Origin of the sequence: Acinetobacter sp. RUH 2624, from assembly GCF_000162375.2 — a bacterium.
Classification (GTDB): domain Bacteria; phylum Pseudomonadota; class Gammaproteobacteria; order Pseudomonadales; family Moraxellaceae; genus Acinetobacter; species Acinetobacter nosocomialis.
In genome coordinates this window covers 1,725,154-1,769,430 of record NZ_KI391939.1, presented here as the reverse complement: position 1 = coordinate 1,769,430, position 44,277 = coordinate 1,725,154, and the positions used below count along the sequence as shown (strand labels likewise).

Genomic DNA, 44,277 nt, shown 5'->3' with positions numbered 1-44,277 from the left:
ATTTACGGAATTAGGTAGACCTCGCACCCAAGTTGTGTCTTAAATTTGAATGGATTGGGGAGAACTCAGCTTTTGAATGTTTATGCAACAAAGCCGCCGCTATCTGGATGATGGCAATCTACCCATTGACAATAATTGGATAGAGAACCAAATGCGTCCCTGGGCCTTGGGGCGTAAGAACTGGCTATTTGCAGGTTCGCTGCGCAGTGGTCAACGAGCTGCCAATATCATGACTTTAATCCAGTCAGCAAAGCTGAATGGCTTGGATCCGTATGCCTATTTAAGTGATGTGCTGAAAAGGTTGCCAACACATAAAGTGCCTCAAATAGAAGAATTACTACCTCACCGCTGGAAACCTGAACCCCGTTAAAACTTGGCGATGGCGTTCAGCGGATGCTTACGAAATTAAGTCTTCAATATTTGCCCAACCTTCACGATCTAATGTTAGATCAATTTCTTCTGGTTTGTGTCTTAGAATAAAACTTAAATATTGGCTAATTGCTTTTTCGTTCATAGATATAAAAGTATTAGAGTTTTTTATATTTTAATGATTTTATTAACTTAAGAGTAGTCTTATAGTGAAACTAAAAAATTGACATGAAAATTGTTGGTTCATTGTTAGGTGCTTAATAAAGGAGTTAACTGTGTTAGGTATATCTTTAAGTGAAAACTGGAATGATGACACTATTTATATATACGGCATATACCATAGTAATAACGATATATTGTTTTATGGAATTTCTGGGGAACATGGTAATGAACTAATTGCATTTAAGCAGAGAGAAATAGAAATAAAAGATCCTAAAGTACGGTATGAGATGGTCTATTATGGTAATGATGGTCGTAGTCATTTTATGATGCTTCATTGGGCTTTAGCTGAAGATGGCTTATTAGATAAATTATTAGAACGTGACCCAGATTCTTTAGCACTTTTTTCTAAGTTAAGGTGGCTTGATAGTAAGCAAGATTTTACTTAATTCAATGATCTTTATTGCTTGAAGATTTCTTTAAAGGGTTATTTATCTAGAGAAATAAGCCTATATGGGATGAAAAAAGTATTGCAAAAGTAGTACTAAAATCAACAGTGTGGCAATTACAGGTATTTTGACGGGATTAGAAGTAAATTTCTATTTGGGATATTATTTATGCTTGATGATCTTAGTTTTTTTCAAAAAGTTGGTATTTTCGTACAACCAATTATTTTAGTGATAATGGGAATTTATGGGCCGAAATCATTAAGAAATGTCTCATGGGCAATGTTGTTTTTTACGTTAACTACATATCTTTTTAATTTATTTTGAAGCAGATGGCTGTATACAAGCGTATCAAAACCATAGTGATATAAAAAGTATTCACTATTTGAAGTTAAATCTAGTATTGGTTTTAGTAACTATATTAGCAATACAGGAGCCATACAATACATCATGTTATATTTTGATAGAAAGCTTTAAAAAGGCACTTACTGGCGAAATAGTAATAATTAGGAATTATAAATAGTGTTACAAGTTCATGCTAAATTTGAAGATGATCTTCATACAGAAAATATGCTTAAAACATCACAAATACCGTGTTTATGTAAGATTGCTGAAAAATTTGAAATCGACTTTTTAGTCGCTTATCCTCAGGTTACAGGTTTTGTAACAGGTTGGGAGTATAAAGAAATTGATTTAAGAGTATCCGCAGGTGCTGGTGGGGAATATCTTCATTATAAATATGGATTAATTACTTTATCTAAGCTTGAGAAAGATTTATATATTATTGAAAACTTGTCTATGTTCGAATCAGGAAGTGGATGGCTTCCAGTAGTTGAAAATAGAGAATATAGCCATGTAGCTGAAGTTGAAGAGCCAGATTGGTTGAAAGATTTATGACCTAACTCCAATAGAAGATTTTAATAAATTCTTTACATGTGAAAGTATTATTCTGCGGAATTATAAATAAATGTTTATTTTAGATCTTAAACTTCCAAATAATTTACATTCTGAAATGATGTTGGAGTGTGAAAATATTCCGTGTTTGGTGAGGATAAATAGTATATTTAATATTGATTTTTTTGAGACTGTTCCTCATATATCTGGACAAGTTTTAGAATGGTCATGGAGCGAATTAAATAAAAGAGTGCCTGCTGGCTCTGGAGGTGAATATATGTACTATAAACGTAGTTTAATTACATTAGAAAGAATTGATAAAGATCATTTCAAGATTTTAGATTTAAGTATGTTTTTAAATGGTATAGGCTGGTGTAAAGTTATTGAGAACTCTATATATGCGGAACCAAATCCTAATTTGTGGGATACGGATCCTGATGAATATTAAAGCTATGAATAAAACATGAATTTAATCAATCGCAGTAGTACGTTCTTTCTTGCAGTTTTTCTGATGATGAGTCTTTCAAATACATATGCAACTAGCATACAGGCTTTACATACTGATTGGTAACAGGAAGCAGGGCTTTAGCAAGACTTGCTTCAGCATCTAGACTCGTAGGAGTAAGTGATAAAACTGTAGATAATGTTGAGCAGCGAGCGAAAGTTCAATAGGAGTAATAACTGTGGTTGAATGTATTTCTAATTCCATTGGAAAAGCATTAGTTGAAAAAGGGAGTAGTTTAAATAGTTTTTTCAAGTTATCAGTAAATTATGATTATGGCTATAATTATGATTATGCTTTAATCGTAGGGGAGAAGTATTTTATTTTAGGTGGTTTTGTTAAAAATAATTGCCTATATTACTATATTTATGATGATTATGTGCGGGTAGTGCCTACTATTCTTTTTGATATTGAAAAGTATTGTTTAAATAATGATATGTCTTTTTATATTGATAATAATCAAGGTGGTTGTTTAGGTGTTGTTTTTAATCCTCTTAATAAAATAGATTATTGGTATGAAAAGTATTTGGATGAAGATGTGGATGTGGTGGAAATTGTTAATAATATAATTAATTTAGAGCTGTAAATATTATTTTATAGGTATTAAATATGTTGATTATTTTGTCTATAAGTAAACTATAATATAGCTTGTAATTTAATAATTGTTAGAAATACTTATGCTATTAAAAGTCGGAAGCAAGATTGAAATATGAACTATCAGAGGCTTTTAAAAATAAGCCAGCTAATTTACGTTCACAAGAACGTTTTACTACTACTACACCTTCTGGGGGTAAACGTTAAGTTTGTACCACCAAGCCAAAGTCCTAATTCTACAGTGAATCAATGGCGTGGCGGGCCTTTATAATGAGGAAATAAATGAGATGAAAATTAAATTTCAATATGTTCTAAGAGAAGAATATGAAGGTGATGAAGGAGTATATGTACCAACACTCGGTTGGGAGGTAGCCCCATATAAAAATCAAGCGGAGGGATTTGATGCATATCTTAGAGGGGATGAAGACTTTTTGGATTTTATTTCAAGCATAGATAATTTAGAACTTATATCTGAGGCTTTATTAAAAATTGAGAGTATATTGAGAAATCAAAGAAAAGAAATTATTTTTTCTCCTTACGGTGATATGGGGGGAAGTGTGAAATTTACAAAGGAAATTACGACATTTAAACTTCGTACTAACAAAACTAAAAATTATCGTGGAGAAATCTCTACTGAATTATTTTTAAAAGTATTGATTCAATGGAAAAAGTATTTGGAATCTAATACAAAAGAGTGTGAGGCAGTAGTTATATAATAATTTAATTAGATTAAAGAAACCTATCAATACTAGATCGGCGTTTTATATAATTAGAGAAAATTCTACCTTTAAATCGATTCAGGATGAAAGGGAATTCAAACTATTAGGAAGTGAATTATTCGATCTTTTAAGAGAAGAGTTAACTGGTCAGTATGAAGTTATCTATCAAATTTAAGATAGCTTAAAAAATGCTGCCAAATTAATCTAATTATATGACATTGTATGACTTCTAAAATTTTTTTAATATTTTTGAAAAATAGGAAAATTGAAGCTTTTCCTTCCCAGAATGCACCAATTTCAAATCAATAGCTATGGATAAAACATGAATTCAATAAATCGCAGTAGTAAGTTCTTTCTTGCAGTTTTTCTAATGATGAGTCTTTCAAATACATATGCAGCAAAGACACAGGTTGAAGAGGTTGACGCAATGGAAGCTGCTGGAGCAGAAGTGGCAGAAGCGGGTGGAGCTGATGTTAGTGGAGTAGAGGTTGAATGTGATGCTGATGGAGCTTGTTATGGTGTAACTTCTGTAGCTCCCGTTTCTGATGATGAAAGGTACGGTGGTATTGAACAGGAATATGTTGTAAAAGGCTGTAAAGTAACGGTCTACAATGATGGGCCAGTGAAAATGGTCGATGTAAAGACGGATCAACCATGTGATGCTCCACTTCCTAAAGGTCATAAATTCTCTAAAAAGAACCATTAATTATTTTGTGTAGCATCTTTAAACAGGTGCTATTGAGATGAATTTACCAAGCCTCAAGCCAACTGAGAGTAAGAGGCTTATTTTTCTCATCTATTCTGATTAGGAACTATAAGAATTAGCCCAATCTTTCTTATTGCTGAACTCAATTATTTTTTAAAAAACTATAGAAATAACAACATCTGTTTTTTACCCGTAGATTTTGTAGTACATCTTAAAAACCCACTGATTTATCAAATACTTTGTCTGTTTTATTTTAAAACAGTTGTCACTTTTTGTGCTTGACGATAAATAGAGTGACTATTATTCTTTGCGTGCTGGCCTACATTGCCAGTCGGTTTTAGCAGACCGCATCAAACGTACATTAAAAGTTTCATACTTTTAGTGTTGAGCCCTCGTGCCCCCTCTGCGGCGGAACGGGAGGGGGACACCTTCGGGTGTGCTGGCCACGTTTGACCAGTCTGCTAACCCCTTTTCGTTCTGCCACCATAATTTTAATGTCTGGCAGAACTCCCAATAAAAAGGAGTCGGCTTTGCACATCCATTATTTCTTGGCAGCCTTTGCCAAAAGCTATAACAACACAACTTAGTTTGTTAACAAGTTTGATCGCCATTAGGTTTATCAAGCTTTAAATCGTCACGACCAAAAACTTAGCAACTATAAAACTCGAGATGTGCCAAGCACAGTCTTTATGGGTTTTGCTGCGCCTTTTTTTCTCCCAGAAAGGGCACAGATTTTTTTAACTCATTTATATACAACAAAAATTTATTTTATAACGGTAAAACTATGCCAAATTTAATTCTCCCAACACGTGCTTTAGAAGTTGTAAAAAAAGGAATAAATCTGTTTCACCATGGTGGGTTTCACACTGTGGGCGTCGACAAAATTGTGAAAGAAACTGAAGTGAACAAAATGACGTTTTATAATTATTTTCACTCAAAAGAGCGCTTCATTGATATTTGTCTACTCGTACAAAAAGAACGGCTCCAAGACCAAGTGGTTGCACTGGTGGAGTATGAACATGATACAAATGTCATAGATAAACTCAAGAAACTGTATGTTCTACATACCGACTTAGAGGGACCATATTACTTATTATTTAAGGCTATTTTTGAAACTAAAAATAGCTATCCAAATGCTTACCAAACCGCAGTAAGGTACAGAACATGGCTGACCAATGAAATCTATAGCGTACTTAGAACACTTAAGGCCGATGCAACATTTAATGAAGCGAAACTCTTTTTGTATATGATTGAGGGTGCAATTATTCAGTATTTAGATAAGAACGATACGTATGAAGGAAATAAGGCATTAGATTACTTTTTATTAAGGGTAGGGCTGGTTTAGATAAATATCCCAAAGTACATTGGCTAAGTACTTTGGGATATACAGGTTTTAAATTTTACTTATAGTAAGTTTGGATTTGGGCAGCAAGAAAGTCATAACTCGCTTTATTGTATAAAGCAAATTTTCCTTTTGTTTGATAATTAGTGGTCGACATAATTGCTGGTTCACCGTATGTTTCAGAAACAACATTACCTTTAACTTGCCATTCACCATCGTAAATTTTGCCATTCATTTCAATGGCAGGGTCTTTACCACCCGAATAAATTTGATTACCTGCACTGTCTACAGAGTAAGTTACATTGTAGCCAGCCACAGTATCAAATTTATATTTAGCTTTTGGATAAAGAGCTTGTTGCCATTCAACTACAGTTTTGAAATTAGTACTATCGCTATCAAAGAAATAAAATTCGGTATTGTTATAAACAACAGACTTCGGTACATAAATATATGAGCCACTTGGGAAGGTTTCATTACTATTTAATAAGCTCGTAAAAGCTGTTTGATTATTTTTAAGTGTTCCAGCAAAGTGATTACTCATATATAAGTAGTCTATATTTTCTGGTCGACTTGTTAAAATATTAGATGGGAAAATGTCAGATATTTTTTTACCTGAAACATCTATTTTTTCGTAGTCGTAACTAATGTTATATGAATTTAAACTACAAGTATCATTAAATTGAGCAGTTGTAATTTGTGAACCTTGTGATGCAACGACATAACCTAAAGGCCAACCATTATTCTGCTTTTGGTATGTCTTTTTAGTGAAAAGACCGAAAGAGTTAAGGTCATAACTTTGGACGATATCTTCAGCCAAACTACTTTCAATTTCATCAGCAGTTATATTGTAAAGTGCTTTTGGATAAGCATATAACATTTGATCATTTCTTTTAATTTCATATGCATAAAGTTGTGGAATTGAAGTTGGAGGATTTCCTGAAGAAATTTCCTTAAATCTATAATTTAAAGAATATAGCGTTTCATCAAAAATTGTATTAGTTGAAAGCGTAGAATTTAAGAGAATACCTCTATCACATTTTAGACTATTTACATTTTGAGTAGATTGTTCCTGAGCTTGTGATGATACATTTTCAGTATTATTAGAGCTTGAACTGCCTCCACCGCACCCCGTTAACATAATAAATGAAATAGAAACTGCTAAAGTTGAAATTTTTTTCATGAATAAACCTTAAGTATTTATGTTTACTTTGCGGGCGTGATTATATATTTTTTATTTATTAAAAACAGATCGTTAAGTGATATTTATTAAATATTAAATATATTTAAATATACTGCATAGTCATTTTTACCTAAAAAGCCCCTATGGAGCTTTAATTTTGTAAATTTTTATTGTGAAGTTTTTATAAATAAAAAGGCTTGTTATTTATAAATAATCTATATTCTTACATCTATATATAAATATTTTTAACTACTGCTGATTCTTTTCTCAAGCATATCTACAAATGTTTTTAAAATATTATTGTGGTTCTTACCCTTATGAGTAATTAAACATATAGGGGTGCTGTAGTGCATTTTGTTTTTTAAAACAGGTTGCATCACACCATCTTCAACCCATTTTTTTGCATAATGGTCGGGTAAAAAACCTAAAAATTTGCCAGTTAAAATCAGAAAGGCAATACCTTCACGGTCACTTGCTGTCGCTTTACAGTCTAAAAGCTGATGTAACTTTGCGGCTTCTGAGGTAATAGCATAATTAGGAAGAATGGCTTGCCATTTTTTTAATTCATTTAAATTAATATTGCTACAGTGGTTAAATAAAGGATGATTTTTGCCGCAGTATAAAAATGAACTTTCACTATATAAGTCGAAATAGTCTAAACCAGACAAAGGCGTCACAAGGGGAATAACACCTGCATGCAATCGGTTATCAAGTACACGGCACTCAATATCTGAAAGGGTGCTCATACTAATATTAATAATAACTTCGGCATGCTCTTCGGCAAGTTGAGTCAAGGTGTTGGTAATATAGCCTCTAGGCATAGTCACAAGGTTGTTAATAATGCCGATATTAAACTCCCCCTTAAGGCGGTTATGCATTTGGTTGACTTTAGAGCGGAAGTCTTCAATCGCTGCTGTGAGTACTTCAATATATTCTAAAATTTCCCGCCCTTCATCGGTGAGGGCAAATCCGGCACGGCCACGTTGGCATAGCCGAATGCCTAAACGATTTTCTAAATCACTCATATGCAAACTAATTGCAGAGCGGCTAATACCCAAAATACTTTCGGCAGATGTAAAGCTATGGCAGTCGCAAACCGTTTTAAATATTTTGAGAAGTTTTATATCAAAATCAGTGACTTGATTTAATTTTTTAGGTTTCATTTAGTTTTGTTTTTTTAAATCTAAACTCAAGATAATTTGAATTTATCAAACTTATCTCGCTATGTACACTCAAACCATAATTTGAAAATAAACAGGAATGGTTATGTTTGATACGGATAAATTCAGCGACTCTGAACATACTTTAGATGCGGTTCAAACCAATAATAATATGCATATAAATTATCAGGCACACTGGATGCCTTTCTCTGCAAATCGAAACTTTGCTAAAGACCCACGTATGATTGTCGGCGCAAAAGGGTCATACCTGATTGATGATTCTGGCCGTGAAATATTCGATTCACTTTCAGGCTTATGGACTTGTGGTGCAGGCCATACCTTGCCTGAAATTCAACAAGCGGTAAGCGCCCAATTAGGTCAGCTCGACTACTCACCAGCTTTTCAGTTTGGTCATCCGCTTTCTTTTAAGCTGGCAGATAAAATTGTTCAGCATATGCCTGAAAAACTACAACACGTTTTCTTTACCAACTCAGGGTCAGAGTCGGCAGATACGTCGATCAAAATGGCACGTGCTTATTGGCGTATTAAAGGCAAACCAAGCAAAACCAAATTGATTGGTCGTGCCCGTGGCTACCATGGCGTAAACGTTGCGGGGACAAGCTTAGGTGGAATTGGCGGCAACCGTAAAATGTTTGGTCAGCTTATGGATGTAGACCATTTACCGCATACCTTACAGCCAAATTTAACTTTTACCAAAGGCTGTGCAGAAACAGGCGGGGTAGAACTTGCCAATGAAATGCTTAAATTAATTGAGCTACATGATGCTTCAAATATTGCAGCCGTCATTGTGGAGCCTATTTCCGGTTCTGCGGGTTGTATTGTGCCGCCAACGGGTTATTTACAACGTTTACGAGAAATCTGTGATGAGCATGACATCTTGTTAATTTTTGATGAGGTGATTACAGGTTTTGGGCGTTTAGGAACATGGACTGCGGCGGAATATTTCGGAGTTACGCCAGATATTTTGAACTTTGCGAAACAAGTCACCAATGGTGCCATTCCTTTAGGTGGTGTGGTGGCAAGCCATGAAATTTACTCTGCGTTTATGCAGCAAGACTTACCAGAACACGCCATTGAATTTACCCACGGCTATACCTATTCGGCACATCCGGTTGCTTGCGCTGCCGCTTTAGCTGCGCTTGAAGTTTTAGAAAAGAAAAACTTGTTAGCTCAATCGGCGGCGTTGGCACCAAGTTTTGAAAAAATGCTGCATGGTTTAAAAGGCGCACCGCACATTTTAGATATTCGCAACTGTGGCTTGATTGGTGCGTTGCAGTTAGCTCCGCGTGATGGCGATGCCACCATTCGAGGCTTTGAACTCGGTATGAAACTCTGGAAAGAAGGTTTCTATGTCCGCTTTGGAGGTGACACGCTTCAGTTCGGTCCAATGTTCAACAGCACAGAAGCAGATATTGACCGCTTATTGAATGCCGTGGGCGATGCACTTTATCAAGTGAAATAAGCCTTATAGATATTTATGAGCATCGGTAGTGTCTCTGGATGCTCTTTAAAAACCAAATGAAAAAGCAGTTTGATCTGAAAACTAATTGTAGTAAGGAGTAACAACAATGACAAATGGCCTAGAAGATTTTAGCTATGACGAAGTTTCAACTGAAAATAGTACGCATAGTGAACAAGCCAAAAAAGTGCTAGGGCATTTCATTCAAGGACGAATTGTATCTAAAACGGCAAGAAAACAGCCAGTTTACAATCCTGCGACGGGTGAAATTAGTAAAGAAGTCGAAATTGCAGATGCTCAAACGGTAAATGAAGCAGTTCAGGTCGCCGAGCAAGCATTTCCTGCATGGCGTGATACACCAGTTATTAAACGTGCACGTGTCATGTTCAAGTTCAAACAATTATTAGAGCAAAATGCCGAAAAGATTTGCGCTTTGATTGGGCAAGAGCACGGCAAAATTTCTCATGATGCTCAAGGCGAATTGCAACGCGGTATTGAAAACGTTGAATATGTTTGCGGCGCACCAGAGCTTTTAAAAGGGGAGTTTTCAAAAAATGTTGGTCCAGATATCGACTCATGGAGCGAGTTCCAACCGCTAGGTGTTGTTGCTGGTATCACACCGTTTAACTTCCCGGCCATGGTTGCTTTATGGATGTTCCCAATGGCACTGGTTTGCGGTAACTGCTTTATTTTAAAACCTTCTGAAAAAGCACCTTCTGTGGTTTTATACCTTGCTGAACTTTTAAAACAGGCCGGTTTACCTGATGGCGTGTTTAATGTGGTCAATGGTGACAAAGAAGCGGTAGATGCTTTATTGCATCATCCTCGTATTCAAGCTGTCAGCTTTGTGGGTTCAACCCCAATTGCTGAATATATTTACCGTACAGCGACTTCAACGGGTAAACGTTGCCAAGCATTAGGCGGCGCAAAAAACCACGCGATTATTATGCCTGATGCCGATATTGATAACGTGGTAACTTCATTGTTAGGTGCAGCTTTTGGCTCTTCTGGTGAGCGTTGTATGGCACTTTCGGTTGCGGTTGCTATTGGCGATGAAGTTGCCGATGTCGTGATTGATAAGCTGACTCAAGAAATGAAAAAATTGAAGTTCGGCCACTATGCAGATGCAAACAACGACTTTGGCCCACTGATTACCCAAGCACATAAAGATAAAGTGCAGGCTTATATTCAAAGTGCAGAACAGCAAGGCGCGAAAATTGTGGTAGATGGCCGTGATGCAAAACCGGCAGGCTATGAAAAAGGTTTCTTCGTTGGACCAACTTTAATTGATCAAGTCACACCAAACATGACCAGCTACCAGCAAGAAATTTTTGGTCCTGTGTTGCAAGTTATGCGTGTGAATAGCATGCAAGAAGCGATGCAACTGATTAATGACCATGAGTATGGTAACGGTACTTGTATTTATACCCGTGATGGGGAAGCTGCACGCTATTTTAGCAGTCATATTCAAGTTGGTATGGTCGGTATTAATGTGCCTTTACCAGTACCTGTGGCTTACCATAGCTTTGGTGGCTGGAAGCGTTCACTGTTTGGTGATTTACATGCGTATGGTCCAGATGGTGTCCGTTTTTACACACGCCGTAAAACCATTACACAGCGCTGGCCATCTGCTCAAGTCCGTGAAGCAAAACAGTTCTCAATGCCAACTTTAAATTAATGTCTGCAACAAAGGGAAAACATCAGGTTTTCCCTTTTTCATTAGCTAAGGATTTTTAAACATGTAATAGATTGTTTTATGGATATATTTTTAAGGAATGAAATATGAATAATGATAGAACAAAAAAATTAGGCGAAGGACTTTCAAATCGCCATATCACAATGATTAGTATTGGTGGTGTTATTGGTGCAGGTTTATTTGTCGGTTCATCTTCTGCAATTGCCAAAGCAGGCCCAGCGGTCATTCTTGCATATCTCACTACCAGTATTATGGTCTTTCTGGTCATGCGAATGTTGGGTGAAATGGCCGTTTTAGAGCCGGACACCGGTTCATTTTCTACCTATGCCCGTAAAGCGATTGGCCCGTGGGCAGGCTTCACTATTGGTTGGTTATATTGGTGGTTTTGGGTGCTTGCGATTCCGGTAGAAGCGATTGCTGGCGCAGAAATTTTACATTCGTGGTTTCCGAGCGTATCGGTTTCTATCTATGCATTTTGCTTTATTGTGTTCCTAAGCTTGGCCAACTTTTTTAGTACCAAAAGTTTTGGTGAGTTTGAGTTCTGGTTTTCTTTAGTCAAAGTAGTCGCCATTATTGGATTTATCATAATTGGTATTTTGGCAATTTCGGGTATTTGGCCTTTAGCAAAAAATGTTAGCGGTGTTGCCAATTTATATAACAATGCTGGCTTTATGCCGCATGGTATGGGAGGTATTTTATCTGCCATTTTAATTACGGCGTTTTCATTTTTTGGGGTAGAAATTGTCTCGATTGCCGCGGCAGAGTCATCCAACCCTAAACAGAAAATTAGACGTGCCACCAATTTGGTGCTGTACCGTATTATTCTTTTCTTTGTGGTTTCGATGTTTATTGCCGTTTCACTTGTCGATTGGCGTTCACCAGACTTACAAAAGTACGGGACATTCCAATACGTTTTAATGAGCTTAAATGTACCAGGTACTAAACTTATTATTGATACGGTTGTGTTTATCGCCGTGGCAAGCTGTATGAATGCCGCAATTTATACATCTTCTCGTATGTTATTCCGTTTAGGAACACGCAATGAAGCACCGCAGGCAGTCACTAAAGTGAATTATGCGGGGGTACCGGCAATTGCGGTGTTCTCCTCAACTTTTATTGGTTTAGTGTGCTGTGTCATTAACTATGTATTTCCAGGAAAAGTGTTTGGCCTATTGCTTTCAAGCACAGGTTCGATTGCTTTGCTGGTGTACTTGGTTATTGCGTTTTCACAGTTACGTTTAAGACATAAGTTAGAAGCAGCTGGAGCAGAAATTCCCTTTAAAATGTGGTTGTTTCCATGGCTGACTTGGTTTGTGATTATCATTATTTTAAGTGTATTGGCTTATATGTTCTTCTCACCAGCCTATAGTTATGAAACGACTCTATCTTTAGGGGTAACGTTAGGTGTGGTGGTGTGCGGTTTATTTGTAACCCGAAAGCGTAAAGCAACCCGTTCGGTTGCAATGAATCAGAGTAATTTATAAAAATATTGAATTAAAATTTTTATGATAGAAATAAAAAGCTCCTTAATAAAAAGGAGCTTTTTACTTTTTTCATTATCGTTATTTTATTTTAATTGTTGTTTATATTTTTAAATAAGATGCACAGTTATAAACTAACTGTGCAAAGAAATTTAAATGGCTTGCCAATTTTCTTTAACTTCTTGAGAGTTTTTATTTAAGATGACTTGATCGTCTTTTACTTCACCAATCCAAGAAATCGGAATAAGGTGATGTTGATCATTTTCGTCTTTAGTAAGTTTTAACTGATTTTCACCTTCAAGGTGATCAACAGTTCCTACTTTGGTACCACAAGAAGCAATAACGTCTGCATGTTTTTTAATATCATTAATATTTAAAGTACTCATTTTTGACCTCTTCTTTGGAAATAGAAAAATCGTAGAAACTAAATTACTGGATAAAATCGGAGAAATCTTTATTTTTTAATAAACCTTACATGATTATTTTATATTTTCACTTAAGCGATATAGTTAAATAACAATGAAATAAAACGAAATATTCATTTAATAAAGTTATAGAAAATATCTTTTTATTACATTTTATATCTTTAATTAAACAGAATTATTTCGATATGTTTAAGTTAATACTTTTGAATAATTATTTGTAATGAATATTAAAATATCTATAAATATGAAAATCTTGAGTATGTTGAATGAATTCGAACATGCTGAAGCTGAAAACAAAAGTCAGCTACGCCAAGACTTGCTTCAAGAATTAGTAAGTTTAGCTAAAAATTTACCTTATCCAGCATCAGGTCAAATCTACCAAAGGTGGCAAATGTTCGCTCAAATTGCAGGGAGTGACTTAAGTCTAGCTAAATTATTTGAGTCACATTGTGATGCTTTAAGTATTTTAAAAGAACTGGGTTATCAAGCTGAAATAGATGAGCAAACGTGGGCGGTATGGGCAGCAGAGGGCGGGCCTGCACCTCTACAAGTCGAGAACAATCATTGTAGCGGTATCAAAACTTGGTGTTCTGGCGCTGAGTTTATTCACAAGGCTTTAATAAGCTATAAGGACAAGCAAGGCCAAGCACAGCTTTGTATTGTTGAATTAAGTGATTCTTCGGTTCATGTTGACCTAAATCATTGGCAAGCCGTTGGTATGCAAGGCACTCAAACAGCCCAAGTACATTTTGACAATACTCCCGTTACGGTTATAGGTCAGCCAAATCGCTATTTGGAGCGTCCCGGATTTTGGCATGGTGCGGCTGGTGTTGCCGCTTGTTGGTATGGTGCAGCGGTACGTTTAGTTAGCTTCCTACATGAAAGTTGCAAACTCAGCCCAAACGCATTTAAAAAAATGTATTTAGGGGAATTAGCTCAACAGCTTTCTGTAACAAAACAGTATTTTCAATATATTGCCAAGCTTATTGATGAAGAGCCTATGCTCAGTCATGAGCGAGAAATCCGTATATTGCGTGCTCAAACAGAACAATGCTGCCAGAGTGTTATTCAACTTGTTGGTAAAGCTTTAGGCGCACGTCCTTATTGTGAAGAAGCTATATTTTCACAGCTCATTGCTGATTTGCCTGTCTTTATTCGTCAGAGCCATGCGGCTTTTGATTATGAGTCTATTGCAGAGCTCTGTTTGCCGGAGAAAAGCTTATGGGAACTTTAACTCATCCCTTAGTCGAAGATCGTGTAATTTCAGGTGAAGGAACACCGAAGTTTAAGTGGCTAGAGGCATTTAAAACGCATCCTTTAGATGGACTGAATTTACAATTGTTGCGTTCGAAAAGAGTGGTGATTGTCGCTCCGCATCCTGATGACGAAGTGCTTGGCTGTGGTGGTTTAATGCAGCAGCTAGTCAAAGAAAATTGTCATCTTGTTATTGTAGCGGTCAGTAATGGCACGCAAAGCCATCCCCATTCAACAAAATACAGCCCAGACCAATTAAACGAATTACGTCCGCAAGAGACTTTTGCTGCTTTGAATAGTTTAGGTGTCTCAGATCATTCTGAACGAATTGCTTTAAACCTTACGGATGGTCAGATTCACTCACAGACTCATCTATTAAATCAAGCGCTCAGCCAAATCGTTCAACCTGAAGATATTTTAATTTGTAGTTATGCATTTGATGGGCATCCAGATCATGAGGCCGTCGGGAAAACAGTGCAGGCCTTTGCAAAAGTGCATCAATTAGTATGTGTGCATGTACTGATTTGGGCATGGCATTGGGCAGAGCCTTTAGACCCACGTATTGATTGGTCCAAAGCACAAGCTTATGCCTTAACTGAAAACCAATTAAATAAAAAAGTTCAAGCAGTTATGCAATTTAAAACACAAATTGAAGCCGATGAAAGTACAGGCAATTCCGCCGTTTTGTCTTCTAGTGCCATTAGCCGTCTTTTAATGCCTTATGAGGTATATCTGAGTGACTCATTCTCGTATGTATTTTGAGGAGTTGTATCGTAGTAATAATGATCCATGGGGCTATGATTATCACTGGTACGAAGCCCGTAAAAGACAAATCTGCCTTGCATTATTAACACGACCTCATTATGAAAAAGTTTTAGAAATTGGCTGTTCAAATGGGCATTTAAGCGTTTATTTAGCTCAGCGTGCTGCGAGTCTATTGTGTATAGATGTCTCTGAGCAGGCCGTTCAACTCGCATCCCAAAGGTTAGAAGCATTTGAACATGTGACTGTTGAAAATAGAAAAATACCTGAAGATTTTTATGAACAAAAATTTGACCTAATTGTGATTAGCGAAGTGGCGTATTACCTCACATGCGATGAGTTAGATGAGTTTATTGAAAAATTAAAGCAGGCCTTAAACCCGGAAGGGGAAATTTTGTGTTGCCATTGGCGACATGATATTCAGGATTTTGAATTGAATGCCAAGCAAGTACACCAAAGCTTTCAGCAATATTTTCCATTTCATCACTATTTAAGTCTAAATGATCCGGACTTTATGGTTGATATTTGGACTGTTAATTCTTCGTCAATAGCTCAGCGGGAACAATTACGATGAAAATAGGTGTTGTGATTCCAGCGCATAATGAAGAACAGCATTTGCCAGCCTGTTTGCAGTCAATTCAAGATGCGATAGAAAAAGTACCGGATGAACAGGTTGAGGTCATGGTTGTGCTTGATAGCTGTACAGACCAGTCGCGCTCAATTGTACAAAGTTATGGAGTAAGCTGGATTGAATGTAATTATGCGTGTGTTGGAAAGGCCCGAGACTTAGGTATTCGTCAAGTTATTCAAAATGGAGCAACTTGGCTTGCCTGTACCGATGCCGATAGTATCGTCAGTCCCGACTGGTTGCGTTGCCAAATTTTGCATCAGCCTACAGATGCAATTTGCGGTATTGTGACTTTAGATGACTTGAGCCGGTTATCTGTTATAAAACAAAAAAAGTATTTGTCACATTATCAAGACTGTATGGATCATCATCATATTCATGGTGCAAATTTAAGTTTTAGTGCTGCTGTTTATATGCAAGTTGGTGGTTTTGAACCAGTTCCTTGTCATGAAGATGTTTCCCTCATTAATAAATTGATAAGACAGTGTTGTAATATTACATGGAGCAATTTAGTTCGAGTAACCACCAGTAGTCGATTAGAAGGAAGGGCACCAGAAGGTTTATCTAAATTTTTAGAAAATCTTTAATTAATATTTTTTTCTTAAGTTTATTTTAATAATTAATATCTATTCTAGACTTATATCCTCTGTTATACGTTATTTTTTTGGTTCAGTAAGCTACATCTTTTTGCCACATCACCCGATGTGGTTTTTTTTATTTTAATGATTAAAAAAAGAGCCAGTCTAAAAGCTTCTCCAACAATAATAGACCTCTTGCGAAAGTCGTTATTGCAAGTTCATCCGATTTACCAGTGCAGCGATTAAGTTAATGCGTAAACCGAATCTTTTCCGTCTATTTCGATAGCGTTCACTTAATATTCTAAATGTTTTCAATTGACTATTAATATGTTCGATCACAACTCGTATTTTTCCAATCATTTTATTGTACTTTTTCTCAACATCAAATAAGGGTAAATTCTTCTTTTTCTTTATTGGCATCAATAATTTAAAGCCATCTTGCTCTAATCCGTAGTACCCTAAATCGGTCATAACATATTTACAATGTTTGAATTTTTTAACCGTTCTTCTTGCCAATTTAATGTCATGCTGACTGCCATTCGATATATCTAGCCCTATGATTTGTTTGCTGTTCGGATGATAGATCACTTGTGCTTTTAGCGTATGTTTCTTCTTTTTACCACTGTAGAACTTACTCTGATTTTTTTTTCGGACGTTCTATTGAACATTCTGTCGCATCAATAATGACCCAGTTAAACTGTTCGTCTGCTGTGGTAATGCTTCGTTTTGGCAGAGTAAACCGTCTTGATTTCATCAATGCATCTTCAACCTTTTTAATGGTTCGATTCACATTACTTTCAGCGATATGGTAATTTGCAGCCAACTCCAATTGAGTGCTGTAATTCCGTAAGTAATTGAGTGTTAATAATAATTGATCCTCTATAGCTAAAGTATGAGGACGCCCAGATTTCTTTTTAAGTGATTCTACTTCTTTTAAAACTTCGATCATTTCACTAAAAACTGGTCGAGGTACACCAACCAAGCGCTGGAATTCAGAATCTGAAAAACGATTTAATTTCTGATATCTCATGAAATTTAGATTGAGGTGGTTTTTACTTTCGCAAGAGGTCTAATATTGTACATCTGACATGATGACACAAAAAATCACAAAAGCTAAAACTCACATTTTTAAGAAATTGTTAGATAACTATGAATAAAAGAATAGGAGAAATTTTAATGAAAAAAATAGTGTTAACCACAATTAACAGTCTGGTTTTATTCGTTAGCAGTGCAACCTTTGCAAGAACTGATCCGGCTATACTCAATCAAGCCGCAAAAAATGTAGTCACTGTTTCAAAAGCAAAAACATTAGCTGATGAAACAGGTGTAACCCTCACTGGAACTATCGTAAAGCATATTGCTGGCGACCATTATGAGCTTAAAGACAAAACGGGTTCCATCGTGATTGATGTTGATGATGACTTAGCAAACGGTTGGCAATTAAAAGTGGGAGATAAAGTACGTATTGTAGGTGAAGTTGACACACATCGTATTAAGCCCACCGAAATTGAAGTTTTACAAATTGAACGTGTTAAATAATGTGGTTATAAATACCATGGCCCGAACTAGTTTCGGGCTTTTTTATTGAAATTCGGTAAGGTTACGATTTTTTATAATAATGAAATGTAAAGTATTTCTGTTAAAGGTGTGTTAAGTTGAAAATTCCATTAATAATGAAATTTTATATTTCACGGAAGTCTTATGAACGTTCGACTGTGTTATGCCAGCCAACGAAATGAAAATAATGAAGATTTGCTACAAGATTTGCGTGATATCCTAACAGAAGCTCGTGATTTCAATGATTTGAACGAGATTTGTGGAGTACTTTATTATGCCGATAATGCATTTTTTCAATGTTTAGAAGGCGAAAAAGAGGTAGTAGAAAGATTATTTGAGAAAATTCAAAAAGATCAAAGGCACCACAATGTTAAATGGTTATGCACATATTCCATTGAAGAAAACTCTTTTCAACGTTGGTCAATGAAATATGTGCAACGCAATACAAATATCGAGGCTTTCTTTCTCAAGATGGGAGAAAGTACTTTTAACCCAATTTTGCTTAATCAGCAAAATCTCAAATTTTTCTTAAATGAACTATTAATTGCAGAGCAAACTAAAGTTGATACGGTTAAGAAAGTTGGAATGGTTAATCGGGGAGTAAATCCATTCTAACTATTTGACGTTATACCGATATGGATGTGCTTGAGTTTAGGTACAATTTTAGTCATCACTAAATATACAATCAGTGAAACCGAAAGCATCCATATCACTTCTAAACTTTGACTAATCACGAACATTGCCCAGTAAAAAAAACTAAAAAGAGCAATACATAGTCCACTACCTTTATAGTACCACGTAATAAATATTCCAAAGAGTGCCGAAGAAATTAAGAGATTAGTCGTCTCATTCATTCCTAGGTAATTAAAAAAAATAATCATTAAGCATAGAGCTAACATTGATAGTAAATATACAAATATATTTTTTGCGATAAACATTTTCTATACCCTATCTGAAGATTATAAAAAGGTATCTTTCCTCTGTTTCCAGAGGAAAGATAGTACATATTAATTTTTTGAGATTCTTTTTCTATTATTAAGAGTTTTTATATTAATAAAGATGACTTTATCATTTTCTCCAGATCTCTTTATTAATATTCAGCTTTCTATTTAATAGTAAAGAGTGCTTATATGTACTGAAATTAATTATAGAAAAAACAATCATTTGTGTTGTAAGCTTTGGCTTACATGATTGTGAGATATTGCCTACAATTGTTCAAATAATATACATATTTTACAATGAATAATAAATTAAAATTATTTTATTTCAAATATTTGAGTAAAATCCCTGTTGAGTTGAGCTTTACACAAATAACAAAAAGTAACATCGACTTTAGGTAGATAATCTTAAAAGTCAAAAATATTATTTAAATAAAATGGATATGTTTTAATAAAAATTTAACGTTTGATAAAATTTTTTATTTTAAAAATGGTTTTGTGATAAATAAAATTTATGTTTTTATGACTAAATTAATATATTGGTTAACTATAAAGTGGCAATTTTTTATTATCTTTGTGTTTTATAAAATCGTACTTATAACGTGTGATAAGCAATTACATGCATATGGATTAATCAAATAAAAAGCTTTTGCATAGTTTGAATTTTAAGCAGCGTAGAACTGGCTACGCTGGCTTTCGTGCTTTTAAAAGTATTAGTCTGAACGGGTCGCTAACCAATTACTTATTTCAGGCCAAACAAAACTAGGAGCTTGGCTACCTGAAACCACCCCCATATGGCCGCCTGGTACGGTTTTGAATGTTTTATCTTTACTACCAATTAAGGTCATAAGGGGTTTAACGGCATCGGCGGTCACAATAATGTCTGTATCGCCACCCACGGCTAACACTGAACAATCAATATCTTTTAGATGAGCTGTAAGTTCGCCAAACTTAACGACACCTGTTGATAGCTCATTATCAATCCAGAAACGTAAAATAATATCACGCATAACGCCGCCTGGATAAGCCAGCATATTGTCTATAAATGAACTAGAGGTGGCGTGGTCAACAATAAATTCTCGGTTATCAAGATTTTTTAAAAGCTGCCAATAGGTTTTTAAATTGCCAATTGGGTCCGTTAATTTAAAACCGAGTGTGTTTTGCCAACCATGAATATGAAACACTTCACTTGGTACATGTTGGCGAATACGAAAAGGGGTGTGCTTACGAACCCACTGTGCAGGTTTGGTCAAGCTTCCATAAAGTTTACCCATATAACCCGCTTTATGGGTGTCGATAGGTGAAGCAAGAATAATCAAATTTTTAATATCTTTATCTTTAAATAACGCGGTATAGCAGAGTGAAAGAGCACCACCTAAACTCCAGCCATGTAAAGAGAGCTGTTGTTGTCCACTATATATACGAACCTGTTTTAACATTTCAGGCATAAAGACTTTTATATAGGTGCCAAAATTGTATTTTGCCTGATGTCGGGTTGGTACACCCCAGTCGATTAAATAGACATCAAAACCTTGAGCTAAAAAGTAACGTATAAGGCTGCGTGTAGGGAACAAATCGTAAATAAGCATGTTGACTGCTAATGGTGGAACGATGACTAACGGTACGCGGTGTTTAGCTATAGGAGCTTCAGCCTCATTTTTATAGTGACGTAAACTCATAATTTCATGCTTATAAATCACATCAAAAGGTGTTTTTCCTGACAAGGCAATTTGAGGGCCTCTAAAAAACAGATCTGATGCATTGGTCAGCATGTGAGGTATTTTCTGACCAGCACGCTTTTTAAGTGACGTTTTAATCGACTTCACTTGTGGAACATTCTGTCGAACTTTAAGCAATAAACTCATTGAATATAAAACCTGTAAATATTTTGCCCAGAGCAAATAACGAGCTGGTCTTCGAGGAATATTAACGGGAATAGCAGATGAGTTCAGTGACTTAAAAGACAGGATTTTCTGTTTAAGGTATCAAACCCTAAATATCTTTAAATTTTGAATTATTTTGTTTAAGTATTTGATATTAATAGTTAAATAAGAATTTATGAACAATTGTGTATAAAATATTTAAAAATTTAAGCTATTTTTAAGAATAGTAAAAAATGTATTGCTAGGGTAATTTTGTAAAGTTTATTTGTGTTTTTTTTACATATGAAAAAATAAAATATAATTATTTTACAATCGATTAGAAATGTAATTAGAAAGTAGTATATATGGAATTTGTTTTTAATGGTTTTTATACACTAATTTCGGCGGTCATCGTTTTATTGTTGGGCCGCTTTCTTGTTAATCGGATTGATTTTTTAAAACGTTACAATATCCCTGAACCTGTAGCCGGTGGTTTGGTTGCTGCGGTAGTTTCTTTGCTTGTCCACAGTTTATGGGGGTACAGCATTGTTTTTAGTAGTGAATTACAAACCAGCTTTATGCTCGTGTTCTTTGCTTCAATTGGTTTAAGTGCCAATTTTATGAAGCTTAAAGAAGGTGGTAGTGCTTTAGTCATCTTCTTAATTTGTGTAGCCTCATTTATTGTTGTGCAAAATGCTGTTGGTATGAGCCTTGCGACATTATTGGGTCTAGACCCACTTATTGGTTTAATTGCAGGTTCAATTACTTTAACTGGTGGTCATGGTACAGCAGGTGCGTGGGGTGAAATCTTAGAAAGTCAGCATGGCATTCAAGGTGCTTTAGCCCTAGGTATGGCGAGTGCGACTTTTGGTTTGATTATTGGCGGTGTGATTGGTGGCCCTTTAGCCAAATTACTTATTAACCGTTATAGTCTTGCTCAACCAAAAACTAATGCGGAAATTCACCATCGCGATACGCATCTTGAACAAAATTCAGATGATCTCGCGCCGTTTGAAAACCCGCATCAAGTTCGTTTAATTACTGCCGATAATGCAATTACCACACTTGGTATGTTTGCAGCGTGTTTAGCGTTTGCTGAATTTATGACGGGCTTTAGTAAGGGAACATGGTTTGAGTTACCAACTTTCGTTTGGGCACTTGGTGGCGGTGTAATCTTAAGAAATATTTTAGAAAGCGTATTGAAAATTGATATTTTCGACCGCGCGATTGATGTGTTTGGTAATGCATCTTTATCACTTTATTTAGCAATGGCATTGCTTTCATTAAAGCTTTGGCAACTTGCCGACCTAGCTGGCCCGCTTGTAGTTATTTTAGGTGCTCAAACACTCACCATGGCTTTATATGCTGCATTTGTGACTTTCCGCGTCATGGGGAAAAACTACGATGCGGCAGTATTAGCAGCAGGTCACTGTGGTTTCGGGATGGGGGCTACACCAACTGCCGTTGCAAATATGCAAGCCATTACCAATATGTATGGTCCATCGCATAAGGCGTTTTTGATTGTTCCACTTTGTGGCGCATTCTTTGTCGACTTGATTAATGCGACGGTCATTCAGCTCATGTTGAAATTTATTGCTTAAATTTAAAAAAGCCCGTTAGGGCTTTTTTTATGGGTGTTTGTTTATGAATATTTCTTTCCCTGTATAGGCTCAATTTTTATTTCCCGATGATTTAAGCCATTTTATTTTTAGGATGCTTTTTCTCAAAACTAGTAATCGCCCTTACACCAAGTTTCACATAGAATAAATTGCAGATAAATAAAATGAGAAATGTATGAGCTCAGAAGCACATTCAATAAGCTTAGTTGCTCCAGTAGTGTTATTGGCAGCTGCTGTCATTGCAGTCCCTATTTTTAAACGCATTGGTTTGGGTTCAGTATTAGGTTATTTAATCGCAGGACTGATTATTGGCCCATTTGGTTTTGCATTTTTTCAAGATTCCACAGCAATTTTACATATTGCCGAGTTGGGAATAGTGATGTACCTCTTTGTGATTGGTTTGGAAATGCAACCATCACATTTGTGGAGCCTTAGACGTGAAATTTTTGGTCTTGGTACGCTGCAGATCATTATTTGTGCGTTAGCTTTGACTGGCGTAGGGCTATTGTTTGGTTTCACATGGCAAGTCGCTTTTATTGGCGCGGCAGGGTTTGTATTAACCTCGACTGCAATTGTGATGCAGTTATTGGGCGATCGGGGTGACTTGACTCAACCACGTGGGCAAAAAATTGTAGCCATCTTACTTTTTGAAGATTTATTAATTGTGCCACTACTGGCTATTGTTGCTTTTATGGCACCAAATCATGTAGTCGAAAGCACATCTGTACGCCTGGAAAACATTGGAATTGGTTTACTGGCAATTGCAGGTCTCATTGCGGCAGGCTATTGGTTACTTAATCCGTTATTTAGACTCTTGGCTGCTGCTAAAGCGCGAGAAGTCATGACGGCCGCAGCTTTACTGGTTGTGTTGGGTGCGGCGTTGCTCATGCAAGTCAGTGGTTTGACTATGGCAATGGGAGCTTTCTTGGCGGGTGTACTTTTATCTGAATCAACGTTTAGACATCAAATTGAAGCCGATATTGAACCATTCCGAGGAATTTTACTGGGTCTCTTTTTCCTTGGTGTTGGCATGTCACTGGACTTATCAGTGGTTGCTCAAAACTGGCAACTCATTGTAAGTGGCGTAGTGGCCCTGATGTTTGTTAAGGCGCTCATGATTTATATTGTCGCTCGAGTAACCAAAAGTCCTCATACAGAAGCATTAGATCGCGCTTTACTGATGGCTCAAGGGGGAGAGTTTGCGTTTGTACTTTTCTCTGCTGCATTAAGTGCCCAAGTTATTGATAGTACTGTCAAATCTAACTTAACTGCGATTGTTGTACTTTCAATGGTGTTGACTCCAATTGTCGGTATTATTTTTAAACGATTTACTCAAGCTAAAGCAAAGGTTTCATTGGAAGACATCAATATTGCTGATGGACTAAGCGGTAGTGTTTTAATGATTGGCTTCGGGCGCTTTGGGCAGGTCACCAGTCAATTACTGTTGGCAAGAGGCGTAGATGTCACCATTATTGATAATAATACCGACATGATTCGAAACGCTGAAAAGTTTGGTTTTAAAATTTATTATGGGGATGGCTGTCGCCTAGATATTTTACATGCTTCCGGTGCTGCAACAGCACAGGCGATTGTGGTGTGTGTAGATAGTAAGGAAACGACTAATCGAATTGTTGAATTGGTTACTCACGAATTTCCTTTGGCAAAATTATTAGTCCGTTCATATGACCGTGAGCATTCACTGCATTTAGTCAAACAAAAAGTAGACTTTATGATCCGTGAAACGTTTGAATCTGCGATTAAGTTTGGTGGAGTGATTTTACAAGAACTTGGTGTAGATGAAGACGAAGTAGAAAGAATTACCGAGGAAATACGCGATCTTGATAATGAACGCTTTGAGACTGAAATCGCAGCAGATGACGTAAATGCAGGAGTAGGTATGCAATATACCCATACTTATCATCCAAGACCAACTGCACCATTGATTCGACCAAAGCGGGAAGGACGTATTCTAAATAAAGATAATGCCTCAGAAAATGAGGGAACTGATTAGTTATAACGCTCAGTAATGGCTTTAAAAGAACTTTTACTGAGCTTTTCTATAGGAGGAAGTATCTAACAACGAACTCCCTCCATTTACCAATTAAACCGTCTTACTTTAGTAAGTTAAATGGCTAATCATATTAAGTTAACCTAGAGATGCTCTAAGGCTGTGCCTTTAACAGGATTTCTGCGCCAGTAGTAAGGTTGTAAAAATCTAAGGAAAAGTTTCCAAGGTGTTATCCATACGATACGACGGTTAGCTTTTTTATTTTGAATAATTTGTTTTGCTAAATACGCACAAACAACTTCAGGTGGGTCAATTACAAAGAAGAATAAGCGTTTCATCTTTTTCCAGTTTTGTATATTGCCATGGGTCCAAGATGAAACTAACAAGTCGGTTGCTACCATACCCGGGCTGAGAGTACCAGTTAAGATAGGAGTCGACTTAGTCTCTTTATAAAGCGCTTTACTAAAATAACTTACCGCCCGTTTAGTTGTCGCGTAGGCAGTCATTCCAGCACTCCATTCGCCATTGCTTCCCCAACCTTCCATGTTAAAGATTTGGCCATAACCTTGTTTGAGCATGCCTTTTAGAGCCACTTGCGAGCCGAGCATTGTGCCTAAAATATTAGTCGATATGGTCGTTTTCAATTCATCTGGTTGAAGGTCAATGAACTCTTTTGTAGGGTGACAGCTACCTGCATTATTAATCCATACATTGATTTGCCCAAAATGCTGAATTGCTCGATCCCACAGTGTTTGTACATCAGCAATTTGTGTCACATTGCAGCATAAACCAATAAATTTCTCTTTATTGAAATGAGTTTCTAAATAGGATAGGGCATGGTTAAGATGCTCAACATTTCGTCCCGCTATTACAACGGAACAACCAAGATCTAAAAAAGCATGGGCAAGTGCTAAACCAATACCCTTTGTACTTCCAGTGATGACTACACAACCAGCTTCACAGTTAGATAAACTCATTGAAATCTCTATAAATTTTTAAAACTCAAAGCTATTGAGCAATTTTTCATAAATGAGCGGTTTGCTCTTTTAATAAAAGCAGATAAATAATCGATAAACTTATCATCGAAATATTCATTACGATAGGGTTATAAGGTGAAATAAGTGTAGAGGGTATTAAAAAACCAATTAACAGCAGTAAATCCAATAATCCTAAAATACTTAAATAATGAATATATTTGTGAGGAGAAAAAAGAAATAATAAACCAAAAATCACTTCAGCTATACCACTGCCACGACCTGCAAGTTTTGCATAATCAAAAGAAAGTCCTATCATTTGCCAGACAAAAATTTCATCAGAGTTAATAAAAATGATTTTAGGAACGACGCCTTGATAAATCCATAAGAAAGCGAGTACAAAGTTTATAAATTTTAATGCTTTAGCATTACCCATTGAGACTCTCTAAAAGTTCAAAATTCTATTTTCATCATAGTAACTATTATGTTTCGATTTAAATTTTTCTTCAATAAAAATGAAATTTGGTTTGTTTTTTTAATCATTTTTTGATTGTTATTTTTTAAGAATATTATTGTATAGAATACGACTAATCTATTTATGTTTTTTATTAAAACATAGGAGAAGTGCTCCTATGTTTCTAAATTTATGGTTCACTCACTAATCTTGATATATTTTTTAAAATTATATTTCTTAGAAATTCTTTATAATATTCATCTGTGTTTTTATTTGAATGTTGAACTAAATATCCATTAAGTTGGGTAATTATAATAATAGCTCTTTCTTTATATTCTTCTGAAGATATTTCACTATGAATGGGAAGTATAATTTTATATATCAGTTCGAAATTATACTTTTGTATCATTGACAAAAAATCGTAAACATAGGGGAGATGGTCTGAAATAGAAAACACCTCTTTAAATGTATGAGTAATGATCGGTTGTTCTATTTCATACATTATATTGGTGATAATATTCATAAACCGATGTAAAGGAGGTTCATTCACATTTAAATTAATTAAAATTTCAATCCGCTGTATGTAGTCACAAATTAATTTATTAAGTAAAGCTTTTAATAAAAGATCTTTGTTTTTAAAATAATGCTGTAGGGTACTTAAACTAATATTAGATTGTGTGGCAACTCCTCTCATACTAAAACCAGAATAACCTTTCGTAAGAAAAACTATTTCAGCATTTTTTAAGATTTGCTTTATTCTTTCTTGCCCTTTTAGTGTAGTAAAGGACTTCTTTATTTGTATAGTATCAAAGGTATCAATTTTGATCATTATCCAGCCTGTAAGTACTATTTAAAAAAGGCATTCTAAACCATGAAATTAGAAAAATATAAATAAAATATTTAAATTCTATTAAACTAAATATAGGTCATATGACCTATATTTTTATAATTTAGGTCAGGCGACCCAATCTAAAATTAAAAAATAGGTCGAGCGACTTAATTCCTTTTCTTTAGAAATAGTTTAAATAGGTCATTTGACCTATTTAAATAAGAATAAATAGTGTTCAATTTTACATAGTCTATAAATGGTTGTATTTGAATAAATATTGACTAATTTTTATTTAAAGAGTGATATTTGTTTTTTTTGATTTTTAGTCATTTTTATAAAGTAGGGGTGGGTATTTAATCTTGTTTTTTAATGGTCTTTAGAAAAAGAATTTTAAATAAGTAAACATAGTCTTTTTGTAATGTATGTATACAAGTTAAATAATTGTTATTAAATTGTGAAAAGAATCACACAATAGTAAAAGATAGTTTGTTTTATATATAAAACAAATTAGCCGTATTTTATTTATCAAGTTTGATTCATTTTGTTCTACAAATCTAATCATTATATATGTAGGTTATGAATATGAAAAACATTCAGAAATCACTTCTTGCAGCATTAATAGTTGCTGGTTATGCGGTAAATACTCAAGCAGCTGTTACTGGACAGGTTGACGTTAAATTAAATATCTCGACAGGCTGTACTGTAGGTGGTAGTCAAACTGAAGGAAATATGAACAAGTTTGGTACTTTAGATTTTGGTAAAACTTCCGGTACTTGGAACAACGTATTAACGGCTGAAGTTGCTTCAGCTGCAACAGGTGGCAATATTTCTGTAACTTGTGACGGCACAGATCCTGTTGATTTTACAGTCGCAATTGATGGTGGTGAACGTACAGACCGTACTTTAAAAAATACTGCTTCTGCTGATGTAGTTGCATATAACGTTTACCGTGATGCTGCACGTACAAACCTCTATGTTGTGAACCAACCACAACAGTTCACTACAGTGAGTGGACAAGCTACAGCGGTGCCAATTTTCGGTGCAATTGCACCAAATACAGGTACAGCAAAAGCACAAGGTGATTATAAAGATACTCTATTAGTCACTGTAAATTTCTAAATATAAAAAGAAATAATTAATTGAGTGACAGGTTTACTCAGAGACGAGTGAACCTGTTTTAAATGGAGGGAAGATGATATTCAATCGCGGTTCAGTATTTATATTTTCATATTTTTTAATTACTTCATTAAATGCGGGTGAAATTGGAGCTAAATTAACGAGTCAAATTGAATTATTACCTTCTTGTTCTATCAATAATAAAATTGTAGAAAATAATACAGCAAATTTAAATTTTGGATCTTTAGATTTTGGAGAAGCTACAACTGCTTTTAATGGGGTGTTGGAAGCAAGTTTAATAAATAACGGAAATTCCGGCTTACAAATACAATGTGCTGGTATTTCAACTGTAAAAATAATATTTGGATCTGGAAATAATGATAGTAAAGTTCCTGTTTCATTCTCACAAAATTATTATCATGCATTAAGTAATGGTAAAGATTTTATCGCTTATAATTTGCTCTATGGTTTAAATAAACAAGTCATTAGAGCAAATGATGTTTTTATACTTAATGATATGAATACTAAAAAGAATATCGATATTTTTTGTCAAGCTGTACATGATGGTAGTGGTATATCTAAGGGTGAATATAAAGATATAGTACCAATTACAATTGAGTTTTAAGAAAATGAAATTTTTTTATTTTAAGGCAATATTGTTGCTATCTATGAGTCAACTTATATATGCAGCTGATCCTCAATTAAATTCGAGTTTTAAAGTTCAAGCTAAAATTGAAAATGGTTGTTCGATAGATAATATCGAACAAAAGATTGATTTTGGTCAATACTCGGCTTTATCAAAAGATAAAGTGGTTGCTAGTATTATAAATAGTAAAAGTTCTTGGAATATACGCTGTACAGAAAGTTTACCTGTAAGTATTTCTATAGATGGTGGTGAAAATCTACAAAATAATATAAGGCGAATGAGAAATAGCTCATCTTCTAATTATCTACCTTATAAATTATATAATTCGAGTAGTTTGGCTAGTGAATATGTAATTGGTAATAAATATTTATTGCCTGCTACAACACCTACAAACCGTCTAGCAAATTTTGAAATATATGGTGTCGTTGATTTAGAAAATAATAATGAATCACATGCGGCTGGAATTTATAAAGATACTGTTTCAATAATGATTACATGGTGATTTGTATGAACAATTCTGCATTTATTAAAAATGGCATTTTAAAATCTTTTTTATTTGCAAGTACATTATCACTTGTTACACCTGTGATGGCACAAGCAACTTTTCTAATTTGGTCAATTTATCCAAAAATAGAAGCCAATGAAAAAGCAACCGCGGTTTGGCTCCAAAATACCGGCAAGACCGATGCGATGGTGCAAATTCGGGTGTTTAAATGGAGCCAAAATGGTTTAAAAGATGACTATAGCGAGCAATCAGAAATTATACCAAGCCCACCTGTAGCTAAAATTAAAGCAGGCGAGAAGCATATGCTTCGTTTAACCAAAAGTTCCAATTTGCCAGATGGTAAAGAGCAGTCATATCGTTTGATTGTAGATGAGTTACCGATTCGCCTTTCTGATGGAAATGAACAAGATGCTTCTAAAGTAAGTTTCCAAATGCGTTATTCAATTCCGTTGTTTGCCTATGGAAAAGGTATAGGCAGTGGCTTAACTGAAGAGAGCCAAAAAGCGAATGCAAAAAATCCTTTAGCCAAACCTGTTTTACAGTGGTCAGTCCGCAACAATGACAAAGGCCAGTCTGAGCTATATTTAAAAAATAATGGACAGAAATTTGCTCGTCTTTCTGCGCTTAAAACATCAAAAACTGGTCATGATATTTCTTTAGGAAAAGCTGCTTTCGGCTATGTGTTATCGAATAGTACTGTGAAGTTTGCCATTGATAAGTCGACTGCAAATGAGTTGTCAAAAACCTCTAAAATTTACGGTGTTGATAGCTCTGGCATAAAACAAGAGTTGATTGAAATCAGCAAAATGGAGGATCCAACATGATCCTTCGGCATAATAATTTATGCAAAAGTATTTTGCTAATTTTGTTGTCGGGTGGTTGCTTAAATATTGCTCTCGCTGGAGATTTACCTCCACCACCAAAAAATATTAATGAGATTAATCAACTTTTTAAATTGTATCTGGATTTAGTCGTAAATCAATATTCAATTCAGCAAGTCGTACCTGTTATTGTTAAAAATGATGAGTATTTTATACAAAAGAAGAAGTTGATTGATGAGTTGGAAATTCAAATCCCTCAAGAGTTATTGGCCAACAACCAGACTACTTTAACCAATCAAGATGTTTTAACTTTAGGATTTAGTGGCGATGCGAGTGACTGGATATCTTTAGATAAATTAAAAGATGTGAGCTATGAGTATCAATCATCAAATCAATATTTTAAGCTTAATTTTCCACCCGCTTGGATGCCGACCCAAGTTTTAGGTAAAGACTCATGGTATAAGCCTGTCGTTGCTCAGTCGGGTATAGGGCTGCTCAATAACTATGATTTTTATACTTATAGACCACATCAGGGTGGTTCAACCAGCAGTTTATTTACAGAGCAGCGCTTTTTCTCACCGCTCGGTGTAATTAAAAATTCTGGGGTCTATGTTAAAAATCAATTTAAAAATGAAGGTAATGCCGAGTCTTTAGACAATGACGGCTATCGTCGTTATGACACCTCTTGGCAATTCGATAATCAAAAGAACGCTACATCTTTTGTGCTTGGTGACATTATTACGGGTAGTAAAACGACTTGGGGAAGTTCTGTTCGTCTGGGCGGTTTTCAGGTACAAAGAAACTATTCAACCCGACCAGATTTAATTACCTATCCATTACCGCAGTTTATTGGGCAAGCCGCGTTACCCAGCACAGTCGATTTAATTATTAACGGGCAAAAGACCAGCTCAACAGAAGTACAGTCTGGGCCGTTTATTTTAAATAATGTTCCTTTTATTAACGGTAAAGGGGAAGCCGTAGTGGTCACGACCGATGCAGTCGGACGTCAGGTCACAACAGCAGTCCCGTTTTATATTTCTAATACTTTGCTAAAGCCTGGCTTATTTGACTACTCATTGTCTTTAGGGAAAATCCGTGAAGACTACGGACTTAAGAATTTTTCTTATGGAAAATTTGCAAGTGCAGCCGATGCCCGTTATGGGGTAAATGACTGGTTTACGGTAGAAGGGCGTACCGAGCTTTCTTCAGACTTACAGTTATTGGGTGCAGGTTCGGTACTCAAACTTGCAAACTTAGGTGTACTGAGTGCTTCTTTTAGCCAAAGTAAAGCCGATAAATCTATGTCTGAAGATCGGACGAAAGACTTGGAAGGGAAACAATATACGGTTGGGTACAGCTATAACCGTAATCGGTTTGGTTTTAGTATTAACCATAACCAGCGTGATGATGAATATACCGACCTTTCACGGCTGCAATATAGCAACTTAATTTCGGTTAATAGCAATAAAAGCCTAACCGCTAATACTTACTTTGCCACTAAAAACTCAGGCACCTTTGGTGTTGGTTATATCAATACTAAAGCAAATGACTTTAAAAACCGCTTCTTAAACTTGTCATGGGCACCTGTTTTACCGACTTATATGAATGGTGTGACTGTTTCTTTAAGTGCTAACCGTGATTTTATCGAAAAAGAGTGGAGTGCCGCATTTCAACTTTCGATACCACTGTTCCAACGAAACGCAACTGTAAACTCGGGTTATGCATTTAATAAACAAGGCGATACCGGCTACATTAACTTTAACCGTTCTGTGCCATCCGAAGGTGGTTTCGGTGTTGATTTAACCCGACGTTATAATGAAAATAGTGAAGATTTAAATCAGGCACGAGTCAATTACCGCAACGGTTATATCAATACCGACTTTGGTATGTCTGGAAACCATGACTATAACTATTGGTTTGGTCTATCCGGATCTCTCATTTATATGGCAGGAGAAGTATTTGCTTCAAACCGTTTAGGCGATTCTTTTGCATTGATTGATACCAACCAAGTACCGGATGTTTTGGTCAGATACGAAAACAGCCTAGTTGGTCGTAGCAATAAAAAAGGCCACATTTTTGTGCCATCCGTTACGCCTTACTATTCGGGTAAATACACCGTCGACCCAATCGACTTACCTTCAAACTTTACAATCACACAAGTTGAACAGCGTATTGCTGCCAAACGCGGTTCTGGCGTTGTGATTAAGTTCCCAGTTCATCAGTCTATTGCTGCTAACGTTTATTTAACTCAAGCAGACGGCAAACCGATGCCTGTAGGTTCTGTCGTGCATAGAGCTGACCAAGAGTCGTCTTATGTGGGAATGGATGGCATTGTCTATTTAGAAAATTTAAAACCGAACAATACCGTAACTGTTCAACGTTCGGATCAGAGTATTTGTAAGGCAGTTTTTTCTGTAGATGTAGAGCAAGCCAAGCAACAAATTGTGGTGGTTAAGCCTGTTACGTGTCATGAGGTATCTTTACCATGAATATAAAAACAAAAAAATTACTTAGCCATTTATGTATATTTTCTGGACTAATGCTAGCTGGAAATTTGGCTCATGCTGCATGTAATGTGAGTGCTTCTGGTTCATCTTCTATTTCGGTTCCGTCTATCTATTTAACAGAAAACGGTGAAAACTCTTCACAGTTTAATTCAGGTTTGTCATGCACGGGTTTTAGCTTGGCTTTGGCGAACATGACCTACCTAAAATATCGGGTTGAGCAAATGTCGAATTCATTTACAAATGCTCAAACCGGAGAAAAGCTCAATGCTGTTATTTTAGACAGTAACAATGAAATCATAAGCTTAGGCCAAGAAAAAGACATGAGTAGCTTTACGCTGGTCAATCTTTTTAGCGGGCCTGATGGCAATTTACCTTTCTACATACGGCTTCCGGCTGGGCAAAGTGTATCACCTGGTGTATATCAGGCTGATTCACCTTTAAAAGTAAAATGGTTTTATTCGGTACCGGGTGTTGCTATTGCTGGCATCGGGATCTTTTTTGAAAGCCCGGGGTTTAAACGTGGGGTATTAGGTATTGGTTTTAACTGGGGAACTGGCGCGGACTCCCTTGGTTCACTCTCAATTACTGTACTTCCAGACTGCCGAATTTTAGCTCAAGACGTAAACTTTGGTACGGCGGCGTTTGCTTCCAAGCTTGAACCTGTTCAGTCGTCTATGGGAATACGTTGCTCGGTAAATACACCATATTATGTCAGTTTAAATAATGGACTTTCCCCTCAAAACGGTAACCAGCGTGCCATGAAGTCACAAACGGGAAATACGTATTTAAAATACGATATTTTTAAAAATTCATCGAATGACCGATGGGGCAGTGGTAACGAACGTTGGTCGAGTTTAAACGCAACGGTTAATCCGGGCGTGCATAACGGAGTAACCCAGCAGAGTTATGTGTTTACCACAAAAATTGTTGATGAAAATGCAGACACTGTACCAGCGGGAACTTATCAAGATACGGTTACGGTACAAGTCGAGTTTTAAAAGTTGTGTTATATGAAAGATAAAAGCTCAGTTCATGGGCTTTTTGTCTTTAAATCAAGTCATTAGTTTTAAAAATTTACTCAAGCTCTAATTGGTCATCATCTTTAGTAATTTTAATCTTTATCTTTTTATATTTCCGTTTATTTGGATCGAGCGCCGAGTTCATTACTTCATCCGCAAAAGGTGGGCACTGCATCAGTTTGGCATAAGCTCTATAGCCGATGCGTATACGAGTAGGTGGGCAATCGGTTCTTTTTGAATAGTATTCAATGAGAGAGTTCAGTTCTTGTAATAAAGTTTGCTGGTCCATCATACATACTTAACAATTAGATAACTCAAGCATAATAGACTTAAGCGCTTAGTGGAATATGTATTTAAAATATCCAATTTGCTTAATTTGTGATCTAGTTCTCTAAAAACACTATTTTGTGTATCAAGTTTGTTTTTATATATAAGGTTGGTGTTTTTTTAACCGAATTGTCATAATGAAAAGCTAAGTTAAGCCTATAACAAGAAAAGATGAAGATTGTTGCGAACAATAAAAGCAAGAAGCAATTTTCAAGTAAAGCTGGTCTGTTGTAATTAAGCTAATTCGAAAGAATTGGCTTTTTTGTTTTAATACATTCTATTTAAAGAGTTTTTTTGGAAATATTATTTTTAATAAAAATTGCTAGTTGAGAATATACAAGTTCCCGTGAAAGTTTTTAGTTATCAAGTCATCAATATTGATCATGAACAGCAGTTATTGCTGGCTTTTATTTGCTATGAAGATCAGCCGATTATGACTTCTGTTTACTACCGCCATATAGATGGAACGTCAATTCAATACAACGGAGATATACTTTTTGAAGTAACCAGCCTTCAAGAAGAACCACTGATTACACCTGATAATTTTTCAATGAATGTACCAAATACTTTTCGCTGGGCTGCTTATCACAATAATCAAAAAGTTTTAGATATTTCAGCTCAAGTCGACACTCCATATTGTTTTGGATTGGCTGCTGGTTTTGTTTCTTCCTATGCGTGGCAAGGTGAATTCTATGATCAGCCATTAGTGGGAAGGGGGTATCTCGAATATATAGATCGCCGATAAATTTTATTATTTAAGAAAGTAAGGTGAACACTGCATAATTAAATGCAGTGTTGGTACTTCATGGGTATTTTAGATTTCAGAACTTTCTTTATATTTCACTCAACGTATCTTTAACAATTTTAAAGGCTGGAGACATTAACCGACGACTTGTATAGAACAAATAAAAAGGCGGTAAGGTGACTGCGTGTTGTTCCAATAAACTGACCAACTTTTTATCTTCTAAAGCTGGTTTAACTAAAAAATATGGCAAATAAGCTATAGCACAACCATCGAGTACAGCATCAAACATTTCATCTAAACTGGTCATAACCAGTTGAACAGGACCTCTAAAAAATACACTTTTATTTTTATCTTTAAATTCCCACGCCATTAGAGAGTTATCGGTTAAAAGACGTATATAGATGCCTTTGTGTTTTTTAAGGTCATCTATAGATTTCGGTGTTCCATACTTGTCTAAATATTCAGGTGAGGCAACTAAGCGAAAAGGAATTTCTTTACTAATCGGAACTGCAATTAAATCTTTTTCGACCAAGTTTCCGACACGTACTCCGGCGTCATATCCTTCTTTTGCTATATCAATTCGTCTGTTTTCAGAAGTCAGTTCCAAAGATATATCGGGATACTGTTTTACAAGCTTTTTAAGCTTTGGCCATAAATAATATTTAATGGTAAATGCATCGGCAGAAATACGTACATGGCCACTGGGTAGGTCTTTCATAGAGCTAATTTGTTCTACGCCTAAGTCAATATTTTCAATGTTTTGACCGACGAGCTCAATAAGGCGCGAGCCTGCTTCTGTAAGGGTGAGGCTACGGGTAGAACGGTTTAATAATTTTATACCTAACTGTGCTTCAAGATTATTAATACTTTGGCTTACAGCAGATTGGGTAACGCCCATATATGCGGCGGCTTTTGTAAAATTTTTAGTTTTTACTACTTCAGAAAATGTTTTTAAATCATTCAGATTAATTTTCATGATTCATAAGTTTTGCTAATAGCTACGATCGAATTATAGCATCTAATCACGCTAATCATTGCTTGTTAATATGCCTTTAACAAAGTTCAACACAGATGAGTTGATTATTGCAGGTGATAAGGTCGGTAGGTTTGGTTCATATCGAGATAGTTTGGAAATTTATGGACGAGCACGTTCAGAAAATAAAGAGCTTGTGATTGTAGAAGGTTAGTCTCTCTACGACTTATATGAAAAACCTGAACCTGGCGCACAAGCACTAGCAAAGATCATCCCATTTTTTCAAAAAAATATCTGAGTTAAGCTTATAAAGGAGCTAACAATGAATACTGTTAAATTTCAAAATTCGAATAGCCAAGATATTACTATGGCAGCAAATATTCACTACCCATCAAACTTTGATGAAACACAAAAGTATGCAGCTATTGTTGTGACTCATCCGGGCGGTGGAGTGAAAGAGCAGACCGCAGGCTTATATGCGTCTAAGCTTGCTGAACAAGGTTTTATTGCGATTGCATTTGATGCATCTTATCAAGGTGAAAGTACAGGTTTACCTCGTCAGTTGGAAAATCCTTACATTCGTACAGAAGATATTAGTGCAGTGATTGATTATCTAACAACCTTGAACTATGTTGACCAAAACCGTATTGGTGCAATGGGTATTTGTGCGGGCGGTGGTTATACCGCAAATGCAGCAATCAATGATCGCCGTATTAAAGCAGTAGGTACGGTAAGCGCCGTTAATATTGGTTCAATGTTTAGAAATGGTTGGGAAAACACGGTTAAAGATGCAGATGCCTTACCATACATTCAAGCAGGTTCAGATGCACGTACAGCCGATGTAACGAGTGGAAATATTGCAACCATTCCGCTTGCACCTTTAAAAGAAGAAGATGCACCGAATGAAGAGCTTCGTCAGGCATGGGAATACTATCATACGCCAAGAGCCGCGCACCCTAACTCACCGAGTTTTGCCACAACGCGTAGCTTGACTCAGCTTATTACTTACGATGCGTACAATAAAGCCGAAGCTTTCTTAACTCAACCGTTGGTTGCGATTGCCGGAAGTGTGGCAGGAAGTAAGTGGATGAGTGAAGATTTAATTCAACGTGCTGCAAGTCAGGACAAAACCTTACATATTGTTGAAGGTGCAAACCATATGGAATTATATGATATTCCTCAATATGTAAATGAAGCGTCAAACGTACTTGCTGATTTCTTTAAAATGAAATTATAAGGTAATCAAAATGTAGAGAACAAAAGCCCTCTTAAGCAGGGCTTTTGTCTTATTTACTTTTGATGGGTTAAGTTTTTAAAAATATGCCGCAAAAGTTTGCGCGACAATTTTGCCATTGCGAACAATGATTGTATCGGTTGCTAATTTTGCATTTGGTGCGCGCCAACGAATATAAGCAACTTCACCACAAATGGTTTTTTCATCAATTTCAATATCTCGTGTACCTTCTGGGAAGTAATCACGATAAACTGAAACAAATGTCTCATGAATTTGAGAAGTTCCACGGACTATTTCTCCTGTTCCATTAATGATAATGGCATCAGCAGCATAATCTTGAAGAGTTAAATCTACATCACCTAATCGAAACGCAGTTAAGTGTCTTTCCAGAACATTTAGTGTCTCGATAGATTGTTGATTTTCTGTTTTTGGATTATTTAAACTCATCATTTTGATTACTCCTATATTGCTTAATTGACAATCGTAGATGACGATTTATGAAGTTATTATTGGTTTCTCTAAGCAATATTTGTAGATAGTGAAGAGTTGAAACATTTTCTACTATTCATTGAAAATCTATGAGTAAAAATGATTTTTAGTTGAAAGTGTTTTTACTTTCCAAGCTTATGAGCTGATAATTGCTCATTAATTTTTAGCTGTTCAAATTTCGATACGATAAAGTCAATAAAACAGCGTGTCTTGGCCGGCATATGCTTTTTACTTGAAAAATAAAGATTAGTTTCGCCTAGATCTGCATACCACTCGGGTAAGATCCGAATTAAAGTTCCATTTTCTATATAACTTTTAGCATGTGCAGTAGAGATTGCTGCAATTCCCATTCCTAAAACTGCACCTTGATGTAAAGCACTTGGATCATCCGCAATTAGTTTTTCATTAAGATTTAGATAAGCTTCTCCCTGATCGGGTCCTATAAATTTGTATTCATGCAGCTTACCAGTTTGGGGAGACCTCATTATGATTCCATCCCAGTTAGATATATCTTCTGGATGACTAGGTAAAATTTTATTTTTTAAAAAATTTGGTGAAGCGACAATAATCATGTGAAGAGGAGAGAGCGATCTTTTAATAATTCCCTGACCTAATTTAAATCCACTTCCGATTGCGGCATCAAAGTTATCAGTAATTAAGTTCACTTGTTTATTAGATAAATGCCATTCGAGCTTAATATCCGGATATTTATTCATAAAGTCTGGCATGAGTGGAAGTATATATTCGACACCAAAGCCTGCGCTTAAGCTAATTTTTAAAGTTCCTTTAGGGTGACTTGAGTCTGTATTAAATTCTGAAATGGTGGTTTGAATATTATTTAAATTATCGCGGATGCTTGTAAAAAAATGCTCGCCAGCTTCGGTCAAGGTAAGATTTCTTGTACTTCTATGAAAGAGTCGCACTCCTAAATTTTGTTCGAGCTGTGCCACATTTCTAGAGACAGCAGCAGGAGTTAAGGCTAAATGTCGTGCGGCTGCTGAAAAACTACCATGTTCAGCACTTCTTATAAATGATTCCAGATTAGACAAGGTTTCCATATTTTATTTTCAATTTTTAATTGAAAATGATTATAGCAAACGCAGGCTACTTAACAATTAACCCCGATTTTATAGTTTAGATAGTTAAATAAACGGGTCATCTAAAATGTTAAATAAACTATCACTTACGGGAAAAGTTGCACTTGTAACTGGAGGGGCCAGAAGTATAGGTGCTGAAATTGTTAAAAAGTTAGCTTCTCACGGGGCTACAGTTGCATTTACTTATCATACCTCTCAAAAGCAAGCTGAAGAGCTAGTTAAAGAAATTGAATTTTATGGAGGTCATGGTTTAGCAGTACAAGCAGACGCCGGCAATCCTGAAATGGTTATTCAAGCTGTGGCTGAAGTTGCAAGAAGATTTAATCGGATTGACATATTGGTAAATAATGCAGGTATCAGTCATTTAGGCAGTTTAGAAGCTGTAACTATTGCTGACTTTGAAAGAATAATAGCCGTAAATGTTACAGGGGTATTTTTGACGACTCGCGAGAGTTTAAAGCATATGAGAAAAGGTGGAAGAATCATAAATATCGGAAGTACCATGGTGAATTATTCAGGATTTAGTGGAGCATCAATTTATATTCTCACCAAAGGAGCTATTACTGGTTTTTCTAAGGGACTGGTGCGCGAACTTGGTTCTAAAGGCATAACAATTAACACGATTCATCCTGGCCCTACCAATAGTGATATGAACCCGTCAGACGGTCCAATAGCAAATTTACTGCTACCGAATATTGCTGTAGGCCGATATGGTGAAGGAATAGATATTGCAAATTCTGTTCTATTTTTAGCAAGCGAAGACGCCAGTTATATCAGCGGGGCAGAATTAAGCGTTGATGGTGGATTTATTGCCTAGTATTTTTATAAATCAATAATTTAATGGCTTTAATTTCTTTTAGTTCTAACAGATGCTCAATATGTTCCAAAAGCTGCTCATAACGTTCTTTGTCATAAAACATCTTTTGAGTAATGTAAAACTGTTTGAGTAATACCAATAATTTTATTTAGAATTTCTAACCACTTAACTGAATCATTCATTAGAGTGGGGGCCTTTAATTTATATCTTCTGCATATATTAAGGCATACTCATGCTAAGGAATATAAAACAGTTGTTAATTGAAATTTCTAGTCATGATAGAAAAGTTGTTTTATGACTAATATGTTTAATTAAACTTATTCTTTATATAAATTTGATTTAATCAAGAGGGGTAATCCAAGATCATATAATAAGCCTGTTCGCGAACTCGGAACATTTTTTCTCTCTAATTTAATAAGTTTAATAAATTCTTTATTAAATTGATTTCTAGGATATTTTTCTAAAATTTCATTTCTAAAAGATAAGGGGATTTTATATTGATTGTCACTAATTACATCACAAGAAGCACCTTGCTGTAATAGAATAACCTCAGATGGATCAGATTCCTCTATATATCCATTCATGTGTAGACATATAGCATCTTTAATCACTTCGCTTTTTTTCTCATCAAAATTATATTCTTTCGCCTTTTGCTCAAATTGTTTAGCGCTCTCATATGTAAAACATTGACAGCCTTTACTATGCATATGTTGCTCAGTTAGGCCAATATCATGAAAAAGTGAAGCTAATAAGAGTGACTCAGAGTCAAACTGCCGGTTTTGTAAATGACCTAGGGCGGTTCCCCAGAAGTATGTTCGCCACGAATGATTGTAGATAGATGTACTTGCTTTTGATTCTAGTTCCTCAAGTGCGATTTTAATCATTTGAGTATCTGGTATTACGATTTGTCCTATATCAAAATCGTTACCAGTTTGAAATCGATGGTAATTTATTTTTATAGAATTTAGGATACTAGGCACCATAATTTTTTGAATTAATTTAATTTTTTCTTTAAAGCTGAGCTGACCATTTGTAGTTTGCATCCAGTGATATGAACCAATTTTTATAGTTTTCATTATTAAATCTCATTTTAGAGTAATTACTCTAAAATATTGTCATAACTTCCAGTTTGCAAGTTGTATCTTTTATGAATACGATAATCTTTTGATTAATATATATTTTATAAATTTATAAGCTAACACGAATTTCATATGTTACAAATTCATATTTGGGACCAGTAGATTTTGAAACTACTTTACCCCCTAAAGATTCGGCAATTTTTCGACTTGGATAGTTCTCTTTGGCGACGGGATAAACAAAAAAGTCCGGCTTAACAAAGTCAATTGCCCAGTTTGCTACCGCTGTTACAGCTTCTCTACCATAGCCATGATAGTGGTAATCTTCGCGTATCCATATGCCTAACTCTGGGTTACTGGTTTGCATACGATGCAGACCTACAAGACCTATAAATACGTGAGAAGATGTCTCTCTAATAACGAAAATAATTTCAGTTCCAAGAGCAAAGTTCTTTAGCCAGTTATTCCAAGTTTGGTCGAACTCATGCCTTGGTTGAGGATCCCAAGCCATATAGCGTGTGAGCGTAGGGGTAATACAGTTATAGGTTTCATCTGCATCATTTACAGTAAATGGTTTTAGGGTAAGCCTTTGAGTAAAGAGAGTTACTGTATTTAAAGTCATAATTATCCTTATATAAATGAATTAAATTGTTATCAAAAAATATATGATCCGGATTCAAATTAAAGTAAACAATAAACTTTTACTAGGCATAGATACTGCGTTTTATATAAATAATTTATAAACCCAATTTAACAATAAATTTTAATTATTTATCCTTACTTTTTAATGCTCTAATTTAAAACAAATGTCATTTCATATGCTTGACTGTAATAGGGTTGAGCACTATCCTTTGCCTGCTGGCCTACATTGCCAGCCGGCTTTGACAGGCTGATTTAGACCACATCAGAATTATTCCTTCTGAGGAATAGTCCTGTGTGTAAGCTCCTCGTCTCCTCCCGTAGCGGTAGGACGGGAGAGGGACACCTTCGGGTGTGCTGGCGTCTAACCAGTCTGTCAACCTTCTCTCGTTCTGCCACCATAATCGTTTGACAGTGATTCGGTAGAACTTCTTTAGACATGAGGAGTCCTCTATGCGTATTAATTCTTCTTTATTGGCTTTCGCCAAATTCTCTCTGCCCATACCACTTAAAAAGTCTATAAAACGGTTCAATCGACTCTAGGTTTTCTACGCCTTTAGTATCGTTACGACCAAAAATCATAGCAACAATAAACCCGAGATAGGCGAGCACACCATTATTGTGCGGCTTTTGCATGTCTGTATTTAGCACTCAATTTAAGAGTGACGGCATTTCTATCTCTTTTATATACAACAAAAAATTATTTTAATTGGTAAAACTATGCCACGTTATTTAGAAACGCCTTCCAAAAAATTACACATTATTCGAACGGCTATACGTCTATTTACAACCTATGGATTTCATACCGCAGGCGTAGACCTGATTGCCAAAGAGTCCAACGTTCCGAAAGCTACGCTTTACAATTACTTTCGCTCAAAAGCAGGCCTCATTGAAATATGTCTTTTACTTCAAAAAGACACACTCATGGAAAAAGTAAGAGAGGTGATAGAAACAACCCAATATTCCACTTTAACCGATAAACTCAGACAAATTTTTCTTTTACATGCCGACTTAAATAGCGCTTATTACCTACTGTTTAAAGCAATTTTTGAAACTAAATCACTTTATCCTTATGCTTACCAAAGTGCCGTGCGTTATAGGCGTTGGCTAAAAAATGAGGTTTTCTGCCTCATGGTAGAAACTAAGAAAATGACTTCTTATGCAGAAGCAGAGATTTTGGTATTTATGATAGATGGGGCAATTTTAGGGCTTTTAACCTCAGACAGAGTTGAAGAACAAACCAAGTTGTTAGATTACTTTTTGGTGAGGGTTAATTAAATTTATTCATCTAAAGAATTACTATTTAGAATGAATAAACTTATTTTGTTATGCTGGGCGTAAAATTGCACTGGAATGTTTTTGCGTTGAAGAGAGCGTAAATTTATTTAAGCTGAATATTCTTTTAGATTTAGTACCTTAAAAGCTCCTTGAAGAAAAGGAGCTTTTTTAGTTCTTTTTGTTTTATTTAATAAAATAATTCATCCATATGGTCACTAATTTTTTCTTGAAGAAATGAGATTAGTTTGGCACATTGCTCATAAGTATTATTTTCGGCAAGCGTTATAGCACAGTAAAACGATAAACCTTAGAGTATAAGTATGAAGCTTAAAGAATTAGCAGGTTGTGAGGAGTGCGATACCGTCTATCGTAGAGTCCCGCTTGCTTACGGAAAAAGAGCTTATTGTGTCTGCTGTGGTGCGGAACTTTATCGGCATACCAAACCGTTTACCACGTTGTTAGCTTTAATTTTAACGGCCTTAATTGTATTTGTGATTGCCAATAGTTTTCCGATTGTAAAAATTGAGTTGCAAGGCAACATATCCGAAACCACTTTACTTGGTGCCGTATGGGTGATGTTTCATTATGATCGGGCCTTCGTCGGTGTCCTCATTTTAATCACTACATTTATAGTGCCGCTTTCATATTTGTTATTAATGGCTTATGTCCTTGGTACGGTGAGTGTATTTAAAAGACGCCCCAAGTTTTTAGTCGGTGCCTTACGTACACTTTATTTTATGAGAGTGTGGGGAATGGTTGAGGTGTTCCTGATTGGAATTTTGGTCACTCTCGTAAAGTTAATGGGTATGGTACTGGTTATTCCCGAAATTGCCTTGTGGGCATTTGCGGTCTTAAGCCTATTAATGGTTTATATTACATCCATAAAAGTCAGTGACATATGGAACGAAATTGATAGGTCACAATTATGAAAACAATAAAAAATGTGACTACAGCGAAAACCGAAAATACCGATACGGTTCTAAAGCAATATCCAAGAGCCAAAGATCTTTCACTTATATTGTGTCACTGCTGCGGGTTATTAAACTCATCAAAAGTAGATAAAACGGTCGCTGGTAAAAAACATCAAGTTTTACGCTGTGTGAGATGCCACAGTGTGCTGCACCAACGTAAACCGGGAAGTTTAAACCGTACCTTTGCTTTAGTGGTTGCTGCAACTATTCTTTATATACCGGCAAATGTGCTGCCCATGACGGTGACTGACTCTCTTTTAGGAAGTCAGCAAGATACCATTATGAGTGGCGTGATTTACTTTTGGCAAAATGGAGACTATTTGGTGTCGGTGGTCATTTTTATGGCCAGTATTTTTATTCCGATGCTTAAGCTATTTATTTTGTATTTCCTGTTATTGGTTGTATATATACAGTCATCGGCAGCTTGGAAATTTGCGCCTGAGCAATGTATTAAACTTTATCGAATTGTAGAATTTGTCGGGCGTTGGTCTATGATTGACGTGTTTGTGGTCGCTTTATTGACTGCTCTCATTCAAATTCAATCGCTTGCCACTATTTTAGCAGGGCCGGGTTCTATCGCCTTTGGTGCAGTTGTGGTTTTGACCATGTTTGCATCTTTAAGTTTTGACCCACGTATTATTTGGGATAATTTTTATGCATCTCAAAATACAAATAAACCCAATCAGTTTTCCTCGGAAAAAAACACAATTATTCAGGCAGAGCACTCGTCCTTGAATAATGATTCCATTAATCCCAGTCAATAAAAGAAAAATGAGTATGTCTGAAAACAAAACAACCAGCGGTACCTCAGATCATCATGAGACAGATGTTGAACTGGAAAACATGAATGATTTACCAGAACCTCAAGAAAAGAAAAATCGGTGGAAACCTTTACTTATCTGGATTGTCCCACTGGTTGCACTTTTAATTGCACTTTCACTCGCGGTGAAAGCGTTACTGTCGAATGGGCCAACGATTGAAGTGTCTTTTCGTACAGCCGAGGGTTTAGTCGCAGGTAAAACAACAGTTCGCTATAAGCAAGTGGATATTGGGGTGGTACGGCAGATTGCTCTTGCAGAAGATCGTTCGCGCGTTATTGCACGTATTGATTTACGTAAGGATGCAAGCAACTTTGCTGCCCAAGATTCACGGTTTTGGGTGGTGCGACCACGCATTGGGACGAGTGGAGTTTCAGGCATAGATACTTTATTGTCGGGTTCATATATTGAAGTGGATGGCGGGAAATCACCCGAGAAAAAACTTGAATTTACGGGGTTAGAAATACCACCCGTTATTACCTCAGATGTACCGGGTAAAGTATTTTTCCTAAAAGCTGATGATTTAGGGTCTTTAGATATCGGTTCACCGATTTATTATCGTCGAATTAACGTAGGACAAATT

The 44,277-nt window shown here is 35.9% G+C and carries 46 protein-coding genes and 5 pseudogenes (1 of these 51 only partly in view); 33 read left to right on the top strand and 18 right to left on the bottom strand.

Annotated features, from left to right (window positions below; genetic code table 11):
• Nucleotides 1-97: 97 nt before the first annotated feature.
• Nucleotides 98-370: pseudogene (locus tag HMPREF0014_RS15055) on the top strand (transposase domain-containing protein); the annotation flags it as partial.
• A gap of 30 nt (nt 371-400) precedes the next feature.
• Here the strand turns inward: HMPREF0014_RS15055 and HMPREF0014_RS25490 are convergent.
• A pseudogene (locus HMPREF0014_RS25490) lies at nt 401-514 on the bottom strand (RNA 2'-phosphotransferase); the annotation flags it as partial.
• A 130-nt stretch (nt 515-644) separates the two neighbouring features.
• On the opposite strand from HMPREF0014_RS25490, the gene HMPREF0014_RS15050 reads away from it, so the two are divergent.
• From HMPREF0014_RS15050 to HMPREF0014_RS15020, 7 genes are all read left to right on the top strand, one after another.
• Nucleotides 645-977, top strand: a complete 333-nt coding sequence (locus tag HMPREF0014_RS15050; protein WP_004886308.1) for a hypothetical protein — start codon at nt 645-647, stop codon at nt 975-977.
• Nucleotides 978-1,496: 519 nt separating this feature from the next.
• Nucleotides 1,497-1,871, top strand: coding sequence for a hypothetical protein (locus HMPREF0014_RS15045; RefSeq protein WP_004886310.1), 375 nt, complete (start codon nt 1,497-1,499; stop codon nt 1,869-1,871).
• A gap of 70 nt (nt 1,872-1,941) precedes the next feature.
• Entirely contained in the window at nt 1,942-2,316 is a 375-nt protein-coding gene (locus HMPREF0014_RS15040) for a hypothetical protein (protein WP_004886311.1), read from the top strand.
• 235 nt (nt 2,317-2,551) lie between these two features.
• Complete coding sequence (locus HMPREF0014_RS15035; protein ID WP_004886312.1) at nt 2,552-2,956, top strand: hypothetical protein; 405 nt, start codon at nt 2,552-2,554, stop codon at nt 2,954-2,956.
• Between the two features lie 295 nt (nt 2,957-3,251).
• Entirely contained in the window at nt 3,252-3,680 is a 429-nt protein-coding gene (locus HMPREF0014_RS15030; RefSeq protein ID WP_004886313.1) for a hypothetical protein, read from the top strand.
• A gap of 325 nt (nt 3,681-4,005) precedes the next feature.
• Complete coding sequence (locus HMPREF0014_RS15025) at nt 4,006-4,389, top strand: hypothetical protein (protein WP_004886314.1); 384 nt, start codon at nt 4,006-4,008, stop codon at nt 4,387-4,389.
• 784 nt (nt 4,390-5,173) lie between these two features.
• Nucleotides 5,174-5,734, top strand: a complete 561-nt coding sequence (locus tag HMPREF0014_RS15020) for a TetR/AcrR family transcriptional regulator (protein WP_004886317.1) — start codon at nt 5,174-5,176, stop codon at nt 5,732-5,734.
• Between the two features lie 55 nt (nt 5,735-5,789).
• On the opposite strand, the gene HMPREF0014_RS15015 is transcribed toward HMPREF0014_RS15020, so the two are convergent.
• Together HMPREF0014_RS15015 and HMPREF0014_RS15010 are read right to left on the bottom strand one after the other, a co-directional pair.
• A complete protein-coding gene (locus HMPREF0014_RS15015) occupies nt 5,790-6,911 on the bottom strand; it encodes a hypothetical protein (RefSeq protein WP_006580587.1) in 1,122 nt (373 codons plus the stop codon).
• Nucleotides 6,912-7,156: 245 nt separating this feature from the next.
• Nucleotides 7,157-8,074, bottom strand: coding sequence for a LysR family transcriptional regulator (locus HMPREF0014_RS15010; RefSeq protein ID WP_004886320.1), 918 nt, complete (start codon nt 8,072-8,074; stop codon nt 7,157-7,159).
• A 97-nt stretch (nt 8,075-8,171) separates the two neighbouring features.
• Between HMPREF0014_RS15010 and HMPREF0014_RS15005 the strand changes: the two genes are divergently transcribed.
• The 3 genes from HMPREF0014_RS15005 to HMPREF0014_RS14995 all read left to right on the top strand — a co-directional run bounded on the left by HMPREF0014_RS15005 (nt 8,172) and on the right by HMPREF0014_RS14995 (nt 12,731).
• Nucleotides 8,172-9,554, top strand: coding sequence for an aspartate aminotransferase family protein (locus HMPREF0014_RS15005; RefSeq protein ID WP_006580586.1), 1,383 nt, complete (start codon nt 8,172-8,174; stop codon nt 9,552-9,554).
• A gap of 106 nt (nt 9,555-9,660) precedes the next feature.
• Nucleotides 9,661-11,229 carry a CoA-acylating methylmalonate-semialdehyde dehydrogenase gene (locus HMPREF0014_RS15000; RefSeq protein WP_004886323.1) on the top strand — a complete coding sequence of 523 codons (1,569 nt, stop codon included), beginning with the start codon at nt 9,661-9,663 and terminating at the stop codon, nt 11,227-11,229.
• Between the two features lie 104 nt (nt 11,230-11,333).
• Nucleotides 11,334-12,731 carry an amino acid permease gene (locus HMPREF0014_RS14995; protein ID WP_004886325.1) on the top strand — a complete coding sequence of 466 codons (1,398 nt, stop codon included), beginning with the start codon at nt 11,334-11,336 and terminating at the stop codon, nt 12,729-12,731.
• Between the two features lie 149 nt (nt 12,732-12,880).
• Here HMPREF0014_RS14995 and HMPREF0014_RS14990 read toward each other — a convergent pair whose 3' ends face one another.
• Nucleotides 12,881-13,114 carry a DUF2171 domain-containing protein gene (locus HMPREF0014_RS14990; RefSeq protein WP_004886326.1) on the bottom strand — a complete coding sequence of 78 codons (234 nt, stop codon included), beginning with the start codon at nt 13,112-13,114 and terminating at the stop codon, nt 12,881-12,883.
• A gap of 298 nt (nt 13,115-13,412) precedes the next feature.
• Here HMPREF0014_RS14990 and HMPREF0014_RS14985 point away from each other — a divergent pair, with 298 nt between their 5' ends.
• The 4 genes from HMPREF0014_RS14985 to HMPREF0014_RS14970 are packed head-to-tail and all read left to right on the top strand — an operon-like array spanning nt 13,413 to nt 16,384.
• A complete protein-coding gene (locus HMPREF0014_RS14985) occupies nt 13,413-14,387 on the top strand; it encodes a hypothetical protein (protein WP_009504970.1) in 975 nt (324 codons plus the stop codon).
• Nucleotides 14,375-15,169 (top strand): PIG-L family deacetylase, encoded by a 795-nt coding sequence (locus tag HMPREF0014_RS14980; RefSeq protein ID WP_004886329.1) that lies wholly within the window; start codon nt 14,375-14,377, stop codon nt 15,167-15,169. Before HMPREF0014_RS14985 ends, HMPREF0014_RS14980 begins: the two co-directional genes overlap by 13 nt.
• Complete coding sequence (locus HMPREF0014_RS14975) at nt 15,144-15,743, top strand: class I SAM-dependent methyltransferase (protein WP_004886331.1); 600 nt, start codon at nt 15,144-15,146, stop codon at nt 15,741-15,743. Before HMPREF0014_RS14980 ends, HMPREF0014_RS14975 begins: the two co-directional genes overlap by 26 nt.
• A complete protein-coding gene (locus HMPREF0014_RS14970; RefSeq protein WP_002049169.1) occupies nt 15,740-16,384 on the top strand; it encodes a glycosyltransferase in 645 nt (214 codons plus the stop codon). Before HMPREF0014_RS14975 ends, HMPREF0014_RS14970 begins: the two co-directional genes overlap by 4 nt.
• Nucleotides 16,385-16,582: 198 nt before the next feature.
• On the opposite strand, the gene HMPREF0014_RS25480 is transcribed toward HMPREF0014_RS14970, so the two are convergent.
• Nucleotides 16,583-17,405, bottom strand: a protein-coding gene (locus HMPREF0014_RS25480; RefSeq protein WP_076611894.1) for an IS5-like element ISAba27 family transposase whose coding sequence is annotated in 2 segments (ribosomal slippage) — nt 16,583-17,023 and nt 17,025-17,405 — 822 coding nt in all. Because the reading frame shifts where the segments join, the coding sequence is not laid out codon by codon here.
• A 146-nt stretch (nt 17,406-17,551) separates the two neighbouring features.
• Between HMPREF0014_RS25480 and HMPREF0014_RS14955 the strand changes: the two genes are divergently transcribed.
• The gene (locus tag HMPREF0014_RS14955) at nt 17,552-17,914 is read left to right on the top strand and encodes a NirD/YgiW/YdeI family stress tolerance protein (protein ID WP_004886333.1); all 363 of its coding nucleotides are present in this window, start codon (nt 17,552-17,554) and stop codon (nt 17,912-17,914) included.
• Between the two features lie 162 nt (nt 17,915-18,076).
• Complete coding sequence (locus tag HMPREF0014_RS14950) at nt 18,077-18,547, top strand: AnBLUF65 family BLUF photoreceptors (RefSeq protein WP_006580584.1); 471 nt, start codon at nt 18,077-18,079, stop codon at nt 18,545-18,547.
• On the opposite strand, the gene HMPREF0014_RS25950 is transcribed toward HMPREF0014_RS14950, so the two are convergent.
• Nucleotides 18,544-18,870: a hypothetical protein gene (locus tag HMPREF0014_RS25950; protein ID WP_004707954.1), complete on the bottom strand. Its 327-nt coding sequence runs from the start codon at nt 18,868-18,870 to the stop codon at nt 18,544-18,546. The two genes, HMPREF0014_RS14950 and HMPREF0014_RS25950, sit on opposite strands and share 4 nt — an antisense overlap.
• Nucleotides 18,871-19,583: 713 nt before the next feature.
• Nucleotides 19,584-20,735, bottom strand: a complete 1,152-nt coding sequence (locus tag HMPREF0014_RS14940; protein WP_006580583.1) for an alpha/beta fold hydrolase — start codon at nt 20,733-20,735, stop codon at nt 19,584-19,586.
• Nucleotides 20,736-21,097: 362 nt separating this feature from the next.
• Here HMPREF0014_RS14940 and gltS point away from each other — a divergent pair, with 362 nt between their 5' ends.
• Nucleotides 21,098-22,333 (top strand): sodium/glutamate symporter, encoded by a 1,236-nt coding sequence (gene gltS / locus HMPREF0014_RS14935; RefSeq protein WP_004886339.1) that lies wholly within the window; start codon nt 21,098-21,100, stop codon nt 22,331-22,333.
• Nucleotides 22,334-22,526: 193 nt separating this feature from the next.
• The gene (locus HMPREF0014_RS14930; protein WP_004707961.1) at nt 22,527-24,362 is read left to right on the top strand and encodes a monovalent cation:proton antiporter-2 (CPA2) family protein; all 1,836 of its coding nucleotides are present in this window, start codon (nt 22,527-22,529) and stop codon (nt 24,360-24,362) included.
• 140 nt (nt 24,363-24,502) lie between these two features.
• Here HMPREF0014_RS14930 and HMPREF0014_RS14925 read toward each other — a convergent pair whose 3' ends face one another.
• The 3 genes from HMPREF0014_RS14925 to HMPREF0014_RS14915 form a co-directional block, all read right to left on the bottom strand.
• Entirely contained in the window at nt 24,503-25,336 is an 834-nt protein-coding gene (locus HMPREF0014_RS14925; protein ID WP_004886341.1) for an SDR family oxidoreductase, read from the bottom strand.
• A 46-nt stretch (nt 25,337-25,382) separates the two neighbouring features.
• Nucleotides 25,383-25,769 (bottom strand): DoxX-like family protein, encoded by a 387-nt coding sequence (locus HMPREF0014_RS14920; protein ID WP_006580582.1) that lies wholly within the window; start codon nt 25,767-25,769, stop codon nt 25,383-25,385.
• A gap of 208 nt (nt 25,770-25,977) precedes the next feature.
• Nucleotides 25,978-26,616 (bottom strand): TetR/AcrR family transcriptional regulator, encoded by a 639-nt coding sequence (locus HMPREF0014_RS14915; RefSeq protein ID WP_004707965.1) that lies wholly within the window; start codon nt 26,614-26,616, stop codon nt 25,978-25,980.
• 582 nt (nt 26,617-27,198) lie between these two features.
• Between HMPREF0014_RS14915 and csuAB the strand changes: the two genes are divergently transcribed.
• The 6 genes from csuAB to csuE all read left to right on the top strand — a co-directional run bounded on the left by csuAB (nt 27,199) and on the right by csuE (nt 33,209).
• On the top strand, nt 27,199-27,735 hold the full coding sequence (csuAB, locus tag HMPREF0014_RS14910; RefSeq protein ID WP_002049140.1) for a Csu fimbrial major subunit CsuAB: 537 nt from the start codon (nt 27,199-27,201) through the stop codon (nt 27,733-27,735).
• A gap of 73 nt (nt 27,736-27,808) precedes the next feature.
• Nucleotides 27,809-28,357 carry a spore coat protein U domain-containing protein gene (locus HMPREF0014_RS14905; protein WP_006580581.1) on the top strand — a complete coding sequence of 183 codons (549 nt, stop codon included), beginning with the start codon at nt 27,809-27,811 and terminating at the stop codon, nt 28,355-28,357.
• A gap of 4 nt (nt 28,358-28,361) precedes the next feature.
• Nucleotides 28,362-28,880 (top strand): spore coat U domain-containing protein, encoded by a 519-nt coding sequence (locus HMPREF0014_RS14900; protein ID WP_004886348.1) that lies wholly within the window; start codon nt 28,362-28,364, stop codon nt 28,878-28,880.
• Nucleotides 28,874-29,707 (top strand): Csu fimbrial biogenesis chaperone CsuC, encoded by an 834-nt coding sequence (gene csuC, locus HMPREF0014_RS14895; RefSeq protein ID WP_006580580.1) that lies wholly within the window; start codon nt 28,874-28,876, stop codon nt 29,705-29,707. Before HMPREF0014_RS14900 ends, csuC begins: the two co-directional genes overlap by 7 nt.
• Entirely contained in the window at nt 29,704-32,193 is a 2,490-nt protein-coding gene (csuD, locus tag HMPREF0014_RS14890; protein ID WP_004886352.1) for a Csu fimbrial usher CsuD, read from the top strand. Before csuC ends, csuD begins: the two co-directional genes overlap by 4 nt.
• On the top strand, nt 32,190-33,209 hold the full coding sequence (csuE, locus tag HMPREF0014_RS14885) for a Csu fimbrial tip adhesin CsuE (protein ID WP_004886355.1): 1,020 nt from the start codon (nt 32,190-32,192) through the stop codon (nt 33,207-33,209). The genes csuD and csuE overlap by 4 nt, the downstream gene beginning before the upstream one ends.
• 76 nt (nt 33,210-33,285) lie before the next feature.
• On the opposite strand, the gene HMPREF0014_RS26150 is transcribed toward csuE, so the two are convergent.
• Nucleotides 33,286-33,519, bottom strand: a complete 234-nt coding sequence (locus tag HMPREF0014_RS26150; RefSeq protein ID WP_002049282.1) for a hypothetical protein — start codon at nt 33,517-33,519, stop codon at nt 33,286-33,288.
• A 360-nt stretch (nt 33,520-33,879) separates the two neighbouring features.
• On the opposite strand from HMPREF0014_RS26150, the pseudogene HMPREF0014_RS14875 reads away from it, so the two are divergent.
• Nucleotides 33,880-34,302: pseudogene (locus HMPREF0014_RS14875) on the top strand (DUF6670 family protein); the annotation flags it as partial.
• A gap of 88 nt (nt 34,303-34,390) precedes the next feature.
• Here HMPREF0014_RS14875 and HMPREF0014_RS14870 read toward each other — a convergent pair.
• Nucleotides 34,391-35,278 carry a LysR family transcriptional regulator gene (locus tag HMPREF0014_RS14870; protein WP_006580578.1) on the bottom strand — a complete coding sequence of 296 codons (888 nt, stop codon included), beginning with the start codon at nt 35,276-35,278 and terminating at the stop codon, nt 34,391-34,393.
• Nucleotides 35,279-35,378: 100 nt separating this feature from the next.
• Here HMPREF0014_RS14870 and HMPREF0014_RS26290 point away from each other — a divergent pair.
• Together HMPREF0014_RS26290 and HMPREF0014_RS14865 are read left to right on the top strand one after the other, a co-directional pair.
• Nucleotides 35,379-35,573: pseudogene (locus HMPREF0014_RS26290) on the top strand (alpha/beta hydrolase); the annotation flags it as partial.
• A 24-nt stretch (nt 35,574-35,597) separates the two neighbouring features.
• Complete coding sequence (locus HMPREF0014_RS14865; RefSeq protein WP_004886362.1) at nt 35,598-36,512, top strand: alpha/beta hydrolase; 915 nt, start codon at nt 35,598-35,600, stop codon at nt 36,510-36,512.
• Between the two features lie 75 nt (nt 36,513-36,587).
• Here HMPREF0014_RS14865 and HMPREF0014_RS14860 read toward each other — a convergent pair whose 3' ends face one another.
• Together HMPREF0014_RS14860 and HMPREF0014_RS14855 are read right to left on the bottom strand one after the other, a co-directional pair.
• Nucleotides 36,588-36,959, bottom strand: a complete 372-nt coding sequence (locus HMPREF0014_RS14860) for a nuclear transport factor 2 family protein (protein ID WP_004886363.1) — start codon at nt 36,957-36,959, stop codon at nt 36,588-36,590.
• 161 nt (nt 36,960-37,120) lie between these two features.
• Nucleotides 37,121-38,056 carry a LysR family transcriptional regulator gene (locus HMPREF0014_RS14855; RefSeq protein ID WP_004886364.1) on the bottom strand — a complete coding sequence of 312 codons (936 nt, stop codon included), beginning with the start codon at nt 38,054-38,056 and terminating at the stop codon, nt 37,121-37,123.
• A 106-nt stretch (nt 38,057-38,162) separates the two neighbouring features.
• Between HMPREF0014_RS14855 and HMPREF0014_RS14850 the strand changes: the two genes are divergently transcribed.
• Nucleotides 38,163-38,912: a 3-oxoacyl-ACP reductase family protein gene (locus tag HMPREF0014_RS14850; protein WP_004886366.1), complete on the top strand. Its 750-nt coding sequence runs from the start codon at nt 38,163-38,165 to the stop codon at nt 38,910-38,912.
• A 28-nt stretch (nt 38,913-38,940) separates the two neighbouring features.
• Here the strand turns inward: HMPREF0014_RS14850 and HMPREF0014_RS25465 are convergent.
• The 4 genes and pseudogenes from HMPREF0014_RS25465 to HMPREF0014_RS26090 all read right to left on the bottom strand — a co-directional run.
• Nucleotides 38,941-39,094 (bottom strand): annotated as a pseudogene (locus tag HMPREF0014_RS25465) (NUDIX hydrolase N-terminal domain-containing protein); the annotation flags it as partial.
• Nucleotides 39,095-39,229: 135 nt separating this feature from the next.
• A complete protein-coding gene (locus HMPREF0014_RS14845) occupies nt 39,230-39,988 on the bottom strand; it encodes an HD domain-containing protein (protein ID WP_004886370.1) in 759 nt (252 codons plus the stop codon).
• A 112-nt stretch (nt 39,989-40,100) separates the two neighbouring features.
• Nucleotides 40,101-40,610, bottom strand: a complete 510-nt coding sequence (locus tag HMPREF0014_RS14840) for a GNAT family N-acetyltransferase (protein ID WP_006580574.1) — start codon at nt 40,608-40,610, stop codon at nt 40,101-40,103.
• A 488-nt stretch (nt 40,611-41,098) separates the two neighbouring features.
• A complete protein-coding gene (locus HMPREF0014_RS26090; RefSeq protein ID WP_009498765.1) occupies nt 41,099-41,263 on the bottom strand; it encodes a hypothetical protein in 165 nt (54 codons plus the stop codon).
• An 84-nt stretch (nt 41,264-41,347) separates the two neighbouring features.
• Between HMPREF0014_RS26090 and HMPREF0014_RS14835 the strand changes: the two genes are divergently transcribed.
• From HMPREF0014_RS14835 to HMPREF0014_RS14820, 4 genes are all read left to right on the top strand, one after another.
• Nucleotides 41,348-41,905 carry a TetR/AcrR family transcriptional regulator gene (locus HMPREF0014_RS14835; RefSeq protein ID WP_004886374.1) on the top strand — a complete coding sequence of 186 codons (558 nt, stop codon included), beginning with the start codon at nt 41,348-41,350 and terminating at the stop codon, nt 41,903-41,905.
• A gap of 320 nt (nt 41,906-42,225) precedes the next feature.
• Entirely contained in the window at nt 42,226-42,834 is a 609-nt protein-coding gene (locus tag HMPREF0014_RS14830; RefSeq protein ID WP_002049163.1) for a paraquat-inducible protein A, read from the top strand.
• A complete protein-coding gene (locus HMPREF0014_RS14825; protein WP_004886377.1) occupies nt 42,831-43,640 on the top strand; it encodes a paraquat-inducible protein A in 810 nt (269 codons plus the stop codon). The genes HMPREF0014_RS14830 and HMPREF0014_RS14825 overlap by 4 nt, the downstream gene beginning before the upstream one ends.
• 7 nt (nt 43,641-43,647) lie before the next feature.
• Nucleotides 43,648-44,277, top strand: the 5' portion of a protein-coding gene (locus tag HMPREF0014_RS14820) for an MlaD family protein (RefSeq protein WP_002049115.1). The gene runs 1,038 nt beyond the window's last position; the window shows 630 of its 1,668 coding nt (coding positions 1-630); the start codon lies at nt 43,648-43,650; its stop codon lies beyond the right edge, outside the window.

Bases quoted from the DNA above. Each gene is read 5' to 3' on its own strand.
- csuD (WP_004886352.1), top strand. From the start codon at position 29,704: ATGATCCTTCGGCATAATAATTTATGCAAAAGTATTTTGCTAATTTTG.
- HMPREF0014_RS14920 (WP_006580582.1), bottom strand. From the start codon at position 25,769: ATGGGTAATGCTAAAGCATTAAAATTTATAAACTTTGTACTCGCTTTC.
- csuE (WP_004886355.1), top strand. From the start codon at position 32,190: ATGAATATAAAAACAAAAAAATTACTTAGCCATTTATGTATATTTTCT.
- HMPREF0014_RS15025 (WP_004886314.1), top strand. From the start codon at position 4,006: ATGAATTCAATAAATCGCAGTAGTAAGTTCTTTCTTGCAGTTTTTCTA.
- gltS (WP_004886339.1), top strand. From the start codon at position 21,098: ATGGAATTTGTTTTTAATGGTTTTTATACACTAATTTCGGCGGTCATC.
- HMPREF0014_RS25950 (WP_004707954.1), bottom strand. From the start codon at position 18,870: ATGTTTATCGCAAAAAATATATTTGTATATTTACTATCAATGTTAGCT.
- HMPREF0014_RS14950 (WP_006580584.1), top strand. From the start codon at position 18,077: ATGAACGTTCGACTGTGTTATGCCAGCCAACGAAATGAAAATAATGAA.
- HMPREF0014_RS14980 (WP_004886329.1), top strand. From the start codon at position 14,375: ATGGGAACTTTAACTCATCCCTTAGTCGAAGATCGTGTAATTTCAGGT.
- HMPREF0014_RS14940 (WP_006580583.1), bottom strand. From the start codon at position 20,735: ATGAGTTTATTGCTTAAAGTTCGACAGAATGTTCCACAAGTGAAGTCG.
- HMPREF0014_RS14990 (WP_004886326.1), bottom strand. From the start codon at position 13,114: ATGAGTACTTTAAATATTAATGATATTAAAAAACATGCAGACGTTATT.
- HMPREF0014_RS15005 (WP_006580586.1), top strand. From the start codon at position 8,172: ATGGTTATGTTTGATACGGATAAATTCAGCGACTCTGAACATACTTTA.
- HMPREF0014_RS15015 (WP_006580587.1), bottom strand. From the start codon at position 6,911: ATGAAAAAAATTTCAACTTTAGCAGTTTCTATTTCATTTATTATGTTA.
- HMPREF0014_RS14840 (WP_006580574.1), bottom strand. From the start codon at position 40,610: ATGACTTTAAATACAGTAACTCTCTTTACTCAAAGGCTTACCCTAAAA.
- HMPREF0014_RS14860 (WP_004886363.1), bottom strand. From the start codon at position 36,959: ATGATGAGTTTAAATAATCCAAAAACAGAAAATCAACAATCTATCGAG.
- HMPREF0014_RS14855 (WP_004886364.1), bottom strand. From the start codon at position 38,056: ATGGAAACCTTGTCTAATCTGGAATCATTTATAAGAAGTGCTGAACAT.
- HMPREF0014_RS14830 (WP_002049163.1), top strand. From the start codon at position 42,226: ATGAAGCTTAAAGAATTAGCAGGTTGTGAGGAGTGCGATACCGTCTAT.
- HMPREF0014_RS14995 (WP_004886325.1), top strand. From the start codon at position 11,334: ATGAATAATGATAGAACAAAAAAATTAGGCGAAGGACTTTCAAATCGC.
- HMPREF0014_RS14970 (WP_002049169.1), top strand. From the start codon at position 15,740: ATGAAAATAGGTGTTGTGATTCCAGCGCATAATGAAGAACAGCATTTG.
- HMPREF0014_RS15020 (WP_004886317.1), top strand. From the start codon at position 5,174: ATGCCAAATTTAATTCTCCCAACACGTGCTTTAGAAGTTGTAAAAAAA.
- HMPREF0014_RS14905 (WP_006580581.1), top strand. From the start codon at position 27,809: ATGATATTCAATCGCGGTTCAGTATTTATATTTTCATATTTTTTAATT.
- csuC (WP_006580580.1), top strand. From the start codon at position 28,874: ATGGTGATTTGTATGAACAATTCTGCATTTATTAAAAATGGCATTTTA.
- HMPREF0014_RS15000 (WP_004886323.1), top strand. From the start codon at position 9,661: ATGACAAATGGCCTAGAAGATTTTAGCTATGACGAAGTTTCAACTGAA.
- HMPREF0014_RS14870 (WP_006580578.1), bottom strand. From the start codon at position 35,278: ATGAAAATTAATCTGAATGATTTAAAAACATTTTCTGAAGTAGTAAAA.
- HMPREF0014_RS15010 (WP_004886320.1), bottom strand. From the start codon at position 8,074: ATGAAACCTAAAAAATTAAATCAAGTCACTGATTTTGATATAAAACTT.
- HMPREF0014_RS14865 (WP_004886362.1), top strand. From the start codon at position 35,598: ATGAATACTGTTAAATTTCAAAATTCGAATAGCCAAGATATTACTATG.
- HMPREF0014_RS14825 (WP_004886377.1), top strand. From the start codon at position 42,831: ATGAAAACAATAAAAAATGTGACTACAGCGAAAACCGAAAATACCGAT.
- HMPREF0014_RS14930 (WP_004707961.1), top strand. From the start codon at position 22,527: ATGAGCTCAGAAGCACATTCAATAAGCTTAGTTGCTCCAGTAGTGTTA.
- HMPREF0014_RS26090 (WP_009498765.1), bottom strand. From the start codon at position 41,263: ATGCAAAAGCCGCACAATAATGGTGTGCTCGCCTATCTCGGGTTTATT.
- HMPREF0014_RS15030 (WP_004886313.1), top strand. From the start codon at position 3,252: ATGAAAATTAAATTTCAATATGTTCTAAGAGAAGAATATGAAGGTGAT.
- HMPREF0014_RS15040 (WP_004886311.1), top strand. From the start codon at position 1,942: ATGTTTATTTTAGATCTTAAACTTCCAAATAATTTACATTCTGAAATG.
- HMPREF0014_RS14915 (WP_004707965.1), bottom strand. From the start codon at position 26,616: ATGATCAAAATTGATACCTTTGATACTATACAAATAAAGAAGTCCTTT.
- HMPREF0014_RS14925 (WP_004886341.1), bottom strand. From the start codon at position 25,336: ATGAGTTTATCTAACTGTGAAGCTGGTTGTGTAGTCATCACTGGAAGT.
- HMPREF0014_RS26150 (WP_002049282.1), bottom strand. From the start codon at position 33,519: ATGGACCAGCAAACTTTATTACAAGAACTGAACTCTCTCATTGAATAC.
- HMPREF0014_RS14835 (WP_004886374.1), top strand. From the start codon at position 41,348: ATGCCACGTTATTTAGAAACGCCTTCCAAAAAATTACACATTATTCGA.
- csuAB (WP_002049140.1), top strand. From the start codon at position 27,199: ATGAAAAACATTCAGAAATCACTTCTTGCAGCATTAATAGTTGCTGGT.
- HMPREF0014_RS14985 (WP_009504970.1), top strand. From the start codon at position 13,413: ATGTTGAATGAATTCGAACATGCTGAAGCTGAAAACAAAAGTCAGCTA.
- HMPREF0014_RS14850 (WP_004886366.1), top strand. From the start codon at position 38,163: ATGTTAAATAAACTATCACTTACGGGAAAAGTTGCACTTGTAACTGGA.
- HMPREF0014_RS14900 (WP_004886348.1), top strand. From the start codon at position 28,362: ATGAAATTTTTTTATTTTAAGGCAATATTGTTGCTATCTATGAGTCAA.
- HMPREF0014_RS14845 (WP_004886370.1), bottom strand. From the start codon at position 39,988: ATGAAAACTATAAAAATTGGTTCATATCACTGGATGCAAACTACAAAT.
- HMPREF0014_RS14955 (WP_004886333.1), top strand. From the start codon at position 17,552: ATGAAAAAAATAGTGTTAACCACAATTAACAGTCTGGTTTTATTCGTT.